This window comes from Mesorhizobium sp. P2_E6 (genome assembly GCF_056403835.1).
Map to the genome: position 1 here is coordinate 337431 of NZ_JBFUEQ010000006.1, position 54217 is coordinate 391647.

Annotated in this window: 55 protein-coding genes, 1 tRNA gene and 1 riboswitch (1 of these 57 running past the window's edge); of the genes, 29 read left to right on the forward strand and 27 right to left on the reverse strand. The window is 62.9% G+C overall.

Features of this window, described 5'->3' with window-relative positions; all coding sequences use genetic code 11:
- Positions 1–136 precede the first annotated feature (136 nt).
- From AC1D08_RS17550 to AC1D08_RS17560, 3 genes are all read right to left on the reverse strand, one after another.
- Positions 137–589, reverse strand: coding sequence for a pyridoxamine 5'-phosphate oxidase family protein (locus tag AC1D08_RS17550; protein WP_095089016.1), 453 nt, complete (start codon positions 587–589; stop codon positions 137–139).
- Positions 590–934: 345 nt separating this feature from the next.
- On the reverse strand, positions 935–1819 hold the full coding sequence (locus tag AC1D08_RS17555) for a metal-dependent phosphohydrolase (RefSeq protein ID WP_095089014.1): 885 nt from the start codon (positions 1817–1819) through the stop codon (positions 935–937).
- Positions 1820–2039: 220 nt separating this feature from the next.
- Entirely contained in the window at positions 2040–3107 is a 1068-nt protein-coding gene (locus tag AC1D08_RS17560; protein WP_477423655.1) for a cyclic nucleotide-gated potassium channel, read from the reverse strand.
- Between the two features lie 583 nt (positions 3108–3690).
- Between AC1D08_RS17560 and AC1D08_RS17565 the strand changes: the two genes are divergently transcribed.
- Entirely contained in the window at positions 3691–5526 is a 1836-nt protein-coding gene (locus AC1D08_RS17565) for a TPR end-of-group domain-containing protein (protein WP_477423657.1), read from the forward strand.
- Between the two features lie 144 nt (positions 5527–5670).
- On the forward strand, positions 5671–5757 hold the full coding sequence (locus tag AC1D08_RS17570; RefSeq protein WP_477228456.1) for a TPR end-of-group domain-containing protein: 87 nt from the start codon (positions 5671–5673) through the stop codon (positions 5755–5757).
- Positions 5758–5785: 28 nt separating this feature from the next.
- Here AC1D08_RS17570 and AC1D08_RS17575 read toward each other — a convergent pair.
- A tRNA-Arg gene (locus AC1D08_RS17575) sits at positions 5786–5862 on the reverse strand.
- 85 nt (positions 5863–5947) lie between these two features.
- A complete protein-coding gene (locus tag AC1D08_RS17580; RefSeq protein ID WP_477228390.1) occupies positions 5948–7111 on the reverse strand; it encodes a M20 aminoacylase family protein in 1164 nt (387 codons plus the stop codon).
- 217 nt (positions 7112–7328) lie between these two features.
- On the opposite strand from AC1D08_RS17580, the gene AC1D08_RS17585 reads away from it, so the two are divergent.
- Positions 7329–8498: a D-alanyl-D-alanine carboxypeptidase family protein gene (locus AC1D08_RS17585; RefSeq protein WP_457153955.1), complete on the forward strand. Its 1170-nt coding sequence runs from the start codon at positions 7329–7331 to the stop codon at positions 8496–8498.
- Between the two features lie 4 nt (positions 8499–8502).
- Positions 8503–9597, forward strand: a complete 1095-nt coding sequence (locus AC1D08_RS17590) for a CobW family GTP-binding protein (RefSeq protein ID WP_457153956.1) — start codon at positions 8503–8505, stop codon at positions 9595–9597.
- Between the two features lie 3 nt (positions 9598–9600).
- On the opposite strand, the gene AC1D08_RS17595 is transcribed toward AC1D08_RS17590, so the two are convergent.
- From AC1D08_RS17595 to AC1D08_RS17615, 5 genes are all read right to left on the reverse strand, one after another.
- Positions 9601–9858 (reverse strand): sulfurtransferase TusA family protein, encoded by a 258-nt coding sequence (locus AC1D08_RS17595; RefSeq protein ID WP_457153957.1) that lies wholly within the window; start codon positions 9856–9858, stop codon positions 9601–9603.
- Positions 9859–9913: 55 nt separating this feature from the next.
- Entirely contained in the window at positions 9914–11233 is a 1320-nt protein-coding gene (locus AC1D08_RS17600; RefSeq protein ID WP_477228457.1) for a L,D-transpeptidase family protein, read from the reverse strand.
- 218 nt (positions 11234–11451) lie between these two features.
- Positions 11452–12402 (reverse strand): acetyl-CoA carboxylase carboxyltransferase subunit alpha, encoded by a 951-nt coding sequence (locus AC1D08_RS17605; protein WP_457154042.1) that lies wholly within the window; start codon positions 12400–12402, stop codon positions 11452–11454.
- Between the two features lie 99 nt (positions 12403–12501).
- Complete coding sequence (locus AC1D08_RS17610) at positions 12502–13437, reverse strand: site-specific tyrosine recombinase XerD (protein WP_457154043.1); 936 nt, start codon at positions 13435–13437, stop codon at positions 12502–12504.
- Positions 13438–13473: 36 nt separating this feature from the next.
- On the reverse strand, positions 13474–13626 hold the full coding sequence (locus AC1D08_RS17615) for a histidine kinase (protein WP_095084921.1): 153 nt from the start codon (positions 13624–13626) through the stop codon (positions 13474–13476).
- A gap of 210 nt (positions 13627–13836) precedes the next feature.
- Here AC1D08_RS17615 and AC1D08_RS17620 point away from each other — a divergent pair, with 210 nt between their 5' ends.
- Genes AC1D08_RS17620 through AC1D08_RS17630 form a run of 3 tightly spaced genes read left to right on the forward strand, consistent with a single transcriptional unit; the run spans position 13837 to position 16522 of the window.
- Positions 13837–14448: a shikimate kinase gene (locus AC1D08_RS17620; RefSeq protein ID WP_095085024.1), complete on the forward strand. Its 612-nt coding sequence runs from the start codon at positions 13837–13839 to the stop codon at positions 14446–14448.
- Positions 14445–15629, forward strand: a complete 1185-nt coding sequence (aroB, locus tag AC1D08_RS17625; protein WP_457154044.1) for a 3-dehydroquinate synthase — start codon at positions 14445–14447, stop codon at positions 15627–15629. The genes AC1D08_RS17620 and aroB overlap by 4 nt, the downstream gene beginning before the upstream one ends.
- On the forward strand, positions 15626–16522 hold the full coding sequence (locus AC1D08_RS17630) for an HlyC/CorC family transporter (RefSeq protein ID WP_457154045.1): 897 nt from the start codon (positions 15626–15628) through the stop codon (positions 16520–16522). The genes aroB and AC1D08_RS17630 overlap by 4 nt, the downstream gene beginning before the upstream one ends.
- 218 nt (positions 16523–16740) lie before the next feature.
- On the opposite strand, the gene AC1D08_RS17635 is transcribed toward AC1D08_RS17630, so the two are convergent.
- The 3 genes from AC1D08_RS17635 to AC1D08_RS17645 are packed head-to-tail and all read right to left on the reverse strand — an operon-like array spanning position 16741 to position 21571.
- Positions 16741–18282, reverse strand: a complete 1542-nt coding sequence (locus tag AC1D08_RS17635; RefSeq protein WP_457154724.1) for a SpoVR family protein — start codon at positions 18280–18282, stop codon at positions 16741–16743.
- A gap of 8 nt (positions 18283–18290) precedes the next feature.
- On the reverse strand, positions 18291–19604 hold the full coding sequence (locus AC1D08_RS17640; RefSeq protein WP_457154723.1) for a YeaH/YhbH family protein: 1314 nt from the start codon (positions 19602–19604) through the stop codon (positions 18291–18293).
- 17 nt (positions 19605–19621) lie between these two features.
- Entirely contained in the window at positions 19622–21571 is a 1950-nt protein-coding gene (locus AC1D08_RS17645; RefSeq protein ID WP_095084916.1) for a PrkA family serine protein kinase, read from the reverse strand.
- A 453-nt stretch (positions 21572–22024) separates the two neighbouring features.
- Between AC1D08_RS17645 and AC1D08_RS17650 the strand changes: the two genes are divergently transcribed.
- Positions 22025–22831, forward strand: a complete 807-nt coding sequence (locus AC1D08_RS17650; protein ID WP_457154357.1) for an alpha/beta hydrolase — start codon at positions 22025–22027, stop codon at positions 22829–22831.
- A 120-nt stretch (positions 22832–22951) separates the two neighbouring features.
- The gene (locus AC1D08_RS17655; protein WP_457154358.1) at positions 22952–24505 is read left to right on the forward strand and encodes an acetolactate synthase large subunit; all 1554 of its coding nucleotides are present in this window, start codon (positions 22952–22954) and stop codon (positions 24503–24505) included.
- A 22-nt stretch (positions 24506–24527) separates the two neighbouring features.
- Here the strand turns inward: AC1D08_RS17655 and AC1D08_RS17660 are convergent, their stop codons facing one another.
- Positions 24528–24830 (reverse strand): BolA family protein, encoded by a 303-nt coding sequence (locus AC1D08_RS17660; RefSeq protein WP_095084914.1) that lies wholly within the window; start codon positions 24828–24830, stop codon positions 24528–24530.
- 180 nt (positions 24831–25010) lie between these two features.
- Between AC1D08_RS17660 and AC1D08_RS17665 the strand changes: the two genes are divergently transcribed.
- The 6 genes from AC1D08_RS17665 to AC1D08_RS17690 all read left to right on the forward strand — a co-directional run bounded on the left by AC1D08_RS17665 (position 25011) and on the right by AC1D08_RS17690 (position 30709).
- Complete coding sequence (locus AC1D08_RS17665) at positions 25011–25640, forward strand: J domain-containing protein (RefSeq protein WP_184876143.1); 630 nt, start codon at positions 25011–25013, stop codon at positions 25638–25640.
- A 123-nt stretch (positions 25641–25763) separates the two neighbouring features.
- Complete coding sequence (cobS, locus tag AC1D08_RS17670; protein ID WP_095084912.1) at positions 25764–26750, forward strand: cobaltochelatase subunit CobS; 987 nt, start codon at positions 25764–25766, stop codon at positions 26748–26750.
- An 11-nt stretch (positions 26751–26761) separates the two neighbouring features.
- A complete protein-coding gene (gene cobT, locus AC1D08_RS17675) occupies positions 26762–28660 on the forward strand; it encodes a cobaltochelatase subunit CobT (protein WP_457152077.1) in 1899 nt (632 codons plus the stop codon).
- A complete protein-coding gene (locus AC1D08_RS17680; protein ID WP_457152076.1) occupies positions 28657–29685 on the forward strand; it encodes an esterase-like activity of phytase family protein in 1029 nt (342 codons plus the stop codon). The genes cobT and AC1D08_RS17680 overlap by 4 nt, the downstream gene beginning before the upstream one ends.
- Positions 29686–29858: 173 nt before the next feature.
- Positions 29859–30227, forward strand: coding sequence for an ArsR/SmtB family transcription factor (locus AC1D08_RS17685; protein WP_457152079.1), 369 nt, complete (start codon positions 29859–29861; stop codon positions 30225–30227).
- A complete protein-coding gene (locus AC1D08_RS17690; RefSeq protein WP_457152075.1) occupies positions 30224–30709 on the forward strand; it encodes an SRPBCC family protein in 486 nt (161 codons plus the stop codon). The genes AC1D08_RS17685 and AC1D08_RS17690 overlap by 4 nt, the downstream gene beginning before the upstream one ends.
- 24 nt (positions 30710–30733) lie before the next feature.
- Here AC1D08_RS17690 and AC1D08_RS17695 read toward each other — a convergent pair whose 3' ends face one another.
- From AC1D08_RS17695 to rpmB, 3 genes are all read right to left on the reverse strand, one after another.
- Positions 30734–31414 (reverse strand): spermidine synthase, encoded by a 681-nt coding sequence (locus tag AC1D08_RS17695; RefSeq protein WP_457152074.1) that lies wholly within the window; start codon positions 31412–31414, stop codon positions 30734–30736.
- Between the two features lie 40 nt (positions 31415–31454).
- Positions 31455–32135 carry a queuosine precursor transporter gene (locus AC1D08_RS17700; protein WP_095084906.1) on the reverse strand — a complete coding sequence of 227 codons (681 nt, stop codon included), beginning with the start codon at positions 32133–32135 and terminating at the stop codon, positions 31455–31457.
- A 137-nt stretch (positions 32136–32272) separates the two neighbouring features.
- The gene (gene rpmB, locus AC1D08_RS17705; RefSeq protein ID WP_091585249.1) at positions 32273–32569 is read right to left on the reverse strand and encodes a 50S ribosomal protein L28; all 297 of its coding nucleotides are present in this window, start codon (positions 32567–32569) and stop codon (positions 32273–32275) included.
- Between the two features lie 256 nt (positions 32570–32825).
- On the opposite strand from rpmB, the gene AC1D08_RS17710 reads away from it, so the two are divergent.
- From AC1D08_RS17710 to AC1D08_RS17720, 3 genes are read left to right on the forward strand one after another with little or no spacing between them, the layout of a single operon-like run.
- Positions 32826–33614 carry a DUF3108 domain-containing protein gene (locus tag AC1D08_RS17710; RefSeq protein ID WP_477423659.1) on the forward strand — a complete coding sequence of 263 codons (789 nt, stop codon included), beginning with the start codon at positions 32826–32828 and terminating at the stop codon, positions 33612–33614.
- Positions 33615–33662: 48 nt separating this feature from the next.
- Positions 33663–34556 (forward strand): aromatic amino acid exporter YddG, encoded by an 894-nt coding sequence (yddG, locus tag AC1D08_RS17715; protein ID WP_457152072.1) that lies wholly within the window; start codon positions 33663–33665, stop codon positions 34554–34556.
- Positions 34553–35227, forward strand: a complete 675-nt coding sequence (locus AC1D08_RS17720) for a lysoplasmalogenase (protein WP_457152071.1) — start codon at positions 34553–34555, stop codon at positions 35225–35227. The genes yddG and AC1D08_RS17720 overlap by 4 nt, the downstream gene beginning before the upstream one ends.
- Here the strand turns inward: AC1D08_RS17720 and AC1D08_RS17725 are convergent.
- A complete protein-coding gene (locus AC1D08_RS17725) occupies positions 35224–35670 on the reverse strand; it encodes a cupin domain-containing protein (RefSeq protein WP_095084901.1) in 447 nt (148 codons plus the stop codon). The genes AC1D08_RS17720 and AC1D08_RS17725 overlap by 4 nt on opposite strands.
- Before the next feature lie 25 nt (positions 35671–35695).
- Positions 35696–36463: a hydroxyacylglutathione hydrolase gene (gene gloB / locus AC1D08_RS17730; RefSeq protein WP_457152070.1), complete on the reverse strand. Its 768-nt coding sequence runs from the start codon at positions 36461–36463 to the stop codon at positions 35696–35698.
- Positions 36464–36624: 161 nt separating this feature from the next.
- On the opposite strand from gloB, the gene AC1D08_RS17735 reads away from it, so the two are divergent.
- From AC1D08_RS17735 to AC1D08_RS17745, 3 genes are all read left to right on the forward strand, one after another.
- Positions 36625–37413, forward strand: a complete 789-nt coding sequence (locus AC1D08_RS17735; protein ID WP_457152069.1) for a class I SAM-dependent methyltransferase — start codon at positions 36625–36627, stop codon at positions 37411–37413.
- 127 nt (positions 37414–37540) lie between these two features.
- Entirely contained in the window at positions 37541–39367 is a 1827-nt protein-coding gene (locus tag AC1D08_RS17740; RefSeq protein WP_457152068.1) for an ABC transporter ATP-binding protein/permease, read from the forward strand.
- Positions 39368–39454: 87 nt separating this feature from the next.
- Entirely contained in the window at positions 39455–40258 is an 804-nt protein-coding gene (locus tag AC1D08_RS17745) for a DUF1194 domain-containing protein (RefSeq protein ID WP_477423661.1), read from the forward strand.
- Positions 40259–40278: 20 nt separating this feature from the next.
- Here the strand turns inward: AC1D08_RS17745 and AC1D08_RS17750 are convergent, their stop codons facing one another.
- Entirely contained in the window at positions 40279–41214 is a 936-nt protein-coding gene (locus AC1D08_RS17750; protein WP_457153177.1) for a glycosyltransferase family 2 protein, read from the reverse strand.
- A 365-nt stretch (positions 41215–41579) separates the two neighbouring features.
- On the opposite strand from AC1D08_RS17750, the gene AC1D08_RS17755 reads away from it, so the two are divergent.
- Positions 41580–41906, forward strand: coding sequence for a DUF1330 domain-containing protein (locus tag AC1D08_RS17755; RefSeq protein ID WP_457153178.1), 327 nt, complete (start codon positions 41580–41582; stop codon positions 41904–41906).
- A 22-nt stretch (positions 41907–41928) separates the two neighbouring features.
- Here the strand turns inward: AC1D08_RS17755 and metW are convergent, their stop codons facing one another.
- Entirely contained in the window at positions 41929–42543 is a 615-nt protein-coding gene (gene metW / locus AC1D08_RS17760; RefSeq protein ID WP_095084894.1) for a methionine biosynthesis protein MetW, read from the reverse strand.
- A complete protein-coding gene (gene metX, locus AC1D08_RS17765; protein ID WP_457153179.1) occupies positions 42540–43709 on the reverse strand; it encodes a homoserine O-acetyltransferase MetX in 1170 nt (389 codons plus the stop codon). The genes metW and metX overlap by 4 nt, the downstream gene beginning before the upstream one ends.
- Before the next feature lie 110 nt (positions 43710–43819).
- Positions 43820–43897, reverse strand: a riboswitch (SAM riboswitch).
- Positions 43898–44034: 137 nt separating this feature from the next.
- Here metX and hisC point away from each other — a divergent pair.
- Together hisC and AC1D08_RS17775 are read left to right on the forward strand one after the other, a co-directional pair.
- The gene (gene hisC / locus AC1D08_RS17770; protein ID WP_457153180.1) at positions 44035–45144 is read left to right on the forward strand and encodes a histidinol-phosphate transaminase; all 1110 of its coding nucleotides are present in this window, start codon (positions 44035–44037) and stop codon (positions 45142–45144) included.
- A 6-nt stretch (positions 45145–45150) separates the two neighbouring features.
- On the forward strand, positions 45151–46086 hold the full coding sequence (locus AC1D08_RS17775) for a prephenate/arogenate dehydrogenase family protein (RefSeq protein WP_457153181.1): 936 nt from the start codon (positions 45151–45153) through the stop codon (positions 46084–46086).
- Between the two features lie 9 nt (positions 46087–46095).
- On the opposite strand, the gene AC1D08_RS17780 is transcribed toward AC1D08_RS17775, so the two are convergent.
- On the reverse strand, positions 46096–47022 hold the full coding sequence (locus tag AC1D08_RS17780; RefSeq protein ID WP_457153182.1) for a sugar kinase: 927 nt from the start codon (positions 47020–47022) through the stop codon (positions 46096–46098).
- 7 nt (positions 47023–47029) lie between these two features.
- Positions 47030–48028, reverse strand: a complete 999-nt coding sequence (locus AC1D08_RS17785; RefSeq protein ID WP_477423663.1) for a DUF2125 domain-containing protein — start codon at positions 48026–48028, stop codon at positions 47030–47032.
- A gap of 134 nt (positions 48029–48162) precedes the next feature.
- Between AC1D08_RS17785 and AC1D08_RS17790 the strand changes: the two genes are divergently transcribed.
- From AC1D08_RS17790 to AC1D08_RS17800, 3 genes are all read left to right on the forward strand, one after another.
- A complete protein-coding gene (locus tag AC1D08_RS17790) occupies positions 48163–48684 on the forward strand; it encodes a gamma-glutamylcyclotransferase (protein WP_457152227.1) in 522 nt (173 codons plus the stop codon).
- A 121-nt stretch (positions 48685–48805) separates the two neighbouring features.
- Positions 48806–49753 carry an aldo/keto reductase gene (locus AC1D08_RS17795; RefSeq protein WP_457152226.1) on the forward strand — a complete coding sequence of 316 codons (948 nt, stop codon included), beginning with the start codon at positions 48806–48808 and terminating at the stop codon, positions 49751–49753.
- 89 nt (positions 49754–49842) lie between these two features.
- The gene (locus AC1D08_RS17800) at positions 49843–50469 is read left to right on the forward strand and encodes a LysE family translocator (RefSeq protein ID WP_457152225.1); all 627 of its coding nucleotides are present in this window, start codon (positions 49843–49845) and stop codon (positions 50467–50469) included.
- A gap of 18 nt (positions 50470–50487) precedes the next feature.
- On the opposite strand, the gene AC1D08_RS17805 is transcribed toward AC1D08_RS17800, so the two are convergent.
- Both AC1D08_RS17805 and AC1D08_RS17810 read right to left on the reverse strand, forming a co-directional pair.
- The gene (locus AC1D08_RS17805) at positions 50488–51276 is read right to left on the reverse strand and encodes a lysophospholipid acyltransferase family protein (protein ID WP_457152224.1); all 789 of its coding nucleotides are present in this window, start codon (positions 51274–51276) and stop codon (positions 50488–50490) included.
- A 115-nt stretch (positions 51277–51391) separates the two neighbouring features.
- Complete coding sequence (locus tag AC1D08_RS17810; RefSeq protein ID WP_457152223.1) at positions 51392–52294, reverse strand: LysR family transcriptional regulator; 903 nt, start codon at positions 52292–52294, stop codon at positions 51392–51394.
- 121 nt (positions 52295–52415) lie between these two features.
- Here AC1D08_RS17810 and AC1D08_RS17815 point away from each other — a divergent pair, with 121 nt between their 5' ends.
- Both AC1D08_RS17815 and AC1D08_RS17820 read left to right on the forward strand, forming a co-directional pair.
- A complete protein-coding gene (locus AC1D08_RS17815) occupies positions 52416–52886 on the forward strand; it encodes a nuclear transport factor 2 family protein (RefSeq protein ID WP_111544521.1) in 471 nt (156 codons plus the stop codon).
- Between the two features lie 24 nt (positions 52887–52910).
- On the forward strand, positions 52911–53561 hold the full coding sequence (locus tag AC1D08_RS17820; protein WP_457152222.1) for a pyridoxamine 5'-phosphate oxidase family protein: 651 nt from the start codon (positions 52911–52913) through the stop codon (positions 53559–53561).
- Positions 53562–53564: 3 nt separating this feature from the next.
- Here AC1D08_RS17820 and AC1D08_RS17825 read toward each other — a convergent pair whose 3' ends face one another.
- Positions 53565–54217, reverse strand: partial view of a YdcF family protein gene (locus AC1D08_RS17825; protein WP_457152221.1) — the 3' portion only. Its footprint extends 73 nt past the window's final position; 653 of the gene's 726 nt are visible here — the last part of the coding sequence; the start codon falls outside the window, past its right edge; its stop codon occupies positions 53565–53567.

Sequence of the window (54217 nt, forward strand, 5' to 3'; positions counted from 1 at the left end):
GAACGATCAACTGTCAGGGATACGCTACTGGCGGTCATCCGACGAGGTGCCAGCCCCAGGTCTGAATGGACAGACTTGCAAGCGATTTGCCGTCCTTGCCCCACATAGCCCAAAGCTTATCTTGGGGAGGGCGCGCTCAGCAAGTGACGAGCTCGGTGTGGCCAAAGCCCTTGGAGTAATCGAGCACTGAGATGACCGAAGGCATCACGCGAAATATGCGCACCTGCTCCGGCGTCGGCATCGGGCCCGGCAGCGAAACTTGCTCGGGATACTTCAGCGGCAGCATCCGCAGGACCTTTTCCGCTTCGGCCCGGTCCACCACCGGCTGCGCACGCGCCGCCATAGAAAGTCCAGTGATGTCCATCACCTGTGGCGCGTCGTGATCGATGGTCAAGGACACGCGATCGTCTCGCGCCAGATTCGCAGCCTTTTGGCTTTCCAGACCGCAGAGGAAGTAAAGCGTAAGACCTTCGTTAACGTAGCCGACGGTCGTCGCCTGCGGCCAGCCGTCCGGCCTCAGCGTTGCAACCGTCATGATCCGATGCTGATCCAACAACGTCTCGATCTTGTTTCTGCTCTCTTCGTCCATCTGCTGTCTCCAAAATCATTGCTGACCGTGACCATGGTAGGGGCCGTAGGGCCGTCTCGCATTGACGCACATCAACACAATGGCGGGCAAACGCGCATCGGTCGCGTTCGCTGGCGGAACGAAAGGCAAATCAGTTGTGCCCGCTCTGCGGCAAAAGGTTCGTTTCCTTGGCTATGCTCAATGTCAGCATTTCGCAGCGCCAAGCGGACTTGGCCAGCGTGCGCAAAGCGCGGCAGGGGATTGTCGAGTTGCGGCCGGGGACGGCGAGAGCCACTCCCCGTCGACCCAATCGCTGGTTCGCAGCCGGCTCGGCACCGGCGGAAAAGAGGGAACAATCCCAGGCTCTTAAGTTACCACCGAAAGGCTCGCCGAGGTCGGCTGCAACACGCCGGGGAACGGGCCGATCCTGGCGCGATGCCCGGACTGAAACAGGTTGCTGTGGAGGTTGGCGATCCACTGCTTGCCTTCCGTCGTTAGCTCCAGATAGCGGATCGCGTCGCCGATATAGGGCTCGACCTGCAGCGTGAAGAAATCGGTGAAGATGGCGCCGAGATCGGCGGCGGTCTTGCAGCCGAGCTTTTCCACCATCCCGATCTCAGAGAACTCGGCAAACAGCGCCGGCAGCTTGCGGTGATAGAAGGGATCAGCGAGCTGGCCAATCAGGTCCGCGGCCCTGACCAGCGCCGGCTCGGTGTTGGTGACCTGGTAGGCCGGATCGTTCGGCACCGGAAAGCGCGTCATCTCGATCGCCGCGACGATGCGCTCCTCATTGACGAACTTCGAGGAAGCAAAACGTTGGCGCGCATAGATTTTGGCGCGCTCGATATGATAGGGCGCAAGCACCGCGTCGGAGGCGCCGCGCGGTGGCGTAAAGACGTCGCCGGCCTCGTTAATGACGAAGCTGTCCTCGGTGTCGCCCTGGCACACGCCGTGGACCATGCCGATGTCGTGGACAAGCAACGCGCAGGTATAATGCAGCCAGTCATCGGGGGTCAGGGATTCCGAAAGCAGCCGGCCGCGGATGATCTGCTGGCCAGCGAGCGTAACCATCAGCGTGTGCTCGATGTTGTGATAGAGGGCATTCGAATTGCCGATGCGCTCCAGGACAAGGCGGGCCGCTCCACCTATGTAGCTCGCATATTCCGGATTGCGATGCGAGAAATACTGAAGATAGAGGTCTGACAGATAGTCGCCGAGCCGGTCGGCCATGATGGAGATTGGATTGAGCATGACAATCGTTCCTGACCGCTTTGAAGCATGACAAGTCGCGCCGCGCGGCGGCCATCCTAGCACAGTTCCCAGATATTATCTTAGGACCGAGGCCACCGAGGCAGCGGCGACTACCGAATGTCGCTGCGGTCGCCCTCGCCACTCACGAAACCGTGGCCGCTGTCGGTGCTGCACACATCGACGACACACGATCACACCCGGGACTGCACACCAGATACGGTCAAGCCGTCGGTGCCGCGCTGCGCCGCTCGAGCGCGGTCTTGCGGATGATTTCCGCGATCTCCGGGCTGCTGCTGCACAGCATTTGGAAATCCACCGCATGCAGCGACAGGAGTGAGACCATCGTTGCAGCGCTCACGGTCGCCGAACGCGGTTCGCCGCTGATCAGCGCCATCTCGCCGAAGAAGGCGCCAGGGCCAAGCTCCACCGGGTTCGGCGTCGCGACGCTGACGCGCCCCTCTACGACGAAGAACATCTGATCACCGGGTTCGCCAATACGGCAGATCACGGCGCCCGCCGGCACCATGCGAGGTCTCAACGCGCGCACGATCTCGACCAGAACGGCCGGGCCGAGCTTCTGAAACAACGGCACGGTGGCGACCAATTGCCAATTACGGACGAAATCCCCGCGACGGACTTCTTGATAGAAGCCGGTGGCAAGAATACCGGCCCAGAGCCCGAAGATGCCGATGCCACTCATCATGACCGCCCCAGCAAGGACGCGGCCGGCGAAGCTCTGCGGAATTTCGTCGCCATAGCCGGTGGTGGACAGCGTGACCACAGCCCACCACATTGCCTGGGGGATGCTGCCGAACTTTTCCGGTTGGATGTCGCGCTCGATGACATAGGCGGCCAGCGCGACAGCGAACAGAACGACGCCGAAGAGCGTGGTGACGCCGATCAGGTTGCGCGCTTCGTTGGCCAGGACCCTGCCCAGCACCGGGAAGAAAGTCGAGTCGCGCAGCGGTTTCAACAGCCAGACAGCACAGTAGAGGCTCCAGTCGGGGGTGCCGACAAGCAGAAATGCAGCGAGTGGAACCAAAACCGCGAGCACATCAATAGCGATCGCCGGCGTCCTGTCCCGAACGTCGCCCGCCCGGCGTTTGAGCAGCGTCGCGGCCAGTTCCAGGAGATAGGCTCCCCAAATGACTACGAGCACGGCAGCCAGAGCCAGTCTGCTTCGTCCGGAGATGTTCGGAGTCGTGAGCGTAGCCACCGCCAAAAGGCCGGGCGCAGCCAGAACCGCGTTGAGCGGCGCGTATATTCTTAAGAAACGCAGTACCGACATTCTGTGCCCACGAGCCGCTTCTACCTCCAGAATAGAATGCCTTCAAGGCAAGCGCAAAGGTGCTTGCTGGCGTTGCGATGTGCGTCACCGCGGTGAACCCAGATGTCCGGGATTGCTTCGTGACCGGACGTGAACAGACAGGCCACAACCGGTGAGAATGACCCGATCCGGACACAGAGACGGATCGCAAATACTCGGGAGAAACAGAGACCGGCTGGGCGACCAAGCCCGACTGATCAGAGATGGTCCAGTCTATCTTACGGATAAGTCGAGCGAATTTCGGGCTACCTAGCATAGTTCAGTTTTGCCGTGACTGAGTGGTGAAGGCGGCGGTCTCGCGCTAACCAGTCTCCGCCTGAATTCCCTGAAAACAGGAAAGCAGCGAATTCGCTCGCAACAAGGCTTTGCTTCGAAGGCATCGATCGCGATAGGCGCGGATCGCGGCATGAACGGACATTCGAGCAGCGGTTTGCCAGTTTGCCCTTGTGCGAACGCCGGTATTCTTCCTCTGGTCGGCGAAAAGCTGCTTGCGACGTGGGGAAACTGCTAAGGTATGCTTCCGAAGGAAGCGGGGCAACCGAGTATGGAACGACGCCTGACCGCAATATTGGCCGCCGACGTGGTCGGCTATTCCAGGCTGATGGGGCTTGATGAAGCTGGCACGCTGTCGGCGCTCAAGACGCATCGGCGCGAGATGGCCGACGGCAAGATCGCCGAACACCAGGGCCGCATCGTCAAGCTCACGGGCGATGGCATGCTGGTCGAGTTCCCGAGCGTGGTGAACGCAGTGGCGTGCGCCGCTGACATCCAGCGCCGGATGCACGAGCGCAATGTCGACGTGCCGGAGGAGCGCCGCATCGAATTCCGCATCGGCGTCCATCTCGGTGACATCATCTTCGAGGACAACGACATCTATGGCGACGGCGTCAACATAGCGGCGCGCATCGAAAGCATCGCCAAGCCCGGCGGCATCGCGGTGTCCGGCTCGGTCCGCGACAATGTCGGCAACCGGCTCGATCTCTCCTTCGAGGACACCGGCGAGCAGACGCTGAAGAACATCGACCGGCCGGTTCGAGTCTACAATGTCGACCTCTTCGCCGGCGCGGCGTGGCCCAAGCCAGCGCCGGCGAAGGAAAAACCGTCGATCGCTGTGCTGCCGTTCAACAACATGAGCGGCGACCCGGAGCAGGAATACTTCTCCGACGGCATCACCGAGGACATCATCACCGACCTGTCGAAGATCTCCGGCCTGTCGGTGATCGCCCGCAATTCGGTGTTCACCTACAAGGGCAAGTCCGTCGACGTGCAGGAGGTCAGCCGGCGGTTCAATGTCGCAACGGTACTTGAAGGCAGCGTCCGCAAGGCCGGCCAGCGCGTGCGCATCACCGCGCAGCTGATCGACGGCAAGGACAGCACGCATCTGTGGGCCGATCGTTACGACCGTGACCTGACGGACATCTTCGCGATTCAGGACGAGATCACAAAAACGATCGTCGATCAGCTCAAGGTCAGGCTGCTGCCGGAAGAAAAGAAGGCGATCGAGGCGTCGCCGACCGAGAGTGTCGAGGCTTACACCTACTATCTGAGAGGCCGTGAGTTTTTCCACCGCGGCACGAAGCTGAACTACCGGCTCGCCAGACGGATGTTCACGATGGCGATTGAGCTCGACCCTCTCTATGCGCGCGCCTATGCCGGCAGCGCCGATTGCGACTCCTTCCTGTTCCTCGACTACAGCGAGGAGGTGTCGCTCGACGGCATACTGGCCAACGCCGCCAAGGCGCTCGAGATCGAAAGCGGACTGGCCGAAGCGCATGCCTCGCGCGGACTGGCCCTCTCGATCGGCCAGCGGTACGACGAAGCGGATCGAGAATTCGAGCAGGCGATCGCGGGCAACCCCAACCTGTTCGAAACCCATTATTTCTACGCCCGCAGCTGTTATGCGCGGGGAAAGCTCGAAAAGGCCGCCGTCCACTGGGAGCGCGCCGCCGAGATAGACCCCAACGACTACCAATCCCTGCTTTTGCTAATTCAGATCTATCGCACGTTGGGACGGCATGAGGAACAAAGGGAGACTGCTCGCAGGGGTGTTGAGCGAGCCGAGCGCGAGTTTGCAAGGAATCCGGAAAATCCCCGGCCTGCCTACCTCGGCGCCAACGCGCTCGCCGGACTTGGCGAGTTCGATCGGGCGAAGGAGTGGGCCGCGCGCGCTTTCGCGATCGACCCCGACGATGTCCTGACCCAATACAACCTTGCCTGCTTCCACTGCTTCCTCGGAGATTTCGACCGGACGTTCGACATGCTCGAAAGCGTGATGCCGCGCGCCAACCACGAGATGAAAGCGTGGGTTCTGCAAGACTCGGATTTTGATCCGCTGCACAGCCTTCCGCGCTGGCAGACGGTGCTGGAGCTTGCGAGTTAGCAATGGAACGACGCCTGACCGCAATATTGGCCGCCGACGTGGTCGGCTATTCCAGGCTGATGGGACTTGACGAAGCCGGCACGCTGTCGGCGCTCCTGTGCCATCGACCTGCTGGAGCCCTATTTGCGGCTGGTAGGGGACCACATGAAATCATGGTTCAAGAACGATTCGGATTTCGATCCCATCCGCAGCCACCCGCGCTACAAGGATCTGCTGAAACTAATCAGCTAGCGACAGCGCCATATTTGCTGTGAGTGATTGGTGATCCCGACAGGAATCGAACCTGTGACCTACAGATTAGGAATCTGCCGCTCTATCCTACTGAGCTACGGGACCACGCGGCCAGACACATAGCCGCTTCGGATCGTTTCGCCAAGAGGCCGGCCGAACGCAATTCGGCCGGCCCCGTGGGCGACACGCATCAGGCGGCGAGTGCCGTCTCCGCCAGTTTCACCCAATAGCTCATGCCGTGCGGGATGACCTCGTCGTTGAAGTCGTAGGCCGGGTGGTGGAGGCCGGCGGTGTCGCCATTGCCGATGAAGATGAAGGCGCCGGGGCGGGCTTCCAGCATGTAGGAGAAATCCTCGCCGCCCATCACCGGCTGGATGCCGCGGTGCACATGGGCATCGCCGGCGACACCGGCCGCGATATCGCTGGCAAACACCGTCTCTTCCGCATGATTGAAGGTCACGGGGTAATTCGCCTGATAATCGACCTCGATCCTGGCGCCAAACGCGGTCGCCAGCCCGTCGCAGATGGCGCGGATGCGCTCTTCGGACTTTTTGGCGATTTCCTTGCGCAGGGTACGCACGGTACCGGCGATTTCGGCCGTCTCGGGAATGATGTTGTAGGCATCGCCGGCATGGAACTTGGTCACCGACACCACCACGGCCTCGACTGGATCGGTGCTGCGCGAGGCGATCGTCTGCAAGGCGCCGACCAGCTGGCTGGTGATGACGATCGGGTCGATGGTGCCGTGCGGCATTGCTGCATGGCCGCCCTTGCCGCGCACGGTGATGGTGAACTCGGCCGTCGCCGCCATGATCGGGCCCGGGCGGATGGCGAACTGCCCGACAGGCAGGCCGGGCATGTTGTGCATGCCGAACACCTTGGAGATGTCGAAACGATCCATCATGCCGTCCTTGACCATCTCGTTGCCGCCGCCGCCGCCTTCCTCGGCCGGCTGGAAGATCACCGCCACCGAGCCGGTGAAGTTGCGCGTCTCGGCGAGGTATTTCGCAGCACCCAAAAGCATCGCCGTATGGCCGTCATGGCCGCAGGCGTGCATCTTGCCGGGAATGGTCGAGGCGTAGGGCTTGCCGGAGATCTCGTTGAGCGGCAGCGCATCCATGTCCGCGCGCAGGCCGATGGTGGGGCCTTCGCCCTGGCGGCCGCGGATGATGCCAACCACGCCGGTCTTGCCGAGGCCGGTCACCACGTCGTCGCAACCGAAGGCCTTTAGCTTCTCGGTGACGAAGGCGGCGGTCTTGAAGACGTCGAAGTTCAGTTCCGGCGTCTGGTGCAGATGCTGGCGCCAGCCGGCAACTTCGTCCTGCATTTCGGCGGCACGGTTCAGGATTGGCATGATGGTTCCATCTCGCTGTTGGGACAGGCGGGTGTTGTCCGCTGCCTTGCAATTGTGATCGTCAGGCGCTTTGCCATGTTGGCGTCACATAGAGTAAATAGCACCGCAACGATGCAGTCCGGTTTTTGAGGGTCGGACTGCATCGTGCTGGCGATCGCGTAACGAAATCTTACGGAGCCAGGGGCGACTACGGCAAGAGGCGATTTCGGATTTGATCATGCGGCACAGGCATTTCCTCAAACTATTCTCGGCTGGCGCAATCGTGCTGTCGGTCCTGGCCGGGTCGGCGCAGGCCAATCCGGTCGTTGTGTTCGATCTCAACAACGGCCAGATCCTGCAGCATCAGGATGCGTTCAAGCGCTGGTATCCGGCGTCGCTGAGCAAGTTGATGACCGCTTATGTGACCTTCCGGGCGATCGCGGCTGGCGAGGTCCAGCTCGATTCGCCGATCAAGGTGACGAAACACTCGGCCTCCCAGCCGCCAAGCAAGATGGGCTTCAAGCCTGGCTCGGTGATGCGGCTCGACAACGCGCTGAAGATGATGCTGGTCAAGTCCGCCAATGACATCGCCATGGCCGTCGGCGAGAATATCGGCGGCTCGCAGGCAGCCTTCGCCGAACGGATGAACGCCGAGGCGACCCGGCTCGGGATGAACGGCACGCATTTCGTCAATCCGAACGGGCTCTATTCGCCGGACCAATATACGACGGCGCGCGACCTCGCCGTGCTGGTGATGGCCATCCGGCGTGAGTTTCCGCAATATGCGCCGTGGTTCTCGATCGAGGGGCTTGCGGTCGGCAAGAAGGCGATCCCGAACTACAATCTGCTGATCGGCCGGTATCCCGGCGCCGACGGCATGAAGACGGGCTTCGTCTGCCCCTCCGGCTTCAACATGATCGGCTCGGCGACCCGCAATGGGCGCACGCTCGTGGCGGTCGTGCTTGGCGAGAAGTCGGCAATCACCCGTGCCGAGGCCGCAGCGAAATTGCTCGACCAGGGTTTCGACACGCCGGCCGCCGGCTCGACCACCATCGCCACGCTGGCGCCCTATGGCGACACTATCTCGCCCAACGACATGCATGATGAGATCTGCAAGAAGAAGGCGCGGGCGGAGCAGTCCGAGGCACCGCCCGCCGCCGCTGCCGCCAAGGATGTGCCGAAATCGCCCTACCATGAAAAGCTCGACCATGTGCCGACGCTGGTTGCCGTCGGCCTCGGCGGTGCCACCGGTCCGGCGCCGAAGGCCATGCTCGACCAGGGCGGCCAAGAGTATGCCGACGTGCCGATCCCGAGCTGGCGTCCCGACCAGCCGGCGCCGGCCGGCACAGGCCCGGTCGTTGCCGGTCCCGCCGCGCAAGGCGACCAACCGGTCAAGGTCGCGAACTAGCCGGATGAGCGGCTTCCCGATCCCTGTTTCGGTGCTGACCGGTTTTCTCGGCGCCGGCAAGACGACACTGCTCAACCGGCTGTTGAAAGATCCGGCGCTGGCCGACACGGCGGTCATCATCAACGAATTCGGCGAAGTTGCGATCGACCATCTGCTGGTCGAGCAGGCGTCCGACGGCATCATCCAGCTGTCGGACGGCTGCCTGTGCTGCACGGTGCGCGGCGAACTGGTCGACACGCTGGCCGACCTGGTCGATCGGCTGCAGACCGGCCGCATCGCCCGTCTGGCCCGCGTCATCATCGAGACCACGGGGCTAGCCGATCCGGCGCCGGTGCTGCAGTCCATCATGGCGCATCCCGCGCTGGTCCAGGCCTTCCGGCTCGACGGCGTCATCACGCTGGTCGACGCGGTCAATGGCAATGCCACGCTCGACGCGCATGTCGAGGCGGTCAAGCAGGTGGCGGTTGCCGACCGCATCGTTCTCAGTAAGGCCGATCTGGTCACCGACCCGCATGAATTGGAAACGCTGCGGGTGCGCCTGCGGCAGATCAATCCGGGCGCCGATTTGCTTGACGTTGCCGACACGAAGACAGGCGTGGCGGCGCTGTTTGATTGCGGTCTCTACAATCCGGCGACCAAATCCGCCGATGTGCGGCGCTGGCTGGGCGAGGCGCATGATCATGATCATCATGACGGCCATGATCACGAGCATGACCACGGCCACGGCCACGATCAGCGCGTGCGTACTTATTCGCTGGTCCACGACGGCCCGGTGCCGTTTTCAGCGATCGAGATGTTTCTCGACCTGTTGCGCTCGGCACATGGCGAGCGTCTGCTGCGGATGAAGGGCGTCATCGAGCTCAGCGAAGACCCGTCGCGGCCGTTGGTGATCCATGGCGTGCAGAAAATCCTGCATCCGCCGGTGCAATTGCCGTCCTGGCCGGATGGCCAGCGCGGCACGCGGCTGGTGCTGATCACGCTCGATATGCCGGAAGACTATGTGCGTCGGCTGTTCGCCGCCTTCACCAACCGGCCGTCGATCGACACGCCCGACCGCGCGGCGCTGGAAAACAATCCGCTGGCGATCGCAGGGCGGTAAACTCTACGATTGCTGCTCGCCGCGCTCGACCAGAAAGCGATGACCGCCTGACACCGCCGCCGTTTCGACGAGATGGTGGCCGCTGTCGGAACAGAATGCCGGGATGTCGATGACGGCCAGCGGGTCGGTGGTTTCGAGCCAGAGCCGGCTGCCTGGCTGCATTCCGGCCAGCCGCTTCTTTGCTTTCAGCACAGGCAAAGGGCAGTTCAGCCCCTTGAGATCGTAGACGGTCGCAGGCTTGGAAACCTTGTTTTCAAGCATGTCGTTGTCCCAAAACCGCTACGCACCTTTGGGTGGCATGCATTGGCGAAAAACCTCAACCGCCGAACATGCCGAGCAGCTTGTTCTTCAGTCTGGTGACCCTGCTCTCGTCGGCGCTCGCCGCCTGTGTTTCAGCCTCAGGCGCGGCCTCCATGGGGGCTGAGATGGTGGCGGTGGCGACAGGCGCTTCCTTGGCGGCCTTGGCCGCCTCTTTCTGGGCTTTGGCCGCTTCCTTCTCGGCCAGAGCCTGCGCCTTGGCGGCTTCCTTGGCCTGCCTGGCTGCCTCTATGGCGGCAAGCCTCTGCTCCTCGGCCTTCTGCTTGGCGGCTTTTTCGGCGTCGAGTGCAGCCATCTTGCGGCCGGCCGGCGAATCGATGCGGCCCATGCGCGCCGTCTCGGTCACCGAGCCATCGGTGTTGAGCGACGGCGGATCGATCGGCACACGCTCGCCGCGCGCCCGGCGCTTGGACCAGTCGGAGACGATGCTGGCTTCCTTGACGCCGGCGATGGTCGGCTTCGGCGGCGGCGCGCTGGCCTTGAGCGCGCCGTTGAACGCGGCGTCATAGGTGCTCTGATAGGCGTTGTAGGCGCTCTTCAAGGAATCCGGTTGTGTGGTCGCCGGGCAGGTGCCGGTCGGATCAAATGTCTGGCCGTCGGCGGCGACCTGGTTGAAGACATAACGCTTCTCGCAGACGTCGACCTTCGGCGGCACCTTGGTGACCTCGAAATTGTCGTAGCCAACCTTCAGCATCTTCCAGAACTCATAGTTCGGGTCGTTGCGGTAGCGGGCCATGTTGGCCGCGGTCATGCGGAACGGAAAAGCCTGGATCTGGAATTCGGTCTGGCCACCCTGGAAGGCATCGCGGCCAAAGGCATAGATCTGCTCGATCTGCGCATCGGTCATCGAATAGCAGCCCGACGACGAGCAGGCGCCGTGCACCATCAGATTGGCGCCGGTGCGGCCATTGGCCCGGTCGTAGGCATTGGGAAAGCCGATGTTGAAGGACAGATGATAGTTCGAGCGCGGGTTCATCTGCGACGGGCGCACCGTGTAGAAGCCCTCCGGCGCCTGGCGGTCGCCTTCGGTGTATTTCGGCCCGAGCTTGCCCGACCATTTGCAGATGTCATAGCTCGCCACCATGTCGTAGCGGCCGTTGGTCTTGGCCTTCCAGATTTCGAGCTTGCCCTCTTCCTTGAAGATGCGGGCCATCACCGACGAGGTGCGCACCATGCCCTTGGCCCTCATGTCGGCGAGGATCTTGTCGGGCAGCGGCTTGTTGGCCTCCGGGGCAAAATCCTTCATCGACGAATCGTTGCAGCCGGCAACGCCGAGGGCAGCGATCAGGATTCCAGTGCGGGCAAGCTTGGCGAACATGGCTGCGGATATCGTCTTTTCTCTGGCGCCAAGGCGATTCATGCCAAGGCTTCTGCACTGAACGTGTACGGACACTAAGCCCGTTAACCTTGAAAATTCCTTACCGCAAGTGTCGACACGTCCCCGTGCGGCAGTCTCATTGAGCCGAATGCAGCGGCATTTTTGTGGCAAAAATGCTCCGTGCCGCCACATTGCGACGGGCGGGGCAGGGCCTTGGTTTAGAGACTGCGGCCCATTGCCAGATATTTCTCGCGGCGCTGCTCGCGGAAGTCGGTGTTGGCGCCAGAAAAATCCTTCATCGTCTTGGCGATGAGGTCGCCGGTCGCGGCAATCACGGTTTCGGCGCCACGATGCGCGCCGCCGAGCGGCTCGGGGATGATGGCGTCGATGATCTTGAGCTCCAGAAGATCCTGCGCGGTGATCTTCATGTTGGTCGCCGCGTCCTTCGATCGTGTCGTGTCGCGCCACAGGATCGAGGCGGCGCCTTCCGGCGAGATCACCGAATAGATGGCGTGTTCGAGCATGTAGACGCGGTTGGCGGTGGCGATCGCGATGGCGCCGCCCGAGCCACCTTCGCCAATGACCACCGAGATCGACGGCACTTTCAGGCCAAGGCAAGCCGAGGTAGAGCGGGCAATTGCTTCCGCCTGGCCGCGCTCCTCCGCGCCGACGCCGGGATAGGCGCCAGCGGTGTCGACCAGCGTCAGCAGCGGGATATTGAAGCGGTCGGCGAGTTCCATCAGCCGCACGGCCTTGCGGTAGCCTTCCGGCCGCACCGAGCCGAAATTGTGCTTCAGCCGGCTGGTCGTGTCGGAGCCCTTTTCCTGGCCGATGATGGCCACAGGCTCGCCGCGGAAGCGGGCGAAACCGCCGACGATCGCCTGGTCCTCGCCGAAATTGCGGTCACCGGCCAGCGGCGTGAAATCGTTGAACAGGCCCTTGATGTAGTCGACGCAATGCGGCCGGTCGGGATGGCGCGCCACCTGCACCTTCTGCCACGGCGTCAGCGCCTTGTAGGCGTCGCGCAGCGCGTCGCGGGAGCGCTTCTCGAGACGGCTGATCTCGTCGCCGACATCGACCGCCTCGCCACTCTCGGCAAGCTTCTTCAGCTCGAGGATCTTGCCCTCGAGGTCCTGCACCGGCTTTTCGAAATCGAGGTAATTGTACATGCGTGAGCGGACCGATACGTCGGAAGGCGAGGACTGACGGAACCCTGAAATCCAAGGCTCCGGGCGGTGGAACGTCGTCCTCACATAGCGATATGAGGCCTAGTCGGCAAGCGGATGATGATCGTTGACCAGCCGTACCAGCCGCTCTTCCAGCACATGGGTGTAAATCTGTGTCGTCGATATGTCGGCATGGCCGAGCAACTGCTGCACGGCCCTGAGATCGGCGCCGTTCTGCAGGAGATGGCTGGCGAAAGCATGGCGCAGCACATGCGGCGAGATCTTCGCGGAGGCGATGCCGGCCCTTGCCGCCAGCCCTTTCAGGTCGCGGGCAAAGACCTGGCGCGAGAGATAGCCGCTATCCGAGGCGGCCGGAAACAGAAACGGACTGTCGGCGAAGGCAGGCACCTTGGCGCGGGCGGCAAGCCAGCTCCGCATCGCCGTGCGCGCCTTGGCCGATAGCGGCACCATGCGCTCCTTGTCACCCTTGCCGCGCACCATGAAGAAACGGTCGTCGCGCTGCGCCACCGTCACCGGCAGGCCGACCAGTTCGGAAACGCGCAGGCCGGTGGCATAGAGCACCTCGACCAACGCATGCAGGCGCAGTGCCGCCAGCCAATCGCTGTCGCCAGGCACCGCATCGTTGCCGAGCCTGGGATCGCCGGCCTCAAGCGCTGCGCGGTCGATCAGCCGGCCGGTGTCGGCCTCGCTCATCGTCTTCGGCAGCGGACGGCCCTTTTTCGGGCTGTCCAGCGTGCCGGTCGGGTCATCCGCGCGCAGACCCTCGGCGTAGAGGAACTTGAAGAACTGACGGATCGCCGACAATTTGCGCGCCTGCGACGTCGGCGCGAAGCCACGCGCGGCGATATCGTCGAGATAGGCGCGGATATCGGTGGCGGCGGCACCGGCAAGCCCGCCATCGATCGCGTCCGAAGCGTCTTCGAGGTCGCGGCGATAGGAGGACAGCGTGTTTTCGGCGGCACCGCGCTCGACGCTCATCATTTCCAGGAAGGCTTCGATGCGGGCGGCGCTGTTCATTCGGGTTTTCTTGGGCGGGCTTTTCTTTGGCGGCGATCAGCTTTTCTTGGGATTGAGCTTTTCGGGAGGGATGCGCACGCTCATTTCCGCCTTTCTGGGCTCGACGAACATCACCAGCGCGAACATCGTACCATAGGCAATGCCGGCCAGAATCGCGAGGATCACGACAAAGCGAAACAGTGTCGGCATCAATTTTCGCCCGTCTTCTTGTTCTGCGTTTCCAAACCCTGTGCCCTTATGGGACGCCAATCCGCCCAATTCAAGGAAGAAGCTGAGGTTTGTTAGCAACTTCTGATGATGCACGGCCAGCCCATATCATGCTCAGGGCTGCTCGCTACGCTTGACGAAAACCGGCTTTTCATGTCGATACGCCGGCAAAGGGGGCACTCGAAGCATCAGATGAACGCGCTGCCATCAAATCCTCCAGAGGAGAACCACGCCGCGCTGCTTGGCCGGCTGGGCAGCCGTTCCGTCGTCTTTGTCGGGTTGATGGGCGCCGGCAAGACGGCGATCGGCCGCAAGGTGGCGGCGATGCTGGCGCTGCCCTTCATCGACAGCGACCAGGAGATCGAAAGCGTCTCGCGCATGACCGTTCCGGAGCTGTTCGAGCGCTATGGCGAGACCGAGTTCAGGGCCCTGGAGCAACGCGTCATCCTGCGCGTGCTGGAGAACGGCCCGCAGGTGCTGTCGACTGGCGGCGGCGCCTTCATGAACGCCCACACGCGCGAGGCCATCGCCGGCCATGGCGTGTCGGTGTGGCTGAAGGCCGAGCTCGACCTTTTGATGGAGCGCGTCTCCAAGAAGCAGAACCGGCCGCTCCTGAAAAGCGCCGACCCCCGCGCCGTGCTGGAGCGGCTCATGCAGGAGCGGTATCCCGTCTACGCGACATCGGACGTCACCGTGCCGACCCGCGACGACCGCAAGGAGGTCATCGCGGCCGAGGTGGTGGATGCGCTTTGCCGGCATTTCGGCATTGATGAGACTGTCCCTACAGACGAGGTGCGATCGTGAGCGCAAGTCAGCCGGTCACCGTCGAAGTCGGCCTTGGCGACCGGGCCTACGACATCCTGATCGGCTCCGGTCTGCTGTCGCGCGCCGGTGCCGAGATTTCGCGCCGCCTGCCTGGTACACGCGCCGCGGTCATCACCGATGCCAATGTCGCGGCAGCGCATCTCGACGCACTGAAGAAGGGTCTCGAAAGGAACGACATCCAGCCCACTATCATCACGCTGCCGCCCGGCGAGAAGACCAAGAGCTTCGCCCATCTCGAAGAGGTGGTCGACGGCGTGCTGGCCGCCCGACTGGAACGCGGCGACATCGTTATCGCCTTTGGCGGCGGCGTCATCGGCGACCTTGCCGGCTTTGCCGCCGGTATCGTGCGCCGCGGCATGAATTTCGTGCAGATCCCGACCTCGCTGCTGGCTCAGGTCGATTCCTCGGTCGGCGGCAAGACAGGCATCAACAGCGCGCGCGGCAAGAACCTGGTCGGTGTTTTCCATCAGCCGAAGCTGGTGCTGGCCGATACCGAGGTGCTCGACACGCTGCCGATCCGCGAATTCCGCGCCGGCTATGCCGAGCTTGCCAAATATGGGCTCATCGACCGGCCGGGGTTTTTCGCCTGGCTGGAAGAGAACTGGTCCCACGTGTTCGCCGGCGGGCCGGAGAGGGCGCAGGCCGTTGCCGAGGCCTGCCGCGCCAAGGCCGATGTGGTTGCTCGCGACGAGTTCGAGACCGGCGACCGTGCGCTGCTCAATCTCGGCCACACTTTCGGCCACGCGCTGGAAGCCGCCACCCAGTATGACGGAACCCGGCTCGTCCATGGCGAGGGTGTCGCCATCGGCATGGCGCTGGCGCACCGGTTCTCGTCGCGGCTCAACCTCGCCAGCCCCGACGATGCGGCACGCGTCGAGGCGCATCTGCGCGCCGTCGGGCTGCCGTGGCGGATGGCCGATATTCCTGGTGATTTGCCCGATGCCGAGGCGCTGCTTTCCTTCATTGCCCAGGACAAGAAGGTGTCGCGCGGTGCGCTGACCTTCATCCTGACGCGCGGTATCGGCCAGGCCTTCATCGCCAAGGATGTGCCGGCTTCGGAAGTGCTGTCGTTCCTGAAGGAGAGCCATCCGGGCGAGCAGGAAAGCCGGCCGGGCCAGCAGAAGATGCGGCCGAGCCAGCAGAAGAGCCGGCCGAGATGACCAACGAGACCGGCTGGATCGTCGTCGCTGTCCTTGCCGTCCTCGTCCTGCTGGCCGTTGCGTTGCGTGCGCGCCTGCTTGCCGCTTTCGGCTACGAATTATCGCGCATCGGGCCGCAGCGCTCGAGTGAGGCCGAGTTGCGCGGCGCGGTCGACGATTTCCGCCGCGACGGGCAGGTGGTGCGCGAGGATCGCGATCGCGTCGGCGGCCTGTTCGATCTCGCCGAGCTCGAAGTGTCGGATATCATGGTCCACCGTACCAACATGCGCTCGGTCAATGCCGACAATGCGCCGGAGGCGGTGGTCCGCGAGATACTGCAGAGCCCGCACACCCGCATGCCGTTGTGGAAGGGCTCGCTCGACAACATTGTCGGCGTGCTGCACGCCAAGGACCTGCTGCGGGCGCTCAACGACGTCGGCAACGACTTTTCCAAGATCGACGTGATGAAGATCGCCTCGAAACCCTGGTTCGTGCCGGACACCACGACCTTGCAGGAACAGCTCAACGCCTTCCTGCGCCGCAAGGCGCATTTCGCCGTTGTCGTCGACGAATATGGCGAGGTCGAAGGGCTGGTGACGCTGGAGGACATCATCGAGGAGATCGTCGGCGAGATCGCCGACGAGCACGACGTCGACATCCAGGGCGTCAAGCAGGAGGCCGACGGTTCCGTCGTCGTCGATGGCACGGTGCCGATCCGCGACCTGAACCGGGCGCTCGACTGGAACCTGCCGGATGAGGAGGCCACCACCATTGCCGGTCTCGTCATCCATGAGACGCAGTCTATCCCCGAGGAAAAACAGGCTTTCACGTTCCACGGCAAACGCTTCGTCGTAATGAAGCGCGACAAGAACCGGATCGCAAGGTTGAGAATACGGCCAGCCGGCGACGCTTAGAACAGTTCACCGTTTCACGGAAACGGCGAACGGCTCTAACTCTTTGTTTCGACGCAATTCCGGACGGAAAACCGTTTCCCACTTTCCTGGAATTGCTCCAGGGCGTGTCGCGTTGAAACGAATTCAGGCGACGTGCTTCAAGCCCCTGTTTTGATGCATGTCGCCCAAGACCGGCGCGCACTTTTTGACGCCATGAGAACCAGCGCAACTGCGCAGCTTCATTCTGTGATCTGGCTCGTCGAGCGTTCGTGGATCGTTGCCCCCGTTTCAGCGTCGACGGCGGCCAAGCTGACCTCATAACCCCAAAGCCTGCGGATGTGACGAAGCGTGGCGTCGCGGCTGGCATCCTCGAGAAGGACGCCGTCATTGACCTTGTGCTGCAGTCGCAAATGCCGGTCGCCGAGCAGATCGACATCCACCACCTGGATGTCCGGTCGCTTCGCGCCAACGTCGTAGCTGTGAGCGAGCGCGGCGCGTATCTTGGCATAGCCGCGCTCGTTGTGAATCGAGGCGACCTGGCAATGCGGTTGGTCGGCGACGTCGCCGAGCACAAAGAACCGCCATTTTCGGATCAAGGTCGGACTGAGGTACTGGCGGATAAAGGATTCGTCGCGGTGATCCGCCCAGGCGTCGAGCAGGATCTCGCGCCAGTTGCCGCGGCCGGCAATGTCGGGAAACCAGTCCCGGTCCTCGGCCGTCGGCTCTGTCGACATACGCTGGATGTCCTGCATCATGTCGAGGCCGAGAGCGTAGGGGTTGATGCCGGAAAAGCGTGGATCGTCGAACGCCGGCTGGAAGACCACGTTGGAATGATTGCGCAGGATTTCGAGCATGGCGCCTTCGCTGATCAGGCCGCGATCGAACAGCATGTTCATCAGAGTATAGTGCACGAAAGTGGCGCAGCCCTCGTTCATCACCTGTGTCTGCCCCTGCGGATAAAAATACTGTGCTATGACACGAACGATCCGGACGATCTCCCGCTGCCAAGGCTCCAGGACCAGGCTGTTCTTTTCCAGGAAATAAAGCAGGTTTTCCTCGGGCAGGTTGAGCGATTTCTTCCGCTCCGGCTCTTGCTCCTTATCGCTGACCCTTTGCTGAGAAGGCGGCAGCGTGCGCCACAGATCGTTGTAGGAGCGCTCCTCGTATTCGAGCCGCTCGCGAAGCCCTTCGCGCTGCCGCTCCGACGACAGCTTCGGCGGCCGGTGATAGCGGAACACGCCCTGCGCCATCAGCGCGTGGGCGGAATCAAGAACAGCCTCGACGGCGGTGAGGCCGTGCCGCTCCTCGCAACGGGCAATGTAGCCTTTGGCGAAGTCCAGGTAGCCGAGGATCGCCCCGGCGTCCGTCCACTGCTTGAACAACTGATTGTTCTTGAAGAAATGGTTGTGCCCGAGCGCAGCATGGGCCGTCACCAAGGCCTGCAGGGCCATGGTGTTTTCCTCCATCAGATAGACGATGCAGGGATTGGAATTGATGACCAGTTCATAGGCAAGCCCTCGCGCGCCTTTGCGATAGAGCAGATCCTGGTAGAGGAAATGTTTGCCGAAAGACCAGTGACGGTACATCAGCGGCATGCCGACCGACGAATAGGCGTCGAGCATCTGTTGGGAGGAGATGATCTCCATCTGCACGGGGTAGGTATCGAGATGAAGCTCTTCGACCGCGATTGCCTCGATCGCGTCATAGGCCCGCGACAATGTCTTGAAATCCCAGTCGGACCCTGAAAAAAGCAGGCTGGATTTACTGGCTTGTCTGGCCATCGTACCCTTCACGCTCTCTTAAGGGGAGCCAGCTGTCTGCCGAAGAGCTGGCGAAAGACCGGGTAGATATCGGCGGGCGTGGCGATGCGGCTCATCTGGAAGTTCGGCCATCTCAGGTCGATTTCGCTGTAGGCACGCCATAGCGATGTCCCGTTTTCGGTTGTGCGGAAGATATGGGCCTCACGCTCGTCGATGATCTCCACATAGGCAAAATACTGGCACAGCCGCATGAGCTTGCCGTTGAGCAAGGCTTTGCATCGCTCGGAATCGCCGGCGAAATTGTCGCCGTCCGAGGCCTGGGCGGCATAGATATTCCATTCGCGGGCCGGGTAACGTTCTTCAATAATGCGATGCATTTCCTCCAGCGCGGTGGAAACGACAGTGCCGCCGCTTTGCGTGTTGTAGAAGAATGTGTCCTCATCGACCTCCTGTGCCAAGTGCGTGTGGCGGATGAAGACGATCTCGATGCGGTCGTAGCGCCGTTTCAAGAACAGGTGCAGCAGCACGAAGAAGCGCTTGGCCAGATCCTTTTCGCGCTCGCCCATCGAGCCGGACACATCCATCAGGCAGAACATGACGGCGTTGGCGTTCGGCACAGGCTGGGGATCGAAGCGGTTGAAGCGGATGTCGACCGGATCGACATAGGCAATTCGCCGGCGGCGGCGTTCCAGCCGGTCGAGATCCTCGCGCAATGCCGCAATGCGCTGGCTTGCCGCTGCGCTGGATGGCACCAACTCAAGCGTAGCGATTTCCTGGAGGACCGCGTCCAGTTCCGCCTGCTTGGGACGCCTCAGCGCAATGCGGCGGCCATGGCTGTTGCGCATTGTGCGCCCAACATTGATGTTGGTCGGTGAACCGGTAGCGGCGAAACCAGCCCGGCGTGGTTTGAAGGCAAGGATTTCCTTGAGGTTGAGCTTGACCATGTCCGGAAGTTCGAGATCCTCGAAAAAAAGATCGAGCACCTCTTCGCGTGACAGCACGAAACGAAAGTCGTCTTCAGACGCCGTGTTTCCGGGGGACGACGCTCCCGCGCCGCCACCCTGGGCGGGCTTGGGGATCAGGTCTCCAGGGGAGAAATGCTTGTTGCCCGGCAGGATGTGCTGGCGCCTGCCGCTGTTGCGTGCGTTGTTGAAGCTCGGCTCGGCTGTGCCTCTTTCGGGCATGGGCACGGTGTGCTCGGCATCCGCGTCTGCGATCCTGCCAGCGCGGATCTGATCTCGTATGCTCCGCTTCAGTTCCTCGCGGGCACGCTTGAGGAAGCGCTGGCGATTGCCGAGGCTCTTGTCCTTTGGATTCAGGCGACGGTCGATGAAGATCGGCATGGAACCATCGGGCTCCCTCAGCCCGCCTTGTTCACCCGCATGTACCAGTCCACCAGGCGGCGCACCTGCCGCTGGGTGTAGCCGCGCTCGACCATGCGTTGAACGAATTCGTTGTGCCGTTTTTCCGTAACGCTGTCCTGCTTGGAGCCGAAGCTGATGACCGGCAAGAGGTCCTCGACCTGACCGAACATCCGCTTCTCGATGACCTCGCGGAGCTTTTCATAACTCGTCCATGACGGGTTGCGGTCGTGGTTCCTTGCGCGCGCGCGCAGCGTGAACTTCACCACCTCGTTGCGGAAGTCCTTGGGATTGGCGATGCCGGCCGGCTTTTCGACCTGCGACAATTCATTTTCCAAAACCTCGCGTTTCAAGATCTGGCCGGTGTCGGGGTCCTTGTAGTCCTGATCCTCGATCCAGGCATCGGCATAAGCGATGTAACGGTCGAAAAGATTCTGGCCATATTCGCTATAGGATTCGAGATAGGCTTTCTGGATCTCGTGGCCGATGAACTCGGCATACCGCGTGGCGATCTCCGACTTGATGAAATCGAGATAGGCTGCTTCCGATTCCTTGGGAAACTGCTCGCGCTTGATCGCCTCCTCCAGAATGTACATCAGGTGCACAGGATCGGCAGCCACTTCCTTGGTGTCGTAGTTGAAGGTCTGCGACAGGATCTTGAAGGCGAAGCGCGTGCTGACGCCCCTCATGCCCTCATCGACCCCGGCGGCATCGCGATATTCCTGGACCGACTTCGCCTTGGGGTCGACGTCCTTCAGGTTCTCGCCGTCATAGGCACGCATCTTGGTGTAGAGTGGCGAATTGTCATGCTCGGCCAGGCGGGTCGAGACGGTGAACCGGCTGAGAATGTCCAGCACCTCGGGCGCGCACGGGCTGGCGGCCAATTCGCTCTCTCGCAGCAGCTTTTCGTAGATCTGCCTCTCTTCGGTGATCCGCAGACAATAAGGCACCTTGACCACGAGGATGCGGTCGAGAAAGGCCTCATTGTTCTTGTTGTTCTTGAACTGCTGCCACTCCGACTCGTTGGAATGGGCCACGATGATCCCCTGGTAGGGAAAGGCGCCGAAATTTTCGGTACCGTTGTAGCTGCCCTCCTGGGTGGCGGTCAGCAGCGGATGCAGGACCTTGATGGGCGCCTTGAACATTTCCACGAATTCAAGCAGGCCCTGGGTGGTCCGGTTCAGTCCGCCGCTATAGGAATAGGCGTCCGGATCGGACTGGCTGAAATTTTCCAATAGCCGGATGTCGACCTTGCCGACCAGGGCCGAGACGTCCTGATTGTTCTCATCGCCCGGCTCGGTCTTGGCGATGCCGATCTGGCGCAACCGCGAAGGCATCAGCTTGACGACGCTGAACTTGGAAATGTCGCCAGAGAGTTCGTCGAGGCGCTTGGCCGCCCATGGCGAGATGAGCCCGTTCAGCCGGCGTCGGGCTATGCCGTATTTATCCTGCAGCAGGTCGCCCATGCGATCGGGATGGAAGAGGCCAAGCGGCGATTCGAAAACCGGGCTGACCTGGTTGCCGACCTTCAGCGTGTAGATCGGGCGCTGCTCCATCAATTTCTTCAGCCGTTCGGCAAGCGAGGATTTGCCGCCGCCAACCGGGCCAAGGAGATAAAGGATCTGCTTGCGCTCCTCGAGCCCCTGGGAAGCGTAGCGAAAATAGCCAGCAATGCGTTCGATCGTGTCCTCCATTCCGTAGAAATCGGAGAAGGAGGGATAGATCTTAACGGTGCGGTTCGAGAAAATGCGACCGAGCCGTTCGTCCTTGCTGGTGTCGACCAGGTTCGGCTCGCCGATAGCCTCGACCATCCGTTCAGGTGCCGAGGCATACATCGATCTGTCCTCTCGGCAGGCAAGGAGATATTGCTGGAGGCTGATTTCTTCCTGAGCCGCGTTCGCATAAATCTCCGAAAACAGGTCGAAGACGTCGGATTGATTCTCGCGCATGATACTCTGCCCTCAGAGCCGTTTTGGCCGCCTGCCGGCTCATCATGTATTCAACTGCCGGAATGCATTGTGGTTCCCTTCACACGAAGGAGAGCGCGTGCATCTGGCATTGAAACCCGGGACACCACCCATGTGGCAAAAATGCTTGCCAAATACTTAGGTGGTGATGGCCAGATGAGACCGTCAAGGGGCAGATATTGATTTCGTGAGCTGAACTGCAAGACAGTGCATTTGATACGGCCTGATGCTGCGACATTTGCGACCCGATGCGAGTTCGGCAAAGCCGGTGGATCCGGCCCCTCTACAGCGGATGAGCCCCCAAAAACTCGAGTGCCGTTCGAGATTCGGATCGATGATAGCGCGCCGACCCAGACCACTCGGGTATTAACAATCCTTAACTGGACGCTCGCTGCGCCTGCGGGCACTGTTGGCCTACACGGTCGGGAGACCATGATGATCGATAGACGAAGCCTCATTCTGGCCTCCGTGGCGGCGATGCTGCCATTGGGAGCATCGGCCGCGCGGCGCCCGCGCCAACCCGCGCCAAAAACCTTCGACTACGGGCCGGCCAAGCTCGATATCTATGCGCCTGACGGTGCAACCGGCCTGCCGGTCGTCTTTTTCGTCCATGGGGGCACCTGGCAGTTCGGCAAACGCAGCCAGGTCAACGCCAAGCCGGCCTTCCTGCTGGCCAATGGGTTCTGCTTCGTCTCCATCGACTATCGCATGTTGCCCGAGGCCGACGTCGCCACCCAGGCCGGCGACGTCGAAAAGGCCTATGCCTATGTGCGCGCCAATATCGCGCAGCATGGCGGCGATCCCGATCGCATTGTCGGCATGGGCCACTCGGCCGGCTGCCATCTGATTGCGCTGACCGGTATGCGCGGTGGCCTGCCTGGCGTCGCGGCACTCATCCTCGACGATACCAGGGCCTATGATCTTGCAGCGCTTTCCAGCAATGGCGGCATGGTCCGGGCCTATGCCCGCGTCTTTTCCGACCCCACGCAATGGGCCGCGCTGTCGCCCGCCAGCTATGTCGACGGCCACAAGCATCCGCCGACCTTCATCGCCTATTCAAGCGCCGCGGGCCGTGGCGAGGCCTCGAAGGCCTTCGCCGCGCGCCTGCGGGCGACCGGCACCAAGGTCACTGTGTTCGACGGCAGTGCCTATACGCACATGTCGATCAATCGCGATTTCGGCGAGGATGGCGACGCGCTGACCGCCGCCGCGCTGGAATTTCTGAAATCGACCGTCAGCTGACCCCAACGCGGCACAGGCATCGGAGGGACTGGATCAGATCAAAAGTGCCGACGGGATATTGCTGCGCGGGCGTTTGCCGGTGCAACTGCTCTCTTCGATCGTCAAGCGGGAGAGAATTCCATGAACGGCGCCGATGTCCTGTGTGATGTGCTTCTGGCCAATGATGTGACGGTCTGCTTCGCCAACCCCGGCACATCCGAAATGCATTTCGTCGCAGCGCTCGACCGGAAACCTCAGATGCGTTGCGTGCTCGGCCTGTTCGAGGGCGTGGTGACCGGTGCCGCCGACGGCTATGCCCGGATGACCGATCGGCCGGCCGCGACGCTGCTGCATACCGGTCCGGGTTTGGCCAACGGCCTGGCCAACATGCACAATGCGCGGCGCGCGCTGAGCCCGATGATCAACATTGTCGGCGACCATGCAGCCTACCATCTGCCGCTCGATGCTCCGCTGACCAGCGATATCGAGAGCCTTGCCAAGCCGATGTCGAACTGGGTGCGCCGCATCGCCGGCCCAGACGATGTCGCGCCGGCGACCGAGGCCGCCTTCCGCGCCTCGCTGACGCCTCCCGGCGTAACCACCCTGATCCTGCCCGCGGATGCCGCCTGGAGCGAAGTTGGCGCGGCCTCAGTCGGCAAGGCGACGCTGGCGCCGCAGCCCGCCGTCGACATGGGCGCCGTGCGCACGGTCGCCGCGGCCATCCGTGCCGCTCCGGGTCGGGCCGGCATCATCGTTCGCGGACAGGCGGCAAGAGCCGATGCGCTTGCTGTCGCCGGGCAGATCTCGACGGGCAGCGATGTCCGTGTGTTCAGCGACGTGCTGATCGCCCGGATGCAGCGCGGGCGCGGGCGTGTCGCGCCGACGCGCATCCCCTATCCGATCGATGCGGCGACGGCACTGCTCAGGGATATCGATGTTCTGGTGCTGGTCGGCGCGCGGGAGCCGGTTGCCTTCTTCGCCTATCCGGGAAAGCCGGGGCGGCTTGTGCGGGAAGGCTGCCAGGTGCTGACGCTGGCCGCGCATGGCGAGGATCTCAATGCGGCTCTGGAAGCGCTCCGCGACGAACTCGGCGTCAAGCCGTCGCAACAGACGGTGTTCGCAACCGCCTTTCCCGACGAGGCGACGCCGAGCGGCCAACTCACGGAGGATGCGATCGCGCTGTCGGTGGCGCGCAAGCTGCCGGCCGATGCGATCGTCTGCGACGAGGCGGTGACCTCGGCACGGCGTTTCTTCGCGCTGTCGGCCTTTGCCGCTCCGCACGATTACATGATGACCACAGGCGGATCGATCGGTGGAGGCATTCCGCTTGCAACCGGGGCGGCGATCGCCTGTCCCGACCGCAAGGTGATCAATCTGGAGGCTGACGGCAGCGGAATGTACACGGTGCAGGGGCTGTGGACGCAGGCCAGGGAAAATCTCGACGTGGTGACGATCGTCTTTTCCAACCGGACCTATGCGATCCTGCATGGCGAGATGCGCAATGTCGGCGTCGGCGCGATCGGCGAGAACGCCAGGCGCATGCTCGACCTCGACCAGCCGTCGCTGGACTGGGTTTGCCTGGCGAAAGGCATGGGCGTGGAGGCGGCCCGCGCCGATACCTGCGAGCGGTTCGACGCGCTGCTGGAGAGCGCCTTGTCGCGGCGCGGACCGTTCCTCATCGAAGCGGTGCTCTGAGCACAGCGAAGGCGGAACCGGCCTACCAGCGGGTCTTTTCGCCGGGAGCCGCCGGTTCGATCGCCAGCGCATGCACGCCGGCCTTCAGTTCGTCGGCAAGCAATTCGTTGACGGCGCGGTGGCGGTCGATGCGGCTCATGCCAGCAAAGGCCGAAGAGACGACGCGGACGCGAAAATGCGTCTCGCCGGTGCCGTCATAGGCGCCGTGATGGTCGGAGCCGTGATGGTGATGGCCGGCATGGAGATGGCTTTCGTTGATGATGACCAGCCGGTCCGGCGAAAAGGCCTTGTTGAGCTTGTCTTCCATGGTTGCCTGTATGGACATCGCCGTCTCCCTTCACCACATATGGCTGGCGCAGCAGCCGGCAAAACCAAAATCGGGCTCGCAAAGGCCGCTGCCGCGCAACAAAATCCGCCATTCGCCTGCTTTATGCCGCGATTCAGCGGTTAGGGCGATCATCGCGAAAATGTCAATTCTTGTTTCGCATTTGCGAACGCCCCATAAATGGGTGAGATGAAGCCGTATCCCAAATATTTCGAGAAGATTCGCATCCGCCCTGAGAAGGATGCGGAGCTGAAGTCGCACTCGCCGATCTGCCAGTGGGACGGCTGCAAGGAAGCGGGCACCCATCGTGCGCCGGTCGGGCGCATGAAGGAGGGCGAGTATTTCCGCTTCTGCTTCGACCATGTGCGCGAGTACAACAAGGGCTTCAACTATTTCTCCGGTGTGCCGGACACCGAGGTCGCGCGCTTCCAGAAGGAAGCCATGACCGGCCACCGGCCGACCTGGAAGATGGGCGTCAACGGCGCCTCGACGCGTTCGTCGCCGGATGTGGCCCAGATGCGCTCCGGCCGCGCCGGCTACTATAATCGCATGCGCGACCCGTTCGACCTGTTCAAGGGGCCAAAGGATCCGCGCGAGGCGCGCGAGCGCAAGGCCAAGCCGCTTGAGGCCAAGGCGCTGGAAACGCTTGGCCTTGATACAAAGGCGACTGGCAAGGAGATCAAGGCGCGCTATAAGGAACTGGTGAAGCGTCACCATCCGGATGCGAATGGTGGCGACCGAGGTTCGGAAGACCGGTTCCGCGATGTGCTGCAGGCCTATCGCGTGCTCAAACAGGCGGGCCTGTGCTGAGCGACCATACGATTCGTGTCGTTTTCCAACTTTCATAAGGTTGGAAAAGGCTCTAAGACCGCCCCCGGACAAAATCGATTGCCGGCGAAATCAGGCTTTTCGCCCGTGGAGACGTTGAGAGATATGAACAAGGTCGATCGCGACATCGCCAACCTACCCGACACGACGGTGTCGGTGAAGGAGAAATTCGGGTTCGAGTCCAAGATGGTGGTGCCGGCCTATTCGGTGACCAGCGAGCATGTACCCGACATCGATCCGGACTATCTGTTCGACAAGAACACGACGATGGCGATCCTTGCAGGCTTTGCCTACAACCGCCGCGTCATGGTGTCGGGCTATCACGGCACCGGCAAGTCGACCCATATCGAGCAGGTCGCCGCCCGCCTCAACTGGCCTTGCGTGCGCGTCAACCTCGACAGCCATGTCAGCCGTATCGATCTCGTCGGCAAGGACGCGATCGTCGTCAAGGACGGGCTGCAGATCACCGAGTTCCGCGACGGCATCCTGCCCTGGGCCTACCAGCACAATGTCGCGCTCTGCTTCGACGAGTATGATGCCGGCCGTCCGGACGTGATGTTCGTCATCCAGCGCGTGCTGGAATCGTCGGGCCGGCTGACGCTGCTCGACCAGAGCCGGGTCATCCGTCCGCATCCGGCCTTCCGGCTGTTCTCGACCGCCAACACAGTGGGCCTGGGCGACACCACCGGCCTCTATCACGGCACCCAGCAGATCAACCAGGCGCAGATGGACCGCTGGTCGATCGTCACCACGCTGAACTATCTGCCGCACGACAATGAAGTGAACATCGTGCTGGCCAAGGCCAAGCATTATCGCGACGGCAAGGGCAAGGACATCGTCAACAAGATGGTGCGAGTCGCCGACATGACGCGCTCGGCCTTCATCAATGGCGATCTGTCGACCGTGATGAGCCCACGTACGGTCATCACCTGGGCCGAGAATGCCGAGATCTTCGGCAATATCGGCATGGCGTTCCGGCTGACCTTCCTCAACAAGTGCGACGAGCTGGAGCGTTCGGTGGTAGCCGAGTTCTACCAGCGCGCCTTCGGCGAGGATTTGCCGGAATCAGCTGCCAATGTGGTGCTGGGCTAAGCAGAGTCTCGATGGCGGGTCCGGGCGACAATACGCGCAACAAGTCGAAGACGGGGTCTGAAGCCGACAGCTTCAAGCGTGCCGTCACCGTCTGCATGCGCGCCATCGCCGGCGACAAGGAGCTTGAAGTCGGCTTTGCCAAGGATAGGCCGGCACTTGCCGGCAGCCGCGCCCGGCTGCCCGAACTGCCGAAGAAGGCGTCGAAGGCCGACATCGCCATCACGCGAGGCCTCGGCGATTCCATGGCGCTGAAGCGCGCCTGCCATGACGTGCGCATCCACACCAAGCTCGCGCCAGAGGGCAAACAGGCCCGCGCCGTCTACGACGCGGTCGAGCAGGCCCGCGTCGAGGCGATCGGCAGCCGCGCCATGCAAGGCGTCGCCGACAATATCGGCTCGATGCTGGAGGACAAATACGCCAAGGCCAATCTCGTCGACGTCAAGGACAAGGCCGACGCGCCGATCGAGGAAGCACTGGCGCTGATGGTGCGCGAGAAGCTGACCGGCCGTCCGATCCCGAAGAGCGGCGAGCGCCTGGTCGAGCTGTGGCGGCCCTGGGTCGAGGAAAAGGCCAGCGCCGATCTCGACGGTCTCTCGGCCAAGCTCGACGATCAGCAGGCATTCGCCCGCGTCGTGCGCGAGATGCTTGCCTCCATGGAAATGGCCGAGGAACTCGGCGACGACCAAGAGACCGAAGACTCCGAGGACAATGACGACAACCAGCCGCAAGGCGAGGAACAGAGCGAGGAGGGCGGCGAAGAGGATTCCGGCTCCGAGCAGTCACAGTCCGAGGATGCCGAGGCGTCCGCCGATGACGAGCAATCGGCCGAGACCGAAGCCTCCGACGCTACCGCCGACGACCTGTCCGACGATGACGATGCGGATGCCGAGACGCCCGGCGAGGCACGCCGCAACGACAATCCCTTCACCAATCTGCCGAAGGAAATCGACTACAAGGTCTTCACCACCGCTTTCGACGAGACGGTCGGCGCCGAGGAGCTTTGCGAAGAGGAAGAGCTCGACCGGCTGCGCGCCTTCCTCGACAAGCAGCTTGCCAATCTGTCCGGCGTCGTCGGGCGGCTGGCCAACCGGCTGCAGCGGCGGCTCATGGCGCAGCAGAACCGGTCGTGGGATTTCGACCTGGAAGAAGGCTACCTCGACCCGGCGCGCCTGGTGCGCGTCGTCATCGACCCGATGCAGCCATTGTCCTTCAAGCAGGAACGCGACACCAAGTTCCGCGACACGGTGGTGACGCTGGTGCTCGACAATTCCGGCTCGATGCGCGGCCGGCCGATCACGGTCGCCGCCACCTGCGCCGACATCCTGGCGCGCACGCTGGAACGCTGCGGCGTCTCGGTCGAGATCCTCGGCTTTACCACCCGAGCCTGGAAAGGCGGCCAGGCGCGCGAGAAATGGCTGAAGGACGGCAAGCCGCCGAACCCCGGCCGGCTCAACGATTTGCGCCACATCATCTACAAATCCGCCGATCATCCGTGGCGGCGGGCACGGAGCAATCTCGGCCTGATGATGCGTGAGGGCCTGCTCAAGGAAAACATCGACGGCGAGGCGCTGCTGTGGGCGCACAACCGGCTGATCGCGCGGCCTGAACAGCGCAAGATCCTGATGATGATCTCGGACGGCGCGCCGGTCGACGATTCGACGCTGTCGGTCAATCCGGGCAATTATCTCGAGCGCCATCTGCGCGCCGTCATCGAACTGATCGAGACGCGCTCGCCTGTGGAGTTGCTGGCCATCGGCATCGGCCATGACGTCACCCGCTATTACAGGCGCGCCGTGACGATCGTCGACGCCGAGGAGCTGGCCGGCGCCATGACCGAGCAACTGGCCTCGCTGTTCGCCGAGGAAAGCGCGCGCGACACGCGGCGCGGCGGCATGCGGCGCGCCGGATGATCTTTTCGCGCGGCGGCTTCCAGCAGACGCTTTTCGCCGCCATCGCACTATTTGCCGGCGCGGCTCCAGTGCTGGCCGGTTCGCCCGACTCGACCTCAGTTGAATCGGTCGAAATCTCGGCTCGCCCGATCACCGAATTCCAAATCGGCCGCGCCGACAAACAGTTTGGCCCATTCGAATTCGTCGGCGGCCTGGAAATGACCTCGCCGACACGCGATTTCGGGGCACTGTCGGCCTTCCGCTTTCTCAAAGGCGGCAGCGATTTCATCGGCGTCGCCGACACTGGCTTCTGGTTCTTCGGAACGGTGGTCCGCGACGCCGACAAGCGGCCGTCCGGCATCCAGAATTTCCATATCCAGCAGATGGTCGACGAAGCGGGGCGGGCGATCGACGAGAAGTGGGAGGTCGACGCCGAAGGCCTCGCCGTCAAGGACGGCATCGCCACTGTCGGCTTCGAGCGCAGCCACCATGTCGCCCAGTTTAAGATCGACCCCAACGATATGAAGGCGCCGTTCAAGCAGCTGGATTTTCTGGTGCCGGCCCGGGAACTGCGCCAGAACCGCGGTTTCGAGACCGTCACCCACGCCAATGCCAACGGCCAGCATGAGGGCGGGCTGGTGGTGGTCTCCGAAAAGAGCCTCGACAAGGCCGGCAACATCTATGCCGCCATCATCGAAGGGCCGCACAAGGGCGTGTTTACCGTCAAGCGCAACGGCGACTTCGACATCACCGACGGCGCCTTCCTGCCGGATGGTGACCTGCTGTTGCTGGAGCGCAGCTTCTCGATGGCCCGCGGCGTCAAGATGCGGCTGCGGCGCATTTATGGCGAAAGCGTCGAGAAGGGCGCCGTCGCCGACGGGCCGGTGCTGCTGGAGGCCGACATGGGCTACCAGATCGACAATATGGAAGGGCTCGACGTCTGGACCCGCGACGACGGCGCGCTGATGGTGTCGCTGGTCTCCGACGACAACCACTCGATCCTGCAGCGCAATCTCTATCTGGAATTTATTCTCCATCAGGATTGAGCAACGCCTCACAAGCTGACAGTCGCCATTAATTTTCGATGACGCGACTGACCTGCTCCGCATTTTCCCTACCAAGTCATTGACATTGAACGGTTTTCTAGCCGCTCGGTCGCGCCTCAAAATACTTTAGTCGAGACTTGACAATTGATGACGCCGCCGCAATACTCAAGTCCATGCTTAACTATTCCGAGATCGACAGCATCTTGCGGGCTCTGGTCGAGCCCACCCGCCGCCAGATCCTGGAAAAATTGAGCCGCGGACCAGCCACCGTCAGCCAGCTGGCGGAGCCGTTCGGCATGACGTTCGCCGCCGTGCTGCAACATCTGCAGGTGCTGGAAGCCTGCGGGCTGATCCGCAGCGAAAAGATCGGACGGGTACGCACCTGCCGGATCGAACCGGGCGGGCTTGCCCCGCTCGCCGACTGGATTGCTGAACGCCGCATACCGGCGGAACGTCAGCTCGACCGACTTGGCCAGATCCTGGCCGACACAGATCAATCGCCCCCGAAAGTTCAAGATCAGGAAAAGGACGAACAGACATGAACCAAATCGCCCCCGTGAAAGACGAGCATTCCGTCATCCACTCCACGTTCACCATCGAGAGGACCTATCCGCAATCGCCGCCCCAAGTCTTCCATGCCTTCGCCGACAAGGCGACTGTGCGGCGCTGGCGGATCGATGGCGATGGTTTTGCCATCGCCGAATTTAGCTTCGACTTCCGCGTCGGCGGTGGCGAGGTGTCGCGATTCAGCTATGCCGGCGGTCCGGAGATCAGGCTCGACGCGCAGTTCCAGGACATCGTTGTCGATCAGCGCATCGTGTTCTCCTACAGGATGGCGATCGGGCCCCAGCCAATGTCGGCATCCCTCACCACCGTCGAGCTGACCCCCTCGGGCAGTGGCACGCGGCTGACCTATACCGAGCAGGGCGCGTTTTTCGACGGTGTCGATTCCGCGAAAGGGCGGGAAGAGGGGACACGCGGGCTGTTGGAAGCCCTTGCCGCGGAACTCCAGAAGTCGAGGTAGACCGGACCGCGGCCCGGCTCTCGCTCAGGATCGTGGGCCGTTGGCGGCCATCCAGATGACATGGCGCGCGCCGCGCTTGCCGTTGGCGCGCGTGTTGATCTCCTCGACCGCAAAGCCAGCCTGCTTCAGGCGCCGCGTGAAGCCGCCGTCGGGGCCTTGCGACCACACCGCCAGGACACCGCCCGGCTTGAGGGCGGTGCGCGCGGCTCCCAGCCCCTGCAGGCTGTAAAGCGCGTCGTTGGACTTGTGGACGATGCCTTGCGGGCCGTTGTCGACATCGAGCAGGATGGCGTCCCAGGCTGCCGGCTCGGACCGTATCAACTGGCCGACGTTGGTTTCCTCGACCGTGACGCGCGGATCGTCAAGGCAGCCGCCAAACACCTCGGCCATTTGGCCGCGTGCCCAGGCGACGACCGTCGGCACCAGCTCCGCAACGACGATGCTGGCATCATTGCCGAGTTCGGCGAGGGCGGCGCGCAAGGTAAAACCCATGCCGAGCCCGCCGATCAGCATTCTCGGCCGCCGATGGTCGGCAATCCTTTGGCAAGACAGTTTTGCCAGCGCTTGCTCGGAGCCGCTGAGGCGGCTGTTCATCAGCTCATTGGTGCCGAGCATGATCGAGAATTCGGAACCGCGCCGCTTGAGGCGAAGTTCTTGTTGGCCGTCTGGTGTCTTTGCCGAATCGAGCTGGACCCAGGGGATCACGGGCTTTCTTTCTGTTTGGCGTGATCTTATCCGAAACGGCCTAGACCGCGACAGCCGGCTGGCTCCAGCGGGCGGCGAGCAGCCGGTAGGGGATGAGCGCCACAATGGCGATGATCAGCTTCACACTGAGGTCGCCGAGCGCCCAGGAGATCCAGCGCATAGCGTCGACATGGAACACACCCATCAGCGGTGCGGTTTCGAGCGCGAAACTGTCGTTGGGACCAGCAAAGGCGAAAGCGGCAGAGAAAGCGACGGTAAAGAACACGGCGGTGTCGAACACCGAGCCGACCAGCGTGCCGACGATCGGCGCCCGCCACCAGCTTTGCCGGCGCAGCCGGTTGAACACGGTGACGTCAAGCAATTGCGCGCAGAGGAACGCAGCACCTGACGCCGCGGCGATGCGCACCAGCCGGTCGGCCGCGGTCTCGAATTCGATCAGGCCGTGGCGGAACAGGAAGGGCGGGACGAGGATCGAGCAGATGACGGCAGTCATGAAGCCGACAAAGACGATCCTGCGCGCCACGGCAGGCCCGTAGCGGCGGTTGGCGAGATCGGTGACCAGGAACGAGAAGGGATAGGTGAAGGCGCCCCAGGTCAAAAGGTCGGCCAGCGACAGGCCGCCGATCTGCCCTTGCATCGGGAACTGCACGAGAATGTTCGATGCCACGACGACAAGCGCCATGGCGGCCACGAAGGGCAGGTATCGCGAGAAGGAACTCATTTTTTTATCCTGGGTAATGGAACCAGCGGAGCGTTATTCCGAAACCGAATCACGCTCGCTTTGTTTGAGCATCGGAAGCCACTTTGAAAGGCTTGGATCCGATGCCCAAGGCGGTCGTCCCCCGCCTTTAAACGATGTTAGGCAGCAGGCTGATCGGCAAGCTTCTTGGCGATCTGCTTCTTCAACAGACGCGCGCGCTGCGACAGTTCCTTGACGTCGGCCTTGGCCAGGAAGGCATCCAGACCGCCGCGATGTTCGACCGAACGCAGGGCGTTGGCGGAAATGCGCAGGCGCACGTTCTGGTTCAGCGCTTCCGAGATCAGCGTCACATTGACGAGGTTCGGCAGGAAGCGACGCTTGGTCTTGTTGTTGGCGTGGCTCACATTGTTGCCGGACATGACTGCCTTGGCAGTGAGTTCGCAGGTGCGGGACATAGTTCTAACCTTCAGTTCTCGGGTCTGCCAAACCTTTATGCCCACGCCGGGTGGCGCGCGGTTCTGGTCAGGCGGCCTTATGGAAAAAGTTGGCGTTCCATAGTTGCATTTCACCGGTGCGTCAAGCTCCGGCATGCCCACGGACGCGCCCGGCATTTCATATTAAGGCCGGAATTCATCCTATAAGCGGTCTGACAGGGACATGCCAGCCCGGAGTTGCCCGCCTCCGGCCAAGAATCAAGGACCCGATGCCGCCATGCTTCGTTCCTCTCACGCCCTTGCTGCCATGCTCGCCATCGCCTTGCCGTCCGCCGCCACAGCTGCCTCGCCGCAGTCGTTTAAGGGCGAGTACATCGTGTCATTTTTTGGTCTTTCGATAGCGAAATCAACGTTTTCCAGCCACTATGAGAACGGCGCCTACGCGATCGAAGGCAGCGTCAGAGCTGCCGGTCTCGCCAAGCTGTTCGACGATACCCATGGCACGGTCTCGTCCAAAGGCACGATCTCGGGCAAGAAGATGGTGCCGCAGGCGTTTCGTGCCGATTACACCTCCGGCAAGAAGGCATCGGTGGTCGATATCCGCTTTGCCAATGGCACGGTCACCTCGACGCAGGTCATCCCGGCGCCGGACAAGCGCGATCCCAAGAGCTGGGTGCCGATTGGCACCGGCGACCTGGCATCGGTGCTCGATCCGATGGCCGCCACGGTCATCCACGCCGACAGCCTAGACCAGGTCTGCGGCCGCACGGTGAAATTCTATGATGGCGAGATGCGCGCCGACCTGACGCTGACCTACGCGTCGAAAGGCACGATCTCGGTGCCCGGTTACAAGGGCGATACCATCACCTGCCGGATGGGCTTCGACCCGGTGGCGGGCTACCGCAAGGGCCGCAAGGCGCTCAACTACCTGAAGGACCGCAGCCGCATGATGGTGACGTTTGCGCCGCTCGGCCAAACCGGCGTATATGCGCCGATCCACGCCACGGTCGGAACGCAGATCGGCACCTTGACCATCAGCGCCAGGCGTTTCGAAGCGGTACAATAGGTCAGGCGCGCCACTGAGGACAGAATGGGGCGCACCACTGGAGACAGAATGGGGCGCGCTACACTCATCGGTTTTTCGGCGGTCGCCATGTGGGCGCTGCTGGCGCTGCTTACGGATGCCTCCGGCCAAGTGCCGCCGTTCCTGTTGTCGGCAATCACGTTTTCGATCGGCACCGGGGTCGGGCTTGTCGCGCGGCTGGTCATGCCGGCCCCCGACAAGAGCCAGAAGATACCGCCGCAGGTTTGGCTGATCGGCATTGCCGGCCTGTTCGGCTACCACTTCTTCTACTTCACCGCGCTGCGCAATGCGCCGGCGGTGGAGGCGAGCCTGATCGCCTATCTGTGGCCGCTGCTGATCGTGCTTGGCTCGGCGCTGATGCCGGGCGAGCGCCTGGCCTGGAACCATGTCGTCGGCGCGCTGCTCGGCCTTGCCGGCACCGTGCTGATCGTCACCAAAGGGGGCGGCCTCGCCTTCGATGCCCGCTACGCCTTCGGCTATGCCATGGCCGCCGTCTGTGCGGTGCTGTGGTCGTCCTATTCGCTTCTGTCGCGGCGCTTCCCGTCGGTGCCGACCAGCATCGTCACCTGGTTCTGCGCCGCCACCGCGGTGCTGTCGCTCGGTTGCCACCTGGCGCTGGAACAAACCGTGCTGCCGAACGGTGCCGGCCAGTGGCTGGCCGTGCTCGGGCTCGGCCTGATGCCGGTCGGCGCGGCCTTCTACGCCTGGGATATCGGCGTCAAGCGCGGCAACATCCAGGTGCTCGGCGCGGCAAGCTATGCGGCGTCGCTGTTGTCGACGCTGGTGCTGATCGCGGCCGGCGTCGCCGAGCCGTCGCTGCGCATCCTCGCCGCCTGCGTGCTCATCACCGGCGGGGCGGCGCTGGCGGCAAAATCGCTGTTTCTGCGGAAGCCGGTCGTGACCGAAAGCGGAGCCAAGGCATGACGATGCCGTTTGCAGGCGGCATCGACGCCAATGCGAATGCTACGTTGATCTTTTCGCTGGTGGCGGCGGTGATCTACGCCTTCATATCAGGCATGCCGCCGACGCTCGCCCGCTCGGCGGCAAAGACACTCGCCGTGGCGATGCTTGCCGTGCTGGCGGCGCTGCAAGGCGGCCCGCTGCTGCTGGTCATCGCCCTTGCGCTCAGCGCCGCTGGCGATGCCTTCCTGTCGCGCGACGGCGAAAGGGCCTTTCTCGGCGGGTTGGCCAGTTTTCTCGTCGCCCACATCGTCTATGTCGCGCTGTTCCTGCGCAGTGGGGGCGGCCTGGAGTTGCTTGGCGCCGAGTCGTGGCGCGGGGCGATCGCGCTGGCGATGGCGGTGTTCGCGATCGTCATGCTGGCGGCGCTCTGGCGGCGTGTCGGTCCGGGCTTGCGCGTTCCGATCATCGTCTATATCGCGGCCATCCTCGCCATGGGCGTTTCGGCGCTGACGACAGGCAGCGTCTCGATTGTCGGCGGCGCGCTGCTGTTCATGGCATCGGACGGGCTGCTCGCCACGGAAAAATTCCTGGTGGCCGCCATATCGCCACACCGCGTCTGGATGCGTTTGGCCGTCTGGGGTCTCTACTACGCCGCCCAACTGGCGATCACCCTAGGATTCCTGCTGAGCTAGGGGTTCTTGCTGAGTTGGGGTTGTTTCGGCTGCCAGCCGGGCTCGGCCAGCTCGAAGGTGGCGAACTCAAAGCCCGGTGCGACGGTGCAGCCGACCAGGGTCCATTCGCCCAGGCTGCGCGCCGATTGCCACCAGCCTGCCGGCACGACGATCTGCGGCCGCTCGCCCGCCGCCAGGTCGATGCCGAGCACCTGCTCGAACACGGCGCCATCTTCCTCACTCATCGACAACGCCAGCGGGGCGCCGGCGTGGAAATGCCAGACCTCGGTGGCGTCCTTGACCCGGTGCCAGGCCGAAACCTGGTGCTGCTCCAAAAGGAAATAGATCGCGGTCGAATGGCCGCGCGCGCCGCCGGCGCCGTCGCGAAAGGTCTCCGCATACCAGCCGCCCTCCGGATGCGGCTTCAGACCGAGGATCGCGATGATTTCGGCTGCGCTGGTCATGGGTTCCAGACCATCCTGTCTTTGTTTAGAAATTATCCTTGCGCTTGCGGATTTCTGCGAACACCTCGGCGTCCGAAGCTTTCTCCTGCCCAAGATGCTTGCGGATCGCTGGGTCGTGCCAGCGCAGGAACGGATTGGTCGACAGTTCCTCGCCGATCGTCGTCGGCAGCGTCGGCTTGTTTTCGGCCCGCAACGCCTCGATCTTGGCGGCACGCTCCTTCAAGGCCGAATTGGTCGGGTCGACGGTCAGCGCGAAACGCGCGTTGGAGAGCGTGTATTCATGGCCGCAATAGATGACGGTCGCGGCGGGCAGCGCTGCAAGCTTTTTCAGCGACTCGTACATCACCGGCGGCTTGCATTCGAACAGCCGCCCGCAACCCAGCGCAAACAACGTGTCGGCGGTGAACGCCACCTTCGATGCCGGCAAGTGATAGGAGACGTGGCCGGCGGTGTGGCCAGGCGTGGCGATCACCTCGATCCGTTCATCGCCGAGATGAACGACGGAACCTTCTTCGACGGTTTCGTCGATGCCGGGAATCTTCGCCTTTTCCGCTTCCGGGCCGATGATGCGCAGCTTGAAGCGCTCCTTCAGCGCCAGATTGGCCTCGACATGATCGACATGGTGATGCGTGGTCAGGATCATCGTCGGCGTCCAGCCGGTGCGCTTGAGCGCGGCCAGGATCGGCGCTTCCTCGGGTGCATCGATGATCGCGGTCTGGCCGCTTTTGGGGTCATGCACCAGCACGCCGAAATTGTCGCTGCGGCACATGAACTGTTCGATTTCGACCGGCATCGCATCTCTCCATTGTCGCCGCAGACATAGGGCGCCAAGGCGCCGATGTCATCCCGGAATGTCGAATGACATCCCAGGGAGATGACAAGTGTCACTCGGGAATGTCGACCTCGTCGAGGCCTTTTGTTGAAACCCGCCGATATCACGGCTACATCCCTCGCATGCATTCCGACATCGTCGATCTTCGCTCCTTCTATTCGACAACGCTCGGCCGGTTCGCCGAGCGCTCGATCACCATGGCGCTGTCGTCGATCTGGGCAGCCGTGCCCAATGAACGGCTGGTCGGCCTCGGCTACACCTTGCCGTGGCTGGAGCGCTTCGGCGCCGATGCCGAGCGGGTCTTCGCCTTCATGCCGGCAACGCAAGGCGCCGTGGTGTGGCCGGCGACGGGGCCGACGGCGACGGCATTGGTCTTCGACGAGGAGCTGCCGCTGGTCGATTCCTGCATCGACCGCATGCTGCTCGTCCATTCGCTCGAACATGTCGAAAATCCGCGCGAAACGCTGAACGAGATCTGGCGGGTGCTGTCGCCGGCTGGCCGCGTCGTCATCGTCGTGCCCAACCGGCGCGGCGTCTGGGCGCGCTTCGAGCACACGCCGTTCGGCAATGGCCGGCCTTTCTCGCGCGGCCAGCTTACCGAACTGCTGCGCGAGACGAATTTCACGCCGGCCGCCTGGTCCGATGCGCTGTTCTTCCCGCCATCGCGGCGTCGCTTCATGATGCGCTTCCAGAACGTGCTGGAACGCGCCGGCCGGCGGCTGTGGCCGATCTTTTCCGGCGTCATCGTCGTCGAGGCGCAGAAGCGGCTCTATCAAGGCGTTCCGGTCGCCCAGCGCGCCTCGCGTCGCGTCTTCGTGCCGGTGCTGTCGCCGCATGGCGCCACGCGGCTCGGCCGTCAGAAGGAGGCCGGGGATGCCAAGCCATCGGCTGCGGGGGTGACGGCTTCGTGATCGCGACAAGAACGCCAGGGGCCTTGTCCCACCCTATCTGTCGCAAGGGGGCTCGCAGCCCATCTGAACGACGGATGCGATCAAGTCTCTCCATCCGGTTTCAGCACTGAACGCAAGGACCTCAGCCATGGCTGATCAACTGGACAATGCAGCCACCGTTCAGCCGGCTGCCGTGGCGGTCGAAGCCAGCAGCCTGGGCGATCAGGTGGCGACGATCAGGCAAGCGCTGACGGGATCGCCGGTTCGCGGCTGGTTGCTCTGGACATCGGTCGGCATCATGGCCGTCATCATCGCAACGTCGATCGGCCAGGTCCTGCTCAACCGCTGGAACCAGCCTTTCTACGATGCGCTTGCGCGCCGCGACATGGCGGCCTTCCTGCACCAGCTTCTCGTCTTTGCGGCAATCGCCGGCGGACTTCTGGTGCTCAACATCGGCCAGACCTGGCTCAACCAGATGATCAGGCTGAAGCTGCGCGAGGCGCTGACGCTGGATCTGATCGACCAGTGGATGCGGCCGGCGCGGGCCTTCCGTCTGGCCAATGCCGGCGCCATCGGCGTCAATCCCGACCAGCGCATGCAGCAGGACGCCGCGCATCTGTCGGACCTGTCGACCGACCTCGGCGTCGGCTTGCTGCAGTCGTGTATCCTGCTCGTATCCTTCGTCGGCGTGTTGTGGGAACTGTCCTCGGGCTTCGTGTTTCATGTTGGCGGCACCGCGCTGGCCATACCGGGCTACATGGTCTGGGCCGCCATCCTCTATGCCGGCACCGCCTCCTGGCTGAGCTGGCTGGTCGGGCGACCGCTGATCCGCCTCAACAGCGACCGCTACACACGCGAAGCCGAGCTTCGCTCGTCGATGGTGCGCGTCAACGAGAATGTCGATGCCATCGCGCTGTACCATGGCGAGGCCGACGCCAGGCGACGGCTCGGACTCGACCTCGGTACGGTCCTGGGCGCCATGCGCCGCATCTACACCGCCCAGATCAACCTGTCCTGGGTGACCGACACCTATGGCTGGATCACCGTCGTGGCACCCATCCTGGTCGCCTCGCCGGTCTATTTCTCCGGCGATATCAGCTTTGGCGGGCTGATGATGGCGGTCGGCGCCTTCAACCAGGTTCACTCTTCGTTGCGCTGGTTCATCAACAATATCGGCAGCATCGCCGACTGGCGCGCCACGTTGATGCGCGTCGCCGACTTCCGCATCGCGCTCAATGAGACCGATGTGCTGCACGACAAGGAAAGGCGCATTGCCTTCGGCGAGAACGCCAATGGCAGCCTGACTTTCGAGAAGCTCGAAGTGGCCTCGCGGGACGGCTGCACCAAGCTTGCCGACGAGCATGTCGAAATCCGTCCCGGCGAGCGCGTCATGATCACCGGCGACCCCGGCGCCGGCAAGACGTTGTTCTTCCGCGCCATTGCCGGCCTGTGGCCATGGGGGAGTGGGCGGATCGGCCTGCCTGCGGGAGAAAACCCCATATTCGTGCCGCGCGTGCCGTATTTCCCGACCGGTACGCTGCGCGAGGTCCTCGATCACCCGAACGGACCTGCGCCGGCGAGCGACGCCGACATTTCGGCGGTGCTTGCCGAAGTCGGGCTTGGACGGCTGTCATCCTCACTCGACCGCAGCGCGCGCTGGGAGCATGAGCTGGGCGATGACGAACAGCGTTCGCTGGCCTTCGCCAGGCTCGCCTTGCGGCAGCCGAAATGGGTGATCATCGACGAAGCCCTGGACGCGTTCGACGGGCCCTCGCTGCGGCGCGTGCTTTCGACATTGGATAAGCGCTTGCCCGAGACGGCGATCCTCAACATCGGACGCGGGCTGCACAACAATCAGTTCTTTCCCCGCGCGTTGACGATCGTCAAGGATACCGGTGCGCAGGCGCTGAAACCTGTCCGCGTCAGGGCCGGTGCGATCGACCCGCCGCCGGCGGCCGCCCGCCGCAAGAAATAGGCTGTTTTCCCCGGTTACGGGCTCCAAGCTTTATTTTGCCGCGATCGCGAAGGAAGATTTCGCGAAGAAACAACTCTGGCGTCGGCCATGCTTGATGCTTTACGCCTGCTTGCCTGTCTTGCCTGTGCCCAGGCTACTCCGACCGCCCCGCCGCCGGATGCGCTGGCGGTCGATGTCGAGCTGGTGCTGGCGGTCGACATTTCGCTGTCGATGGACGAGAAGGAGTTTGCCCTGCAGCGCGCCGGTTATGTCGAGGCGCTGCGGCATCCCGATTTCATCCAGGCTGTCCGCGCCGGCAAGACGGGCCGCATCGCGCTCGCCTATTTCGAATGGGCCGGCACGGTGCGCGACGATGCGATCATCGACTGGCAAATCATCGACAGCGCCGAGAGCGCCAACAGCTTTGCCGACAAGGTCGCGGCCCGGCCGTTCCGCAGCTTCCGCGGCACTTCGATTTCCACTGCACTGGCTTTCGGCACCGAGATTTTCGATCGCACTTCTTTCGAGGGCGAACGCAGCGTCATCGATATATCAGGCGATGGTCCCAACAATATCGGGCCGCCGGTCACCGCGACGCGCGATGCGGCAACTGCCAAAGGCATCGTCATCAACGGCCTGCCGATTCTGATCAATCCGTCACCAACCTTCAGCCATCTCGACCAGTACTATGCGCAGTGCGTGACCGGAGGGCCTGGTTCCTTTGTGCTGCCGATTTACGCTGCCGCCGAATTTTCTACGGCCATCCGGCGCAAGCTGGTCCTCGAAGTGAGCGGCATTCAAGATGGGACGAGGGACATCCCCGTCGACACTGCTGCGCCTGTCGACTGCTTGAAAGGCGAGCGGGACAGACGGTTTTATTCGGACCCGTATTTTCCGGAGCTCGACCGATAGCTTCGTCGTAGTGACAGCAGTCAGGCCGGACGGGCGTCGAACTTCTGCCGAAACTCGTGGTGAAGGTCGCGACGCCAGCGCCGGCCATAGACATAGCCATTGATCAGTTCGGGCAGCGAGTAGCCGAGATCTTTCGACGAGCGGTTGGCCATGTAGCCCGAGAAGGCTTCCGGAATCCGGCACTTCAGAATATCGGAAATGATCTGCCGCGTGATCATGTAGGGCGGGATATGCGGGTAGGAGCGGGCAATATTCGGGTGTTTGCGCATCAGATTCGCATAGGCTTCGACATAGCCGTCGCGACGTCGCGAAATCGAATTCTCCGAATTGTGCTTCGTCCAGTCGATGTCCTGAGACAATTGCGCGCCAAAGCGCCGGGCAAGCCGCAGCAGCAATTCCCGATCCTGCATCCTGGCGATGTCGCTGTCATAGCCGCCGATGGCCAGCAACGCCTCGCGGCGGGCTGTTATCGCCGATCCCGCGATCAAGATTGTCTCCGCGACCAGCGTTCGTTCCAGCGTGGCAGAGTTTAGGAATGCATCGCGATTGATGCAATCGGTGGCGCGTCCGCCCTTCAGGGAGACATAAGAGCTGATCAGCACTTCGAGCGCCGGATTGGCATCGAACCAGGTCAGGGTCCGTTCGAGCCTGTGCGGCAGATAGACGTCGTCGGAATCGAGGAACGTCACGACGGGTGCCTGCGCGCGCTCGATGCCTGCATTGCGGGCGGCATTGGCGCCTCGCCATTTCGCGCCGACATAGATCAGTCGCGGATCACGAATGCTGGCCAGTGCCGCCGCGGTTCCGTCCGTCGAGCCATCGTCGACGACAATATGCTCGAACCTCGGCATGCTCTGGGAAATTACACTTTCCACGGCGCGCAATACCGCCTCGCGCCTGTTGTGAGTCGGCGTGATGACCGTGATGAGAGGAGCGTGCTCTGTCTTCCGGGTCATACTGCGTCAGCCATTTCCAGCGTAAAAAATACGCTTCCTGCCAGGTCTTTCGATCTTCAGGACGGTCAAATGGATCGGCCTTCCATATCCCCCGTATTGGCCACGACGCTACAAAAAACAGACGTACCTGTCACCCCACCGGGATGCTGCTCAATGCGCGTGAAACGACGAATTCCACTATCTAGCGCTTCAACTGCAACACCATTGCCGCGCCCTATGCTTGCGAATCGCCCTTGCGATGAATGACGCGTCTATAATCTGGATGCATTCCACTACGTCAGACGTAATCGCATCGCGGCAGGTGTTTGGGCAGATTGCCGTCGCGAGGCCGGCTGCTCGGCTTCGGTTCCAGAGGGAGTACTGTCATGACTGCTTACGCCGTTGCCCATATGCGCCAAGCCCGGATGGGTCCGCAGATCGTCGAATATCTGCAGAAGATCGATGCCACGCTGGCCCCTTTCGGCGGTCGTTTTCTGGTCCATGGCGGCGAGGTCGAGGTCATCGAAAACGATTGGCAGGGCCACCTGATCATCATCGAATTTCCCGACAGGCAACACGTGCGCGGATGGTACAACTCGGCCGCCTATCAGGCGATACTGACGTTGCGGACCGACAACTCGGAAGCCGACGTGATCTTCGTTGATGGCGTTGAGCATCCGCATAAGGCCACGGATGTCCTTGACCAGGCGTGAAGTCGACAATGGTGCGGCGGGATTACCGTTTCAGCAAGAACACCGCCTGCTGGCCGAAGAAGTTCCAGAACCACCATGGCATCGACAGGCCGATCTTCTGGCCATTGGCGTCGAGCGCGGTTGCTTTTTCCACGGTAGCGCCAAGCTCGTCGCACAGATTGACGAAGTCGCGGATGGTGCAGAAATGGATGTTGGGCGTGTCGTACCAGGAATAGGGCAGGTCCGTGGTCACCGGCATGCGGCCATTGAGGAACAGCGACATGCGGACCCGCCAATGGCCGAAATTGGGGAAGGACACGATGGCGCGATTGCCGATCCTGAGCAGTTCCTTGAGAACCAGCTTCGGGTTGCGGGTGGCCTGCAGGGTCTGCGACAGGACGACGAAGTCAAAGCCCTTGTCGGGATAGAACTCGAGATCCTTGTCGGCATCGCCCTGGATGACGCTCAAGCCGCGCGCCACGCATTCGTTGACGCCACGCTGCGAGAGTTCAAGGCCGCGGCCGTCGACCTGCTTGGTGTCCTGCAGCAATTCGAGCAGCGAGCCATCGCCTGAACCGACGTCGAGCACGCGCGACTGTGGCGGAATGAGGTTAGCGACGACTTCGAGGTCGACGCGCTGGTTGCGGGTGACGTTCATGATGCGAGTCCTCGCGCCCGTGCCGCGGAGCCGATGAAGCCATTGATGGCGGCAAACAGTTCCGGCTCGTCGAGCAGGAAGGCGTCGTGGCCGCGATCGGTCTCGATCTCGACAAAGGATACCGACGCGCCGGCGGCGTTGAGCGCATGAACGATCGAGCGGCTCTCTTCGGTCGGGAACAGCCAATCCGAGGTGAAGGACACCAGGCAGAAGCGGGTTTTCGTGCCGGCGAACGCATCCGCCAGCCGGCCGCCATGGTCGGCGGCGAGGTCGAAATAATCCATCGACCGCGTCATGTAGAGATAGGAATTGGCATCGAAGCGATCGACGAAGGTCATGCCCTGGTGGCGCAGATAGCTCTCGATCTGGAAGTCGGCGTCGAAGCCGAAGGTGAGCGCCTCGCGATCCTGCAGATTGCGGCCGAACTTCCGATGCAGGGCAGCTTCCGACAGATAGGTGATATGGGCGGCCATGCGCGCCACCGCCAAGCCCTTTTCCGGGCGCTTGCCGTGCTCGAAATATTTGCCGCCATGCCAGTCCGGATCCGCCATCACGGCCTGCCGGCCGACCTCATGGAAGGCGATGTTCTGCGAGGAATGGCGCGCGCCGGTGGCGATCGGCAGCGCCGAGAAGACGCGCTCCGGATAGCTCGACGCCCATTCCAGTACCTGCATGCCGCCCATCGAGCCACCGAGGACGCAAAACAGTTTTTCGATGCCGAAATGGTCGATCAGCATCTGCTGGGCGCGCACCATGTCTCGAATGGTGATGATCGGCAGGTCGAGCCCATAGGGCTTGCCGGTGGCGGGATTGGTCGAGGCCGGGCCGGTGGAGCCCAGACAACCGCCGATGACGTTGGAGCAGATGACGAAGAAACGGTTGGTATCGATGATCTTGCCGGGGCCGATCAGCACTTCCCACCAGCCCGGCTTGCCGGTCACCGGATTGGTGCTGCCGACATGCTGGTCGCCCGTCAGCGCATGGCAGACGAGGATGGCGTTGGAACGGGCGTCGTTCAGCGTGCCGTAGGTCTGGTAGGCGATCTGGAACGGCGACAGCAGGGTGCCGGCATCGAGCTTTAGCGGCTTGTCGGGCCCAAAGCGCAGCACCGGGCTCGACGGCTGGTCAGCCTCGTTGTTGGTTTTTCCAGCGCGCAGAGCGGCCATTGCATCCATCTCACACTTTGAATCCGCACGGTGCTTTCGAAATTCGAGGCCGATGCGGTGTCCGGCCGGCGCGGACAACAAAAAACCGGCATTGCAGTCGCAAAGCCGGTTACAGGATGCAAACGGCCCTTTAGCAAGTTGTTTAACGTGGCTGCAAGCCGACCGGCCAAATCACCACGGAATTTCGTACCTCTTCTAGGACTGTGGCGCGCCCGCGTCAACGGCCAGCCGCGGTCCGGAGGTTGCCACCTCTCGACATTGCGGGCCGTGGCTTGTATTTCCGCTGCGGCTTCCAGACGGAAGCGTTCTCGACGGATTTTGCGACATGAGCCAGACACCGGACAAGGCACGTCCAACCCCGCGCGCGGGCATCATGGACATCGACGCCTATGTGCCGGGCAAGAGCACCGCGCCCGCCGGCGTCGCCAAGGTCTACAAGCTGTCGTCGAACGAGAATCCGCTGGGTCCGTCGCCGAAGGCGATCGAGGCCGCGCGGGAGATTGCTGCGAAGCTCGACGTCTATCCCGATGGCACCGCCAGGCGGCTGCGTGAGGCGATCGCCGAGGTGCATGGTCTCAACGCGCAGAACATCATCTGTTCCAACGGCTCCGACGAAATTCTCGGCCTTCTGGCGCAAACCTATCTCGCTCCCGGCGACGAGGCGATTTTCACCGAACACGCCTTCATGGTCTACAAAATCTACATCCAGTCGGCCGGCGCAACTCCGGTCGCGGTCAAGGAGACCGATGAGCGTGCCGACATCGATGCGATGCTGGCCGCCGTCACGCCGCGCACGAAAATCGTATTCCTTGCCAATCCCAACAACCCGACCGGCACCTATGTGCCGTTCCAGGAAGTGCGCCGCCTGCATGCCGGCTTGCCCGGAAATGTGCTTCTGGTGCTCGACGCGGCTTACGCCGAATATGTTCGCCGCAACGACTATGAAGCCGGCATCGAACTGGTCGGCGGGGCCGAGAACGTGGTGATGACCCGCACCTTCTCCAAGATCGGCCTCGGCGGGGCTCGGATCGGCTGGATGTACGCACCGATGCACATCGTCGATGCCATCAACCGTGTGCGTGGCCCCTTCAACGTCAATGCGACGGCGATCGAGGCCGGCATCGCCGCGATCCGTGACCGCGACCACGTCCAACGCAGCGTGATGCACAACGAAACGTGGCTTACATGGTTGAGCGAGGAGTTCGGCAAGCTTGGGCTGCGGGTGACGCCAAGCGTCGGCAATTTCATCCTGATCCATTTTCCCGACGACCAGAACCATTCGGCCGCCGCGGCGGACGATTATCTGACGGCGCGCGGCTATATTCTGCGGCGCGTTTCCGGCTACGGCTTTCCCAACGCGCTGCGCATGACCGTCGGCACCGAAGAGGCCAATCGCGGCGTGGTCGCCGCTCTCACGACATTCCTGAAAAGCTAGAACACCATGACATCACCGATGTTTGAAAAGATCGCGCTGGTCGGCATCGGCCTGATCGGCTCGTCACTGGCCCGCGTCATCCGTCGCGAGGGCCTCGCCCGTCACGTCGCCATCTCGACCCGCAGTGCCGCGACATTGGCGCGGGCGCAAGAGCTTGGGCTCGGCTCCTCCTACTCCAGCGATGCGAAGGAAGCGGTCCGCGATGCTGATCTGGTCATCGTCTCGGTGCCGGTCGGCTCGTCCGGCGCTGTGGCCGAGGAAATCGCGCCGGCGCTGAAGCAGGGTGCGATCCTCACCGATGTCGGCTCGACCAAGGCATCGGTGATTGCGCAGATGCAGCCCTATGTGCCCGATGGCGTGCATTTCATTCCCGGCCACCCACTGGCGGGCACGGAAAAATCCGGCCCAGATGCCGGTTTCGCCGACCTGTTCGACAATCGCTGGTGCATCTTCACCCCGCTGCCCGACACCGACCCGGATGCACTGGAGAGGCTGTCGGAATTCTGGCGCCGTTGCGGCGCCAACATCGACACGATGGACCCGCAGCATCACGACATGACGCTGGCCATCGTCTCGCACCTGCCGCATATCATCGCCTACAACATCGTCGGCACCGCCGACGATCTGCAGTCGGTGACCAAATCCGAAGTGATCAAATATTCGGCTTCAGGTTTTCGCGATTTCACCCGTCTCGCCGCCTCGGATCCGACCATGTGGCGCGACGTCTGCCTGCACAACAAGGACGCCATCCTCGAAATGCTGGCACGGTTCTCGGAAGATCTGGCGTCGCTGCAGCGGGCGATCCGCTGGGGCGACGGCGAAAAGCTGTTCGATCTGTTCACCCGCACCCGTGCGGTGCGCCGCTCGATCATCGAGGCCGGCCAGGACATCGACGTCCCCGATTTCGGCCGTCAGGCGGTCGAGCACCCGGCGAAGGCGTAGGTCGCTTCTTCAGCCTGCTGGCCAGTGGCTTTTCATCATCGCCAGCGTCTCGGCCCGGTCCGGCGCGCCTAGCCGGCCGCCGAAGCGCAGGCATTTGAGCGCGGCGGCCGCACTGGCAAAGCGTAAGGCCTGCTCGACCGGCATGGCTTCCGCCAGTCCGACGGCGAAGGCGCCGTGAAAGACATCGCCGGCGGCCAGCGTGTCGACCGCATTGATTTTCGGCGCCGCGACATGTCGCGATGATCCCGTCGCGCGATCGAACCACCAGGTGCCAGCCGCGCCGCCGGTAACCGCGACAAACGCATCGCCGCGCCGGGCGAGTGCCTCACAGGCCTGGCGCGAATCCAGTTCCGCGCCGCACAGTACGCGCGCCGCCGGCTCGGAAGCCACGATATGGGATGCCAGGGGCAGCAGCAGTTCCAGCACGTCCCTCGACGCGGTATCGGCATCAAGGATCGCCGGCCGGCCGATGGCGTGCGCCGCCTCCAGGGCAAGCGCTGCGGCACCGGGCCAGCGGACATCGGCCAGCACGGCATCGAATGCCGAGAGGTCTGCGAGCGGCAGAGCCTCGGGATCGGCCTGGGCCTGGCTGTCGTAGAACGGCACGATGATGCGCTCGCCATGCGCGTCGACCAGGATCGAGGCCAGCGCCGAGCGGGCGCCACTGACGCGGCGCACGAAGCTGCAATCGACGCCTTCTGCTTGGATCCCGGCGATCAGCTGATCGCCGACTGAATCGTCGCCCGTGCTCGCCCACAACGAAACATCGGCGCCCAGGCGATGTGCAGCGCAGGCCGCGCTCGTCGCCATGCCCGAAGCGATCTGGACGCCGTCGGAGGCGATGAACTTGCCTTGGTGGCCGGGCAGCGTCTCGACACGCAAGATCGTATCCAGCGTCAGCGCGCCGACACTCAGCAGTCTCACGGGTTTTGCCATCGATGCGCTATTCCACCGGCTTGATCTTGCCCAGCGGAATGAAGCCGAGCGAGGCCTTGCCCTTGACCACCTTGAGCGGCATCGACGGCTGGTTGCCGAGCAGCGCCAGGCCAGCAAAGCCCTGCTCGATCTGCGTTTTTTGCTCGGGGATGGCACCGCCGAGGATCGCCGCCACGGCCTTCGGATCCTTCAGCGTGATCGTCAGGTCGGCGTCGATGAGACCATCGGCATCGACCGACAGCGGTCCGGAAACGGTGACGCGCGCCGTGCCTGACGACAGGTCGAGGTTGTGGATCTCGATCGCCTGGCCGCGCAGGCTCTTCACTTGCCTGCCGATCAGCTCGACGCCATTCTTCAGCGTCACGTCGCCGCTGGCATCGAGCGCCGGCAGCACCCGTCCGCCGATCGCCTCGGCATCGATCTCGAGATCGCTGAAATTACCGAGATAGTTGATATCCCCACCTTTCGGCTGCAATTGGCTGTCCGCCTTGCCGGCACTGAACAGTTCGACCGGATCGGTGTCATCAGCGGGATCGGTCTGGCCGGACAGGCCCTCGGCCTGCAGCGAAATCCGCCGTGGCAGCGGCCATGACAGTTTGACGTTGGCTTGCAAATTGTCCCAGTCGATCCACAGCGGCATCATGCCTGGAACGGAGGTCCTGAGCGGACCGCGCAGATCGGCCACCGGCGACAGCGGCTGGATGATCTGGGCGACGGCATTGAAGCTGCCGGCCGAGGCGGCGATGTTCCTGGCATCGTCCTCATAAGCGAGATTGTCGCAGGAGACGGCAAAGCTCAGCGGATAGCCGCTGACCTGGAGATTGGCACAGCCGGCCTCGACGCCACTCTTGTTGAGCGAGGCAACCGCCTTGTCGGCTTCACTTCGGACCCGGTCAGCCAGGTAGAACCAGCCAGCGCTGTAAATGGCGAACAGCACGACAATGAACGCGGCAAGCCAGAACAGGAGGCGTCGGCGCTTCGGTTGGCGTTCGTCACTTGACGTCATGCTTTGGCTCTCGTTAACGCATGGGTGTTGTAGGCGGACTCGCGATTCCGACAACAACAGGTAGACAGAGGCGGACGGAAAAAACACCGATTCCGGTGTGGTGCTGCCATTCTTTTACAATCAGGCGCGGCGATATGGGCGATTTTTGGGTGTTTGGCTATGGGTCGCTGATCTGGCGGCCGGGTTTCGCGCATGTCGAAACGCAGCGCGCCCGCCTGCACGGCTACCGGCGCTCGCTGTGCGTCTATTCCTTCGTGCATCGCGGCACGCGTCAGCGGCCGGGGCTGGTGCTCGGTCTCGACCGTGGTGGCTCCTGCGTCGGTTTGGCGTTCCGCGTGCCCGGCGAATTGCGCGACGAGGTCATCGCCTATCTGCGCGAGCGCGAGCTGGTCACCAACGTCTATCTCGAACGGACGCTCAAGATTCGCCTTGACGGCGGCCGGACGGTCGAAGCCGTAGCCTACATCGTCGACCGCCAGCATGAGCAATATGCCGGCGCGCTCGACGCGGCGCATGCAGCGGCCGTGGTGCGCGGCGCGGTCGGCCAGTCCGGCAACAATGAGGACTATGTGATCAGCACGCTGGAACACCTTGAGGCGCTGGGCATAAGCGACCACTGGCTGGAGGATGTCGCGCGCCGGGTAGCACCTTTGTGAAGCGCTGGCTCTGCGGAAAAGGCCGCCAGGCCTTTGACCTCGATAAGGGAAGACCTAGGTTAGGTCCCGAACCTCAGCCAGGGCTGCATTCACTGGCCCCCAATCATCCCGGAGATACGCCTTGCAGAAACGCCGCCTTGGTCGCACCGACCTTTCCATCGCGCCGCTGGTTCTGGGCGGCAATGTCTTTGGCTGGACCGCCGACGAGAAAACCTCGTTCGATCTGCTAGACCGCTTCGTCGGGGCCGGTCTCAACGCCATCGACACGGCGGACGCCTATTCGCGCTGGGTGCCAGGCCACAAGGGCGGCGAATCGGAAACCATCATCGGCAAGTGGATGAAGGACCGTGGCAATCGCGATCACGTCGTGGTGGTCACCAAGGTTGGCTCGGATATGGGGCAGGGCCACAAGGACTTGTCCGCGGCCTATATCGAAAAGGCCGTCGACGCGTCGCTGAAGCGGCTGCAGACGGACGTCATCGACCTCTATCTGTCGCACTGGCCGGATCCGACCACACCCTATGAGGAAACCCTTGGCGCCTACGAGAGGCTGCTCGCCAAGGGCAAGATCCGCTATGCCGGCTGCTCGAACCTCGACGCCGGCCAGTTACGCGCGGCACTCGATGTGGCGAGCCTGCGCAGCCTGCCGCGCTACGAGGTGCTGCAGCCGGAATACAATCTCTACGATCGCTCCTCCTTCGACGGGCCGTTGCGCGATCTGTGCGTGGCCGAGGACATCGGCGTCATCACCTATTTCAGCCTGGCCAAGGGCTTCCTCAGCGGCAAATACCGCAGTGAGGCCGATCTTGGCCAAAGCCCGCGTGGCGGCGGGGTGAAAGACTACCTCAACGCGCGCGGCACGCGCATTCTCGCGGCACTCGATGCGGTGTCGGCCAGGCATTCGGCCAAGCAGGCGGAAGTGGCGCTTTCCTGGGTTATCGCACGGCCAGGCGTCACCGCGCCGATCGCCAGCGCCACCAGGCCTGAGCAGATGGAGAGCCTGATCAAGGCCGCGTCGCTGAAATTGACCGCCGACGACATGGCCGAGCTCGACAAGGCAAGCGGCTGAAACTTCCGGCGGCGCCGCACGCACGAACGTCCAAGACCACGCACCTGTCTTGCCATACGTCCTTCGCACGGGGCAAGGCAGAGGGTGAGATGACTGAGCCGCTTCTTTCGCAACCGGATCTTTGGCGCCAGTTGGTCGCGCTGGTGCTTGCCGCCACCGTCGTCATGGGCAGCCCAGGGCCGGCAACGATAAGCGTCACCGCCGTCGGCGCTGCCTTCGGCTTGCGTGATTCATTGCGGTACGCCTGGGGGATCGTCCTGGGCACGATTGCAGTGCTGCTGGTGGTAGCTACCGGGGTCATGGCGGTGCTCACGTCGATGCCGAAGCTGGGGCCGCTGCTGGCTTTCGCGTCCGGCGCCTATATCCTCTATCTCGCGTTCAAGATCGCCACGGCTCCACCATTGGTAGCGCGCGCGGCCGAGGCTTCGCGCCCAACATGGCTGGCCGGGTTTCTGCTGGCTGTCGCCAACCCAAAAGCCTATGTGGCGATCGCCGCCGTGTTCGCCGGCGCGTCGTCGAGCCAAGGCGCCGGCGATATCGGCATATGGCTCAAGCTGACCGTCCTCGCGCTGATGATCGTTGCCATCCACGCTTTGTGGCTCGTTGCAGGGGCGTCTTTCGCCCGCTTCCTCCGCAGGCCGGCCGCTTCGCGGATCATCAATCTGATCTTTGCCACGACGCTGGTGTTGACCACCGCGCTGGCCGTGTTCGGCTGAGTGTCGGCTCGGAGCTTTTCAGACTTTCGCGCCGAGTTCCCGCAACCGCTTCACCGCGGTTGACGGCAATGCCGGCGGGTTGGGCGTGCGGGATGCCTCGATGAGAAGCTGGTCACAGGCAGCCTCGGTTTCACCGATCAGCCGGGCCATGAATTCGTCCTTGCCCAAGCCCGGCGGAATCGGCGGCAGGAACCGCGCCTTGATCGTGCCGGGGAAGCGCAGGAATTTGCGGCGCGGCCAGTAGAGACCGGCGACATGGGCGACCGGCACCACCGGAACGCCAAGCTGCGAATAGATTTCGACGATGCCATATTTGTAGGCCGGCTCGTCGCCCGGCGCGCGGCGCGTCCCCTCGGGATAGATGATCAGCTGGCGTGGGTTGCGCGCCATTTCCTGCCTGGTGGCGGCGACCACCGCCTTCAACGCTTTCGAGCGGCTGCCGCGGTCGACCGGGATCATGCGCATCTTCATGATGTACCAGCCGAAGAACGGGATCCAGGTCAGTTCGCGCTTGAGGATGTAGAGCGGATCCTGGAGGAACGGGAAGAAGGCGATCGCGTCCCAGAACGATTGATGCTTGGGCGCCAGGATGAAGGAACCCTCGGGCAGGTTTTCCAGGCCGGTGATGTCGCTCTTGGTCCCGGCAATCTTGTCATAGAGCCACATGCACGTGCGTGACCAGAATTTCGGCACGAACCAGGCGCGGTGCCGGGGCGACAGGAAATAATAGGGGGTCCAGAGGATCATCTGGACGATCAGATTGACGTAGAAGACGAAATTGAACGCCAGCGATCGGACATACAGCATGGAGGGAGGCCCGGTGAGAGGTGTGCGTTGGTTACACCAAGCGCGGCGAAAAAGGAAATGGCCGCGAGCCGCTCTGACGAGCGAAGGAGAACGATGGTCGGGCGGCCCGTTTCAGCTACGTCAATCGCGCCAGCCGCTCCTTCAGACGCGGGGCAGCGAAATCGAGAAAGGCGCGCAGCTTGACCGGCAGCAGGCCGTGGCCGGCATGTACCAGGCTTACCGGCCATGGTTCAGGCTCGAACTCCTGCAGCAGGATGCGCAGCGCGCCTGACCGCAGTGCGGCTTCGATCTGGTAGGAAAGCACTTTTGTCACCCCGATGCCGGCAATCGCGGCGTCGATGGCCGCCTCGGCGGTGTTGACCTGAAGCCGCGAGCGGACCTGAACCGGGACTTCCGTCCTGCCCTGGGCGAAGCTCCAGGTGGCGGCGGAAGCAAGTCCCTCGAGGGTGATGCAACTGTGTGTTTCCAGATCCTGTGGGGTCATCGGCGTGCCATGCTCGGCCAGATAGGCCGGGCTCGCACAAGCGACGCGGCGGATCGAGCCGACAGCAATGGCGACCAGGCTCGAATCAGGCAACTGGCCGATGCGAATGGCGAGATCGAAATGGTCCTCAACCAGCTGGGTTATACGGTCGGCTAGCGTCAGGCGAATGTTCACGTCGGGATAGGCCGCGAGAAAACCGGTGACGACCGGCAGCACGTGCAGGCGGCCAAAGACGACCGGCGCGGTGATGGCCAGTTCGCCGGTCGGAGCGCTGTATTCGCCGGCCGCCGTGCGTTCGGCCTCACCGACATCGTCGAGGATGCGGCGGCAGGCGGCAAGATAGGCCTGGCCGGCGTCGGTCGGCGTCAGCCGGCGCGTCGAGCGGTTCAACAGGCGTGTGTTCAGATGTCGTTCGAGATCGGAAACCTTGCGGCTGACCGTCGCCAGCGGAACGCCGAAACGGCGGGCCGCGGCGGAAAGGCTGCCGGCCTCCACCGCAGCGACAAAGAGCGACATGGCTTCGAGACGATCCATAGCTTCTTCCAGAAAATGGAAGGACGGATTGCGAATATGTCATCTGCATTTGAAGGATGGAAGGCTTTATATCCCATTGCTGGCCTGCCTATAGCATGGCCTCAACGAGCAAGGAGTCATCATGTCCGAAAGCCGGCCGCCGCTGCCGCCGTTCACAGCCGAGACCGCCGCGCAGAAGGCGCGCATGGCCGAGGATGCCTGGAATTCACGCGATCCGGCCCGAGTGGCGCTTGCCTACACGACGGATAGCCGCTGGCGCAATCGCGCCGAATTCCTGCAAGGCCGCGATGCCATCCAGGCGTTCCTGACGCGCAAATGGAGCCGCGAACTCGACTACCGGCTGATCAAGGAGGTCTGGGCCTTCCACGGCAACCGCATCGCCGTGCGCTTCGCCTATGAATGGCACGACGACAGCGGCTCATGGTTCCGCAGCTACGGCAACGAGAACTGGGAATTCGACGAACACGGGCTGATGCGCCTGCGCATCGCCAGCATCAACGACCTGCCGATCGGCGCGGCCGATCGCAAATATCACTGGCCGCTCGGCCGGCGCCCGGACGACCACCCGTCATTATCGGAGCTTGGGCTCTAGGGTCGCCCGGGCAAGGAGGCTTTCATGAATGCTCATGCTTTCACCAGCGACGTCGCCTTCACGCGGACCGTCAAGGCGATCCAGGCCCGCAAGGGCTCACGCCAGTCCTATGCCCGCGTCGAGGAGCGTGGCGGCTGGCAGGCCGATATCACGCCCGACCTTGCCGCCTTCATCGAGATGCAGACCAGCGTCTTCCTGTCGACGGCCAATGGCGATGGCCAGCCCTACATCCAGCATCGCGGTGGACCCGCCGGGTTTCTCAAGGTGCTGGATCAACACACGATCGGCTTTGCGGATTTTGCCGGCAACAGGCAGTTCATCACGCAGGGCAACCTGGCCGACAATCCGCAGGCCTTCCTGTTCCTGATCGATTATGCCCACCGGCAGCGCATCAAGATCTGGGGCACGGCCCGCGTCGTCGAGAACGATGCCGAGCTGATGGCGAGGTTGATGCCGCAGGACTACAAGGCGCGTCCCGAGCAGGTCATCCTGTTCACGGTCTCGGCCTGGGACTCCAATTGCCCGCAACACATCCCGCAGCGGTTCGAGGCGGCTGACGTGGCAGCGGCGCTTGGCGAACGGGACAAGCGTATCGAGGGCCTCGAACAGGAGATAGCGCGTCTCAAGGGGATTTCAGGCGCTGCGGCCGGGGCAGGTGCCACAGCCGAGGAATGAGGTTCAGCCGCCGGCCGCGGTCTCGGCCAGCGCGATACCGTCCGGCGTCGGCTTCATCGGCACGATGCCGCGCGCCAGCGCCAGCAGATACTTATTGTATTCGGTGAACAGCACGCGCAATGCGCGGGGCTTGGTCAGCCAGCTGCCATTGTCGAGGTTGGTGTTGACCACCGGATACGGTTCGAGCTTGGCGCCATGCAGCAGCCGGCCCATTTCCAGCAGGCTGCGCGGCATATGATAGTTGTTGGTGACCAGGATCACCGTGCCATAGGCATGGCTCTCCACCCATTTTGCACTCTCCTCGGCATTGCCGATCGTGTCCAGCGCGGCGCGGTCGATGTCGACGCAGCAGGAGAACAAGCGCTTGTCGCCACCGATCGCCGCCTGCAGCTGGCGGCGGCTGGCGGAAGGATGCACGCCGCTGATCAGCAGCCGCTCGCCCTTGCCCGACGCCAGCAGATCCATGGCGGCGTCAAGGCGGGACTGGCCGCCGGTCAAAACGATGATCGCGTCGGCCTTGGCCGGATTGGCGGGCGTCGTCAGGTGGCTGACCTTGTTGGCGAACCAGCCAAAGCCGCCGGCAAACAGAGTTGCGAGGATGAGCAGGGAAAGCGCGGACAGGCGCAGAGCAGCTTTTAGGCGGCTGACCTTGCCGT

What these genes read in the sequence shown, in the direction of transcription:
- AC1D08_RS17690 (WP_457152075.1), top strand. Translation starts at nt 30,224, where the DNA reads ATGAACCAAATCGCCCCCGTGAAAGACGAGCATTCCGTCATCCACTCC.
- yddG (WP_457152072.1), top strand. Translation starts at nt 33,663, where the DNA reads ATGGGGCGCGCTACACTCATCGGTTTTTCGGCGGTCGCCATGTGGGCG.
- AC1D08_RS17600 (WP_477228457.1), bottom strand. Translation starts at nt 11,233, where the DNA reads ATGTTCGCCAAGCTTGCCCGCACTGGAATCCTGATCGCTGCCCTCGGC.
- AC1D08_RS17735 (WP_457152069.1), top strand. Translation starts at nt 36,625, where the DNA reads ATGCATTCCGACATCGTCGATCTTCGCTCCTTCTATTCGACAACGCTC.
- metW (WP_095084894.1), bottom strand. Translation starts at nt 42,543, where the DNA reads ATGAACGTCACCCGCAACCAGCGCGTCGACCTCGAAGTCGTCGCTAAC.
- AC1D08_RS17630 (WP_457154045.1), top strand. Translation starts at nt 15,626, where the DNA reads ATGACCAACGAGACCGGCTGGATCGTCGTCGCTGTCCTTGCCGTCCTC.
- AC1D08_RS17725 (WP_095084901.1), bottom strand. Translation starts at nt 35,670, where the DNA reads ATGACCAGCGCAGCCGAAATCATCGCGATCCTCGGTCTGAAGCCGCAT.
- AC1D08_RS17805 (WP_457152224.1), bottom strand. Translation starts at nt 51,276, where the DNA reads ATGCTGTATGTCCGATCGCTGGCGTTCAATTTCGTCTTCTACGTCAAT.
- AC1D08_RS17710 (WP_477423659.1), top strand. Translation starts at nt 32,826, where the DNA reads ATGCTTCGTTCCTCTCACGCCCTTGCTGCCATGCTCGCCATCGCCTTG.
- AC1D08_RS17550 (WP_095089016.1), bottom strand. Translation starts at nt 589, where the DNA reads ATGGACGAAGAGAGCAGAAACAAGATCGAGACGTTGTTGGATCAGCAT.
- AC1D08_RS17610 (WP_457154043.1), bottom strand. Translation starts at nt 13,437, where the DNA reads ATGAACAGCGCCGCCCGCATCGAAGCCTTCCTGGAAATGATGAGCGTC.
- gloB (WP_457152070.1), bottom strand. Translation starts at nt 36,463, where the DNA reads ATGCCGGTCGAAATCGAACAGTTCATGTGCCGCAGCGACAATTTCGGC.
- AC1D08_RS17785 (WP_477423663.1), bottom strand. Translation starts at nt 48,028, where the DNA reads ATGACGTCAAGTGACGAACGCCAACCGAAGCGCCGACGCCTCCTGTTC.
- AC1D08_RS17565 (WP_477423657.1), top strand. Translation starts at nt 3,691, where the DNA reads ATGGAACGACGCCTGACCGCAATATTGGCCGCCGACGTGGTCGGCTAT.
- AC1D08_RS17580 (WP_477228390.1), bottom strand. Translation starts at nt 7,111, where the DNA reads ATGCCAATCCTGAACCGTGCCGCCGAAATGCAGGACGAAGTTGCCGGC.
- AC1D08_RS17560 (WP_477423655.1), bottom strand. Translation starts at nt 3,107, where the DNA reads ATGTCGGTACTGCGTTTCTTAAGAATATACGCGCCGCTCAACGCGGTT.
- AC1D08_RS17655 (WP_457154358.1), top strand. Translation starts at nt 22,952, where the DNA reads ATGAACGGCGCCGATGTCCTGTGTGATGTGCTTCTGGCCAATGATGTG.
- AC1D08_RS17800 (WP_457152225.1), top strand. Translation starts at nt 49,843, where the DNA reads ATGACTGAGCCGCTTCTTTCGCAACCGGATCTTTGGCGCCAGTTGGTC.
- metX (WP_457153179.1), bottom strand. Translation starts at nt 43,709, where the DNA reads ATGGCCGCTCTGCGCGCTGGAAAAACCAACAACGAGGCTGACCAGCCG.
- AC1D08_RS17790 (WP_457152227.1), top strand. Translation starts at nt 48,163, where the DNA reads ATGGGCGATTTTTGGGTGTTTGGCTATGGGTCGCTGATCTGGCGGCCG.
- AC1D08_RS17620 (WP_095085024.1), top strand. Translation starts at nt 13,837, where the DNA reads ATGAACGCGCTGCCATCAAATCCTCCAGAGGAGAACCACGCCGCGCTG.
- AC1D08_RS17780 (WP_457153182.1), bottom strand. Translation starts at nt 47,022, where the DNA reads ATGGCAAAACCCGTGAGACTGCTGAGTGTCGGCGCGCTGACGCTGGAT.
- hisC (WP_457153180.1), top strand. Translation starts at nt 44,035, where the DNA reads ATGAGCCAGACACCGGACAAGGCACGTCCAACCCCGCGCGCGGGCATC.
- AC1D08_RS17645 (WP_095084916.1), bottom strand. Translation starts at nt 21,571, where the DNA reads ATGCGCGAGAATCAATCCGACGTCTTCGACCTGTTTTCGGAGATTTAT.
- AC1D08_RS17605 (WP_457154042.1), bottom strand. Translation starts at nt 12,402, where the DNA reads ATGTACAATTACCTCGATTTCGAAAAGCCGGTGCAGGACCTCGAGGGC.
- AC1D08_RS17720 (WP_457152071.1), top strand. Translation starts at nt 34,553, where the DNA reads ATGACGATGCCGTTTGCAGGCGGCATCGACGCCAATGCGAATGCTACG.
- AC1D08_RS17740 (WP_457152068.1), top strand. Translation starts at nt 37,541, where the DNA reads ATGGCTGATCAACTGGACAATGCAGCCACCGTTCAGCCGGCTGCCGTG.
- rpmB (WP_091585249.1), bottom strand. Translation starts at nt 32,569, where the DNA reads ATGTCCCGCACCTGCGAACTCACTGCCAAGGCAGTCATGTCCGGCAAC.
- AC1D08_RS17590 (WP_457153956.1), top strand. Translation starts at nt 8,503, where the DNA reads ATGAGCGGCTTCCCGATCCCTGTTTCGGTGCTGACCGGTTTTCTCGGC.
- AC1D08_RS17595 (WP_457153957.1), bottom strand. Translation starts at nt 9,858, where the DNA reads ATGCTTGAAAACAAGGTTTCCAAGCCTGCGACCGTCTACGATCTCAAG.
- AC1D08_RS17660 (WP_095084914.1), bottom strand. Translation starts at nt 24,830, where the DNA reads ATGTCCATACAGGCAACCATGGAAGACAAGCTCAACAAGGCCTTTTCG.
- AC1D08_RS17750 (WP_457153177.1), bottom strand. Translation starts at nt 41,214, where the DNA reads ATGACCCGGAAGACAGAGCACGCTCCTCTCATCACGGTCATCACGCCG.
- AC1D08_RS17555 (WP_095089014.1), bottom strand. Translation starts at nt 1,819, where the DNA reads ATGCTCAATCCAATCTCCATCATGGCCGACCGGCTCGGCGACTATCTG.
- AC1D08_RS17585 (WP_457153955.1), top strand. Translation starts at nt 7,329, where the DNA reads ATGCGGCACAGGCATTTCCTCAAACTATTCTCGGCTGGCGCAATCGTG.
- AC1D08_RS17810 (WP_457152223.1), bottom strand. Translation starts at nt 52,294, where the DNA reads ATGGATCGTCTCGAAGCCATGTCGCTCTTTGTCGCTGCGGTGGAGGCC.
- AC1D08_RS17815 (WP_111544521.1), top strand. Translation starts at nt 52,416, where the DNA reads ATGTCCGAAAGCCGGCCGCCGCTGCCGCCGTTCACAGCCGAGACCGCC.
- AC1D08_RS17685 (WP_457152079.1), top strand. Translation starts at nt 29,859, where the DNA reads ATGCTTAACTATTCCGAGATCGACAGCATCTTGCGGGCTCTGGTCGAG.
- AC1D08_RS17820 (WP_457152222.1), top strand. Translation starts at nt 52,911, where the DNA reads ATGAATGCTCATGCTTTCACCAGCGACGTCGCCTTCACGCGGACCGTC.
- AC1D08_RS17700 (WP_095084906.1), bottom strand. Translation starts at nt 32,135, where the DNA reads ATGAGTTCCTTCTCGCGATACCTGCCCTTCGTGGCCGCCATGGCGCTT.
- AC1D08_RS17650 (WP_457154357.1), top strand. Translation starts at nt 22,025, where the DNA reads ATGATCGATAGACGAAGCCTCATTCTGGCCTCCGTGGCGGCGATGCTG.
- AC1D08_RS17665 (WP_184876143.1), top strand. Translation starts at nt 25,011, where the DNA reads ATGGGTGAGATGAAGCCGTATCCCAAATATTTCGAGAAGATTCGCATC.
- cobS (WP_095084912.1), top strand. Translation starts at nt 25,764, where the DNA reads ATGAACAAGGTCGATCGCGACATCGCCAACCTACCCGACACGACGGTG.
- AC1D08_RS17640 (WP_457154723.1), bottom strand. Translation starts at nt 19,604, where the DNA reads ATGCCGATCTTCATCGACCGTCGCCTGAATCCAAAGGACAAGAGCCTC.
- AC1D08_RS17615 (WP_095084921.1), bottom strand. Translation starts at nt 13,626, where the DNA reads ATGCCGACACTGTTTCGCTTTGTCGTGATCCTCGCGATTCTGGCCGGC.
- AC1D08_RS17680 (WP_457152076.1), top strand. Translation starts at nt 28,657, where the DNA reads ATGATCTTTTCGCGCGGCGGCTTCCAGCAGACGCTTTTCGCCGCCATC.
- AC1D08_RS17570 (WP_477228456.1), top strand. Translation starts at nt 5,671, where the DNA reads ATGAAATCATGGTTCAAGAACGATTCGGATTTCGATCCCATCCGCAGC.
- AC1D08_RS17775 (WP_457153181.1), top strand. Translation starts at nt 45,151, where the DNA reads ATGACATCACCGATGTTTGAAAAGATCGCGCTGGTCGGCATCGGCCTG.
- AC1D08_RS17635 (WP_457154724.1), bottom strand. Translation starts at nt 18,282, where the DNA reads ATGGCCAGACAAGCCAGTAAATCCAGCCTGCTTTTTTCAGGGTCCGAC.
- AC1D08_RS17745 (WP_477423661.1), top strand. Translation starts at nt 39,455, where the DNA reads ATGCTTGATGCTTTACGCCTGCTTGCCTGTCTTGCCTGTGCCCAGGCT.
- AC1D08_RS17755 (WP_457153178.1), top strand. Translation starts at nt 41,580, where the DNA reads ATGACTGCTTACGCCGTTGCCCATATGCGCCAAGCCCGGATGGGTCCG.
- cobT (WP_457152077.1), top strand. Translation starts at nt 26,762, where the DNA reads ATGGCGGGTCCGGGCGACAATACGCGCAACAAGTCGAAGACGGGGTCT.